The 49,120-nt window shown below is 59.2% G+C and carries 41 protein-coding genes; 25 read left to right on the top strand and 16 right to left on the bottom strand.

Annotation, left to right across the window (positions count from 1 at the left end; all coding sequences use genetic code 11):
- Nucleotides 1–184 precede the first annotated feature (184 nt).
- The 5 genes from LN996_RS14665 to LN996_RS14645 all read left to right on the top strand — a co-directional run bounded on the left by LN996_RS14665 (nt 185) and on the right by LN996_RS14645 (nt 7,028).
- Nucleotides 185–3,139 (top strand): FAD-binding and (Fe-S)-binding domain-containing protein, encoded by a 2,955-nt coding sequence (locus LN996_RS14665; protein WP_231341099.1) that lies wholly within the window; start codon nt 185–187, stop codon nt 3,137–3,139.
- Nucleotides 3,140–3,840: 701 nt separating this feature from the next.
- The gene (locus tag LN996_RS14660) at nt 3,841–4,422 is read left to right on the top strand and encodes a carboxyltransferase domain-containing protein (protein WP_231341101.1); all 582 of its coding nucleotides are present in this window, start codon (nt 3,841–3,843) and stop codon (nt 4,420–4,422) included.
- Nucleotides 4,371–5,129, top strand: coding sequence for a TetR/AcrR family transcriptional regulator (locus tag LN996_RS14655; RefSeq protein WP_308102729.1), 759 nt, complete (start codon nt 4,371–4,373; stop codon nt 5,127–5,129). The genes LN996_RS14660 and LN996_RS14655 overlap by 52 nt, the downstream gene beginning before the upstream one ends.
- A 127-nt stretch (nt 5,130–5,256) precedes the next feature.
- A complete protein-coding gene (locus tag LN996_RS14650; RefSeq protein ID WP_231341097.1) occupies nt 5,257–6,720 on the top strand; it encodes an APC family permease in 1,464 nt (487 codons plus the stop codon).
- Nucleotides 6,721–6,806: 86 nt separating this feature from the next.
- The gene (locus LN996_RS14645; protein ID WP_054808180.1) at nt 6,807–7,028 is read left to right on the top strand and encodes a hypothetical protein; all 222 of its coding nucleotides are present in this window, start codon (nt 6,807–6,809) and stop codon (nt 7,026–7,028) included.
- Between the two features lie 160 nt (nt 7,029–7,188).
- Here LN996_RS14645 and LN996_RS14640 read toward each other — a convergent pair whose 3' ends face one another.
- The gene (locus LN996_RS14640; protein WP_231341096.1) at nt 7,189–8,220 is read right to left on the bottom strand and encodes a DUF4192 domain-containing protein; all 1,032 of its coding nucleotides are present in this window, start codon (nt 8,218–8,220) and stop codon (nt 7,189–7,191) included.
- Nucleotides 8,221–8,560: 340 nt separating this feature from the next.
- Between LN996_RS14640 and LN996_RS14635 the strand changes: the two genes are divergently transcribed.
- Entirely contained in the window at nt 8,561–8,767 is a 207-nt protein-coding gene (locus tag LN996_RS14635; RefSeq protein WP_231341095.1) for an ANTAR domain-containing protein, read from the top strand.
- 130 nt (nt 8,768–8,897) lie between these two features.
- Here the strand turns inward: LN996_RS14635 and LN996_RS14630 are convergent, their stop codons facing one another.
- Entirely contained in the window at nt 8,898–9,719 is an 822-nt protein-coding gene (locus LN996_RS14630) for a DUF5677 domain-containing protein (RefSeq protein WP_231341094.1), read from the bottom strand.
- A gap of 141 nt (nt 9,720–9,860) precedes the next feature.
- On the opposite strand from LN996_RS14630, the gene LN996_RS14625 reads away from it, so the two are divergent.
- The 4 genes from LN996_RS14625 (at nt 9,861) to LN996_RS14610 (ending at nt 14,513) form a co-directional block, all read left to right on the top strand.
- Entirely contained in the window at nt 9,861–10,067 is a 207-nt protein-coding gene (locus LN996_RS14625; RefSeq protein WP_231341093.1) for a ribbon-helix-helix protein, CopG family, read from the top strand.
- Nucleotides 10,064–10,432 (top strand): type II toxin-antitoxin system death-on-curing family toxin, encoded by a 369-nt coding sequence (locus LN996_RS14620; RefSeq protein WP_231341092.1) that lies wholly within the window; start codon nt 10,064–10,066, stop codon nt 10,430–10,432. Before LN996_RS14625 ends, LN996_RS14620 begins: the two co-directional genes overlap by 4 nt.
- A 431-nt stretch (nt 10,433–10,863) precedes the next feature.
- Complete coding sequence (locus tag LN996_RS14615; RefSeq protein ID WP_231341091.1) at nt 10,864–12,003, top strand: hypothetical protein; 1,140 nt, start codon at nt 10,864–10,866, stop codon at nt 12,001–12,003.
- Between the two features lie 53 nt (nt 12,004–12,056).
- Complete coding sequence (locus tag LN996_RS14610) at nt 12,057–14,513, top strand: hypothetical protein (RefSeq protein ID WP_231341090.1); 2,457 nt, start codon at nt 12,057–12,059, stop codon at nt 14,511–14,513.
- Nucleotides 14,514–15,096: 583 nt separating this feature from the next.
- Here the strand turns inward: LN996_RS14610 and LN996_RS14605 are convergent.
- The 5 genes from LN996_RS14605 to LN996_RS14585 form a co-directional block, all read right to left on the bottom strand.
- On the bottom strand, nt 15,097–16,359 hold the full coding sequence (locus LN996_RS14605) for an IS110 family transposase (protein ID WP_231341089.1): 1,263 nt from the start codon (nt 16,357–16,359) through the stop codon (nt 15,097–15,099).
- A gap of 1,312 nt (nt 16,360–17,671) precedes the next feature.
- Complete coding sequence (locus LN996_RS14600) at nt 17,672–18,508, bottom strand: carbohydrate ABC transporter permease (RefSeq protein WP_231341088.1); 837 nt, start codon at nt 18,506–18,508, stop codon at nt 17,672–17,674.
- Entirely contained in the window at nt 18,505–19,476 is a 972-nt protein-coding gene (locus LN996_RS14595) for a carbohydrate ABC transporter permease (protein ID WP_231341087.1), read from the bottom strand. Before LN996_RS14595 ends, LN996_RS14600 begins: the two co-directional genes overlap by 4 nt.
- A gap of 6 nt (nt 19,477–19,482) precedes the next feature.
- Entirely contained in the window at nt 19,483–20,778 is a 1,296-nt protein-coding gene (locus tag LN996_RS14590) for a sugar ABC transporter substrate-binding protein (RefSeq protein WP_231341086.1), read from the bottom strand.
- Nucleotides 20,779–20,853: 75 nt separating this feature from the next.
- Nucleotides 20,854–21,249 (bottom strand): hypothetical protein, encoded by a 396-nt coding sequence (locus LN996_RS14585; protein WP_231341085.1) that lies wholly within the window; start codon nt 21,247–21,249, stop codon nt 20,854–20,856.
- 249 nt (nt 21,250–21,498) lie between these two features.
- On the opposite strand from LN996_RS14585, the gene LN996_RS14580 reads away from it, so the two are divergent.
- Together LN996_RS14580 and LN996_RS14575 are read left to right on the top strand one after the other, a co-directional pair.
- Nucleotides 21,499–22,191: a FadR/GntR family transcriptional regulator gene (locus LN996_RS14580; protein WP_231341084.1), complete on the top strand. Its 693-nt coding sequence runs from the start codon at nt 21,499–21,501 to the stop codon at nt 22,189–22,191.
- 498 nt (nt 22,192–22,689) lie between these two features.
- Nucleotides 22,690–24,972, top strand: a complete 2,283-nt coding sequence (locus tag LN996_RS14575) for an alpha-galactosidase (protein WP_231341083.1) — start codon at nt 22,690–22,692, stop codon at nt 24,970–24,972.
- A 90-nt stretch (nt 24,973–25,062) separates the two neighbouring features.
- Here the strand turns inward: LN996_RS14575 and LN996_RS14570 are convergent, their stop codons facing one another.
- On the bottom strand, nt 25,063–25,599 hold the full coding sequence (locus LN996_RS14570) for an IS110 family transposase (RefSeq protein WP_231341082.1): 537 nt from the start codon (nt 25,597–25,599) through the stop codon (nt 25,063–25,065).
- 1,162 nt (nt 25,600–26,761) lie between these two features.
- Between LN996_RS14570 and LN996_RS14565 the strand changes: the two genes are divergently transcribed.
- Nucleotides 26,762–26,923 carry a hypothetical protein gene (locus LN996_RS14565; RefSeq protein WP_231341081.1) on the top strand — a complete coding sequence of 54 codons (162 nt, stop codon included), beginning with the start codon at nt 26,762–26,764 and terminating at the stop codon, nt 26,921–26,923.
- 75 nt (nt 26,924–26,998) lie between these two features.
- Complete coding sequence (locus tag LN996_RS14560) at nt 26,999–27,763, top strand: FadR/GntR family transcriptional regulator (RefSeq protein ID WP_231341080.1); 765 nt, start codon at nt 26,999–27,001, stop codon at nt 27,761–27,763.
- Between the two features lie 168 nt (nt 27,764–27,931).
- On the opposite strand, the gene LN996_RS14555 is transcribed toward LN996_RS14560, so the two are convergent.
- From LN996_RS14555 to LN996_RS14545, 3 genes are all read right to left on the bottom strand, one after another.
- Nucleotides 27,932–29,407 carry a cytosine permease gene (locus LN996_RS14555; RefSeq protein WP_231341079.1) on the bottom strand — a complete coding sequence of 492 codons (1,476 nt, stop codon included), beginning with the start codon at nt 29,405–29,407 and terminating at the stop codon, nt 27,932–27,934.
- Nucleotides 29,408–30,458: 1,051 nt separating this feature from the next.
- Nucleotides 30,459–31,193: a 2-oxo acid dehydrogenase subunit E2 gene (locus LN996_RS14550; protein WP_231341078.1), complete on the bottom strand. Its 735-nt coding sequence runs from the start codon at nt 31,191–31,193 to the stop codon at nt 30,459–30,461.
- Between the two features lie 98 nt (nt 31,194–31,291).
- Entirely contained in the window at nt 31,292–32,743 is a 1,452-nt protein-coding gene (locus LN996_RS14545; protein ID WP_231341100.1) for an amidohydrolase family protein, read from the bottom strand.
- 125 nt (nt 32,744–32,868) lie between these two features.
- On the opposite strand from LN996_RS14545, the gene LN996_RS14540 reads away from it, so the two are divergent.
- Together LN996_RS14540 and LN996_RS23880 are read left to right on the top strand one after the other, a co-directional pair.
- The gene (locus LN996_RS14540; protein ID WP_269215738.1) at nt 32,869–33,987 is read left to right on the top strand and encodes a Xaa-Pro peptidase family protein; all 1,119 of its coding nucleotides are present in this window, start codon (nt 32,869–32,871) and stop codon (nt 33,985–33,987) included.
- Nucleotides 33,984–34,745, top strand: a complete 762-nt coding sequence (locus LN996_RS23880) for a VOC family protein (protein WP_374202224.1) — start codon at nt 33,984–33,986, stop codon at nt 34,743–34,745. The genes LN996_RS14540 and LN996_RS23880 overlap by 4 nt, the downstream gene beginning before the upstream one ends.
- Here the strand turns inward: LN996_RS23880 and LN996_RS14530 are convergent.
- From LN996_RS14530 to LN996_RS14510, 5 genes are all read right to left on the bottom strand, one after another.
- Nucleotides 34,696–36,195 carry an aldehyde dehydrogenase gene (locus tag LN996_RS14530; RefSeq protein WP_256491422.1) on the bottom strand — a complete coding sequence of 500 codons (1,500 nt, stop codon included), beginning with the start codon at nt 36,193–36,195 and terminating at the stop codon, nt 34,696–34,698. The genes LN996_RS23880 and LN996_RS14530 overlap by 50 nt on opposite strands.
- Nucleotides 36,196–36,269: 74 nt before the next feature.
- Nucleotides 36,270–37,247: an ABC transporter substrate-binding protein gene (locus LN996_RS14525; protein WP_231341074.1), complete on the bottom strand. Its 978-nt coding sequence runs from the start codon at nt 37,245–37,247 to the stop codon at nt 36,270–36,272.
- A gap of 46 nt (nt 37,248–37,293) precedes the next feature.
- Nucleotides 37,294–38,160, bottom strand: a complete 867-nt coding sequence (locus LN996_RS14520; protein WP_231341073.1) for an ABC transporter permease — start codon at nt 38,158–38,160, stop codon at nt 37,294–37,296.
- Nucleotides 38,157–38,906: an ABC transporter ATP-binding protein gene (locus LN996_RS14515; protein WP_231341072.1), complete on the bottom strand. Its 750-nt coding sequence runs from the start codon at nt 38,904–38,906 to the stop codon at nt 38,157–38,159. The genes LN996_RS14520 and LN996_RS14515 overlap by 4 nt, the downstream gene beginning before the upstream one ends.
- Before the next feature lie 182 nt (nt 38,907–39,088).
- Nucleotides 39,089–39,943 (bottom strand): ABC transporter substrate-binding protein, encoded by an 855-nt coding sequence (locus LN996_RS14510; RefSeq protein WP_231341071.1) that lies wholly within the window; start codon nt 39,941–39,943, stop codon nt 39,089–39,091.
- A 449-nt stretch (nt 39,944–40,392) separates the two neighbouring features.
- Between LN996_RS14510 and LN996_RS14505 the strand changes: the two genes are divergently transcribed.
- The 9 genes from LN996_RS14505 to LN996_RS14465 are packed head-to-tail and all read left to right on the top strand — an operon-like array spanning nt 40,393 to nt 48,075.
- Nucleotides 40,393–40,587, top strand: a complete 195-nt coding sequence (locus LN996_RS14505; RefSeq protein WP_231341070.1) for a 2-hydroxymuconate tautomerase — start codon at nt 40,393–40,395, stop codon at nt 40,585–40,587.
- A complete protein-coding gene (locus tag LN996_RS14500) occupies nt 40,587–41,606 on the top strand; it encodes an isochorismatase family protein (protein ID WP_231341069.1) in 1,020 nt (339 codons plus the stop codon). The genes LN996_RS14505 and LN996_RS14500 overlap by 1 nt, the downstream gene beginning before the upstream one ends.
- Before the next feature lie 35 nt (nt 41,607–41,641).
- Nucleotides 41,642–42,796 (top strand): mandelate racemase/muconate lactonizing enzyme family protein, encoded by a 1,155-nt coding sequence (locus LN996_RS14495; protein WP_231341068.1) that lies wholly within the window; start codon nt 41,642–41,644, stop codon nt 42,794–42,796.
- Nucleotides 42,793–43,869, top strand: coding sequence for an NAD/NADP octopine/nopaline dehydrogenase family protein (locus tag LN996_RS14490; RefSeq protein WP_231341067.1), 1,077 nt, complete (start codon nt 42,793–42,795; stop codon nt 43,867–43,869). Before LN996_RS14495 ends, LN996_RS14490 begins: the two co-directional genes overlap by 4 nt.
- Nucleotides 43,870–43,910: 41 nt before the next feature.
- Nucleotides 43,911–44,813, top strand: coding sequence for a dipicolinate synthase subunit DpsA (locus LN996_RS14485; protein WP_231341066.1), 903 nt, complete (start codon nt 43,911–43,913; stop codon nt 44,811–44,813).
- Nucleotides 44,810–46,174 carry a dihydroorotase family protein gene (locus LN996_RS14480; protein ID WP_231341065.1) on the top strand — a complete coding sequence of 455 codons (1,365 nt, stop codon included), beginning with the start codon at nt 44,810–44,812 and terminating at the stop codon, nt 46,172–46,174. Before LN996_RS14485 ends, LN996_RS14480 begins: the two co-directional genes overlap by 4 nt.
- A complete protein-coding gene (locus tag LN996_RS14475) occupies nt 46,171–47,013 on the top strand; it encodes a TIM barrel protein (protein ID WP_231341064.1) in 843 nt (280 codons plus the stop codon). Before LN996_RS14480 ends, LN996_RS14475 begins: the two co-directional genes overlap by 4 nt.
- 26 nt (nt 47,014–47,039) lie before the next feature.
- Nucleotides 47,040–47,759, top strand: a complete 720-nt coding sequence (locus tag LN996_RS14470) for an SDR family NAD(P)-dependent oxidoreductase (protein WP_231341063.1) — start codon at nt 47,040–47,042, stop codon at nt 47,757–47,759.
- Entirely contained in the window at nt 47,668–48,075 is a 408-nt protein-coding gene (locus LN996_RS14465; RefSeq protein WP_308102728.1) for a YciI family protein, read from the top strand. The genes LN996_RS14470 and LN996_RS14465 overlap by 92 nt, the downstream gene beginning before the upstream one ends.
- Nucleotides 48,076–49,120: the final 1,045 nt, after the last annotated feature.

The following is a 49,120-nucleotide window of genomic DNA, read 5'->3' as shown; positions in this document are numbered from 1 at the left end:
ATGCGGGCCCGGTACGCGTCCACCCCCCCCGCCCCGGGCCACCCCCCCGCCCCCCCCCCCCCCCCCCCGTCCCCCCCCCCCCCCGCCCCGCGCCCCCGGGGGGTTAGCCCCCGCCCCCCCCGTTCTGTTTTGGCACAATCCAGGGCATACCGCGGCTGCTTACACTTCTTCCCGAAACCTACGAATGGAGAACGCAACCATGCCCCATGGTGACAACGGCGACACGGCTCTGAGGCAGTTGCTCGCCCGGTTGGAGCATCACGGCGTCGAGGTGGACGACTCTTCGCGAAGGCTGTCTGAGTACTCCTACGATGCATCGAATTATCGGGTAAGACCCGCCGCCGTGGCTTTCCCCAAAAGTGTCGATGACGTACGAACAGTCGTGCGCCTATGTTCGGCATTGGCAGTGCCGATGACGACGCGCGGCGGGGGTACCTCGATGGCAGGGAACGCCATCGGCGACGGTTTGGTGATGGATCTCTCCCGCCGCATGAATGCGGTAGGGGCTCTCGACGCCGAAGATAGAACAGTCTGGGCCGACGCTGGGGTTGTCCTCGGTGAGCTGCGCGCCCACGTTGAAAAGGCCACGACGGGGACGCTGACATTCGCACCGGATCCTTCCTCCCTGACCCGGGCCACCATCGGTGGTTCCATCGGCAATGACGCCTGCGGAAATCACTCCGTGGCCTATGGGCGCATGACGCATCATGTGCGGGAGGTGGATCTTGTCACTGCTGACGGCGCTTACCTGAGGGCCGGGCGTGGTTTTCTCCGCGCTGTTGACGAATCAGACACCCATTCCGTTGCTCGTGCGCTGGAGCTTACCGAGGGCCTGGAGGCTTTGGCCGCAAAGAACATGGCCAGGCTACGCGTTGAACTTCAGACCATTCCCAGGCAGGTTTCCGGGTACCACGTGGGCCATCTGCTGCCGGAACACGGATTCGATGTGGCCGCCGCATTGGCAGGCAGCGAAGGTACGTGCGCTGTCATCGTGCGGGCAAAGGTGGGCCTCGTGCCGAAGCCCGTCACCACCGCACTGCTCTGCCTGGGATATCGCGACACCATTGATTCTGCCCGTGACGTGATGACCATTTTGTCCGCCAAGCCGAGCGCCATCGAGGGGCTGGATGTTTCGATCGTGGACATCATGAGGCACCGGCGAGGAGCGGCCAGCGTTGAGTCGTTGCCTGGGGGGAGTGCCTTCCTCATGGTGGAGTTTTCGGCCGACACTTTGCAGCTGGCCGACACTTCCTGTCAGGAACTGGCCGACAAGCTCGGCGCGAACGGGCGCATTGTTGATTTCAGGATCGTCACTGACCCTGTTGAGCGAGGAAAGCTGTGGCGGGTACGTGAAGACGGCGCCGGACTCTCGTCGCTGCGGATCGACGGAGTTCAAACGTGGCCGGGCTGGGAAGATTCTGCTGTGGCCCCTGAACGGCTTGCCGACTACTTGGCGGACCTTCTTCCACTGGTGAAAAGGTACGGCTACACCGCCCTCATGTACGGCCACTTTGGAGCGGGGTGTGTGCACATGCGGTTGGACTACGACCTCCGCAGCGACTCCGGACGTAAGGTCTTCAGTGACTTCACCCATGACGCGGCTGACCTGGTGGTGACCCATGGTGGCTCGCTGTCCGGCGAGCATGGTGACGGCAGGGCACGCAGCGAATTGCTGGAAGTCATGTATTCCCGGGAGATGATCGGCATCTTCAGGTCCTTCAAACACCTCTGGGATCCGGCACAAATCCTCAACCCCGGGATCATCGTTCATCCAGTTCCCTTCGCTGCCTCGCTGGCCTTGGAAGGTGTCGTCAAGCCTGGACCCACTCACGGTGGGCTGACCGCAGACCCGGGTGCCGCCGTCGTGCTTTCCTCTGGAAATCGCGAACTGCTGAAGGTCTCCAGTCCATTTGTGGGTAACTCCCACGCCTGTATCGGAGTGGGCAGGTGCCGTTCCACCAGCGGCGGGTTTATGTGCCCCAGTTATCGGGCCACGAAGGATGAAAAGGATTCGACCCGTGGCCGTGCGCGGGTGCTGCAGGAACTGACCCGGGCAAACGGCAGCAGCAAGGATGGCTGGTCAAGCTCGGAAGTCCGGGAGGCCCTGGACCTTTGCCTCTCTTGCAAAGCCTGCTCCACGGATTGCCCCACAGGTGTAGACATTGCCGAGGCAAAATCAGAACTGGTCGATGAGTACTATCGTGGGCGGATCCGGCCGTTCACGCATTACTCCATTGGGTGGCTGCCGCGGTGGCTTCCGTTGCTGACGCGGGTGGCGCCACTGGCCAACCTGGGAGCATCATTCCGGCCGTTCAGGCTTGCGGGGGAGTGGCTGGGCATCAGTGCCCGACGACGACTCCCGGCTTTTGCGGCGAACGGCAGGATCCGGAAGCGGCTCCGGGAAGCAAAATTTGCGGACAATGCCGACATCCTGGTGTTCATCGACAGCTTTACCCGCGCCTTTAGGCCCGAGGTGGTTCCGGCTGCTGCCCGCGTGCTCCGTGACACAGGCAAATCCGTAGGCTGCACGCCGGACGCCTGCTGCGGTCTGACGTGGATCTCCACCGGGCAGCGCGAAGGGGCCCGACGGCGGTTGGCACAGTTGATCAGCAAGCTCGACGACGGCACGGACCGGGACATTGTTGTCCTTGAACCCAGTTGCGCTGCCACCATCCGGGACGAAGGTCCGAAACTGGTTGGAGGGGACGCTGCTGCGAGGGTCGCGGACAGAGTCCGATCCTTCGCCGTCGCCGTGGACGAGGCCGTTACGCGAGGATGGAAACCGAAGGCCCTGCCGCCCGAATCGGCAGTATTGCAAACGCACTGCCACGAGCATGCCGTGTTCGGTTCGGGCGCCCAGAAACGGGTCCTGGAAGCCTGGGGAGTCTCCAACCTGGTGGAATCGTCCTCGTGCTGTGGCGTGGCCGGCAACTTCGGTTTCGAGGCAGAGCACTTTGACATGTCGATGAAAGTTGCGGAGCACTCGATCATTCCATCAATTGGTCAGGCTGATGATGGTGCACTCGTACTTACGGACGGTTTCAGTTGTGCCATGCAGGTCTCGCAGGTGGACCCTGAATACACCAGCAAGCATCTGGCCGTGGCGCTGGATCCGTATAGCGCCCGATGGGCGGACTGAATGGAGTACTTTGGGGTCTTCCTGGTTCTAGTGGCTGCCGGGTTGCGTTTGGTTGGCGACCACTTAGCCAAGCCTGGCCCGCAGCCCCGGGCTACAGCAACAATGCGAGGTGTCCACAGCGTCCCGCCTCGTGCAGCGGCGCTTCTGATTGCTGCGTCCGGGATCTTCATCTTTGTTGTCAGTATCAGTTCGCGTTGAGTCCGTGAATCTTATTGTGCGGTGTCTCAAACTGACACGGATGGAAAGGTCCGCAGGAACCCAAACTGGAATTGACCAAAAGGCACAACTAATTCTTAAGGGTTGATCCCGATGATGAACAGGAAGCTCGCACAAGGACGCCACGTTGAGTGGCTGCGAACCTCACCTCACTCCAGTGAGACGGATTCCGGAGAGCGCAGCGACCATGCACTAAAGCGGTCTGGCAGAACTGTTCATCGACTCCTTCAGGAAATGTCGGAGGGCCGCGATACGAGTGATGCGTGGCCGTGGCCGATTCGGGGCATGTAGACCCTCCAAGCTGCGGTCCGTAGCGCTTGTTCCTGGCACTGTGTTCAAGCGCTCCGGCCCGCTTTCTTTCCTTTCGCAGGAGAACTGAGGGCGTGGTGAGTCTCCAAGATTTGGCTTTCATTGCCTGTGAACCTGGAAAGCTGCTGGTGGAGATACTGGCGCCGGCTGTTCCTGGTCCATACGTAGAAGCATTCATGGAGGCCGTCCAGTCTCTTGAATCAGTCGCAATCAATGGTTTTAAGAAGATGAAAGATGGCGTCCTTCTCGACTACGACGAGCGTTCCATAGGTGCGAAGGACCTCGAGGCTTTCCTAGCGGCTGCCTATTCAACGGTCACCTATGACCATGGCCAGCATCGTCCATCAACGCACATCTTGCCGATCACGTTTGGCGGTCCGGCGGGACCGGATCTGCCTGTGGCAGGCGTCCTTTTAGGTACGTCGGAAAGCACCCTGATCAGGCGGATCTGCCGAAGTAGACACACTGTGAGAATGTTCTCGGAGCCCGGGGCATCTGCGCTCCTCGAATTGCAGTGGTCGGACAGTGGCCTCCAAACACTTCAGGCGAGCAGATCCAAACGGGCTGTGCCTCCAGGGTCGCTGACCCTATCTGGTGCGGGCCTGACCATTGCCAGCCGCGCAGCCTATTCAGACGAACTTATCATCGGGCGGGTGACCGAGAGATCGGTCGGAACTGCCGCGCTCCTGCGAATGGGCGATCATATATGGCTGAGAAAACGGTTGGGTTCTCCCTCTGGGCTAACGAGTGTTCGTTAGCTACGCTGGAGTCATCACTGTCGATCAACGGGGTGGGTGATGTGAGCGAGTCGCCGCGACTGCAAGCTAACGCCGCTGTCAGAAAATTCCTGTCAGGGCGTGATTGGTCAATGCAGACTCCGACCCGGCGCCGAATCGTGGCAGGCTTCCTGCAACTCGCTGCGACCCGCGGTTTTGAGTCAGTCAGCCTGCGCACCTTAGCCAGGGAGGTCGGTATGCAAGCACCCAGCATCTACTCGAGCTTTCCGGGGGGAAAAGACGAGATCGTGGCTGAGTCGCTCCGGTGGTTTACACATACCTTCGCTTATGACCTTCTGGCCGGAGCCGAGAGGGCGACGTCTGCCGAGGAGTACTGGGCTGCGCTTGTCCAAGGCCACCTGGCTCAGCAACTGCAAAGACCCGAACCGAATATATGGGACCTCCTGATCGCTGCGGATAAGGTGGCACGCTTTCTAAAGGACGAGGTCCGCGCAGAGGCCGACCTTTGGACCAGTCTCCACCAAGACATGTACATTGCCGCAGCCGATGAGATGGGGCTCAAGCTCTCGGCCTCTACCGTCCAACAGATACTCACCTTGCTTGACGGTGTTGGTCGATGGGCCGATCGGAGCGGCGGGGACCAGGAACTTTCTCTGCTGACTGACCGGGCCGTGGCACTGACCCTTTCCATCACAGAGATCAACGCCGAAATCCGAAGTGCCGTCTAGTGGCAATAGTGCGGCCTACTCGGTCGCGCTGGGGCATCCATTGGAAGGTGTCCCAAGGTGGCACAAGGGCGCGACGCCAAGCATCGATACTGTGATTCGGAACTCATAACCAAGTGACGAGGCCTACATGCAACACAAGACAATTGACGCTCCTCAGGCGACGCGCCATGCCCAAGAAACCCGACTCAGCGGCAATATGGGGGTGGGGGAACTTGTGATGAACGTGCTGGCATTCTCGTCACCTCTGGCCACCGTGGCGGGAACTCTCCCCGTTCTCCTGATGTTCAGCGGCCAGACCGCCCCAGCTATCTATGTCCTTATAACTCTGATGTTGCTGATGTTCTCTGTGGGCTTTGTGAAGATGAGCCGGAGCGTCAAGGGACCTGGCGGCTTCTACTCCTTCGTTACGGCCGGCTTGGGAAAGCCTGCTGGTCTTGGAGGCGCCTTTCTTGCGCTGTTTGGCTACATCTTCATCGGATTCTTTGCACCTTCGTTCTTCGGTGTGACCCTTAACGGTTTCGTCATGAATTCCCTGAATGGCCCGGATGTCCCTTGGTATTGGTACGCGCTAGGTATTATCGCTGTGACCACACTCCTTGCGTATAACCGCATCGATCTCTCGGCGAAGGTGCTCACTGTCGTCATGCTCTTGGAAGTGGCCGTGGTGGTGGTGTTTGACATCGTGTCCTTCTCAGCCAACGGGATGGAGGCAGTTCAGGGAGCGGTCTTTGCCCTTCCCTCCCTGGGGGATGCAACTCTGGGCCTGGCGCTGCTGTTCGCCGTCGGGAACTTCTTCGGATTTGAAGCCACGGTCATTTATCGGGATGAGGTCAAGAACCCTGACCGGACCATACCCAGGGCGACCTACATCGCAGTTGTCGGCATTGGGCTCTTCTATGCCCTTGCGGCGTGGGCGTTCATTGCTTTCCTGGGCCCTGACAACGTACAGGCCGCGGCGGAGTCCAATACTGTGAACCTCTTCAACGACGCCGTTGCAGCTCTGGTTGGGAAGATCTTTGCGGATATTGCTGTGGTGCTGCTCATTACGTCGGTACTCGCGTGTATGTTGTCGATCCAGAACATCGCGGCGCGGTACAGCTTTGCATTGGCGCGAGATCACGCGTTGCCAACGGTTCTTGGGCGGGTGCATCCCAAGCACAAGTCGCCATTTGTTTCAGCCTTGGCCGTTGGAGTCATCTGGGGTGCCGCTACGGTCGTCTTCACAGTTCTGGGAGTTTCGCCTGATGTCCTTTATCCAATTGCCAGCGGTAGCGGTACTTTTGCAGTGCTGCTCCTAATGTTCATCACGAGTTTTGCTGTGCTCGTTTACTTCCTGCGGCGCCGCAGCTTTGCACCTGAATCTATTTGGAAGAGCATCATAGCTCCACTGGTCAGTGTCATTTTCCTCGGCGTCATTACGTACCTGGCTATCACCAACTACCCTGAACTGATCGGCGGTTCAGCCCTGCTCACTGTGATCTTCATGAGCTTTACCTTCGCCCTGTTCTTCGGCGGCATCTTTTACGCGCTCTTCCTCCGATCCAAGCGTCCCAACGTTTATGCGAGGCTGGGCCGGCAGAATGTCGACTGATCCGCATCGGGACCTTTCCGCCTTCTTCTCTTTCCCCAAGCGAATCGCCACGGTCGCTCGCTGCTGCCAATGTTAGGAGAATCCCAATGAACAGCTACTACCCGCTCGCTCTTCTGCTCGCGCGACAGGAAGCGGCGCAAAGCGCTCTGGAAACGGCAAACAGCGCTCTTCCACACGCCCCTGTCGTCCCTGTCCACGAAGGATCGTCACATCCTTGGTTGGATGCCCTGCGCGGGCGCGTTGCAACGATTCTCCATCGCGTTGCGTGGGCACTTGAGCCAGAGGATCACATCGGCATCGATCACTAGCCAGGCTTTTCGCGCCAGTAGCGGGTGGACTGATTGCGCTTCCGCGCTCCGATCCATGAACTCAATCTCCCGGACGGTGCCAGGGCTTGGACACGGCACCGTGTAGAGGCCCAGCCCTAGCCCGATACCCCAACAGGGCATCATCGGTCGGCTGTTCCCTTCAGGGCATGTCGAGCCGGGTTTTGTAGGCGGTGTTTTTGTTGGTGTTCCAGCCGGCGATGATGCCGGCTCCGAGCATCTGATCGGTGAGACGTGCGAAGCGGTAGCCGGGGTCGGTGTCGAGGGCGAGTTGCATGTATTGGTGTGCTTTGGATCCTCGGCCTTCCCACCAGTTGATGTAGCCGATGGTGGTGAGGATGGGTGCTGCATGTTGTGGGCTGGTTCTGGTGTAGACGTGCAGGAGGAGTTGTTGTGCCCATTCGAGGCGTGACCACTTCGGTGCTGTCTCCGTTTGGGCGAAAAGGATGTGTTGGGGTGATTCGTCGATGCCGGGAATGTCGGCCATGAGCCTGTCGCGGATGTGCGGGAACTGGAAGTTCGCGACGAGCGTGGTGCAGTCATCGTCGGTGGGGAAATCGTTGCTGTCGAGCATGGTCGTCCAGAGCTGGCTGGCTTGTAGCGCCGCTTGATGGGGTGCCTGGGCTCGGATGGTGTTCATGCGGTTTTCGACGGCGATGGCGTGGTCTGCTTCGTGGGTCGGCGTCGGGAGGACGATCCGGTTGGTGGGTTCTACGGTGCTGCCGCGGTAAATGAACTCGGCGTTGACGCGGCTGTATTCAGTGCGGCTGATGGGGAAGCTGATGTCTTGGCCGGGCTCGCTGTCGTAGGGGGAGTAGGTGTCGTCGCTGACGAAGATCCCGTCGCGGATTGTGATGCCGTTCTCGGCGAGGACTGCCGTGAGCGCGGCGATGGTGGCCGCGTGTGGTTTGGGTTGACCTGGTTCGCAAGTGGCTGAGGTGTAGAGGGCGAAGACTATGCTTGTCGCGCTGGTGTCGCTCGTGAGGTAGCTGCTGACGGTTCGGGCGTAGGGGAGTTCTGTTCCTGGTTGGCGGGGGAGGTCGATGCGGAGGGTGGCGCCGACCTTGCCTTTGTCCAGGGTGATGCAGACGAGGCTCTCGTTGGGCCAGAACCCTAGGGTGTGCCCGATGAAGCTGAGCAGGTCTGCTGGGTCTTTGATGGTGAGCGCATTCATTGTCCTTTTCCTTTGCCTATTTCTTGCTGGTTCCGTGGGCCATTGGTCACGTTGCCGGTCTCGTGCGGCTGGGAAGGGCGTCACCACTGTGGCGAGTGACGCCGTCGACGTCGGCGCCCTGGGCGCGCTGGTTCCGTGGAGGCCGGGTCCAGCAATGACCGGATATCAGAAATGACAAACAGCGGTGTTGCTTCTGCCTTTTCATGGACAAGTCGTTGAGTCGCAGCATGACTCAGCCATCGACTCTGCGGTACGCCGCCGTCGACTAATTTCCCGCGGATGACCTGACCGGGCTGTGCCCGTAGGGCAGCTGGAGTCTTGCGCGCTGCAGCCCGGATCGATGATGCCGAACAACTCAGCCATGGAGGGCAGGGCCGACATCAGCTTGGCCTGTGGCATCATCATCGGCAAAAAGGGATGCAGTCAGTCTGAGGCCTTCGAAATGCTCATGAACTCCTCAAATCTCCGGAACCTGAAGGTTCATGTGATCGCCGCGGAAGTTGTCGCGGGGACGGGGGAGACCCGCCTACCGCCCTTTGAACGATAGGTGACGCTGCTCAGTCCCACATCGTCTCGAGCGTCATGCGGGCTGGCCGACCGGCTCCCGACATACGCGCCGTTATCGGCTGCGCCTATCCCTTTTGTGGATAGGGAAGGGGACTCAGAATCAGCGCGCCTCAAAGGTCGAACGCAATGATGAATGGTTTGCCGTTGGCTTTGCGTGCCTCCGCGAGGACGTTCATGCGAAGTGCCTGTTCCTGCGAAGCAGCAGGGCTTTGGGGAGGGATTCCGGGGAGCAGGGTCCATAGTTCTCGGAAGAGGACCAAGGCCATCAGAATCACTCGCGTTTCCGATTCAATTTCGCTGTGGAGGGGGTCGATCCTCTCGGGATAGATGCTATCCACGATTCGCGGGAGCAGCGCACCTGGGGACCCGTGGGTCTGTTCGGACCATGCCGAGTATAGGAGCTTGTAGTTCACGTGGTGAAGCCGGTTCGTCGATTCCCTGGCTAGCTCTGCGATGTTTCTGCCGCACCAGGTCTGCCTCCATTGAGGCGAACCGTCCCGTCGAGGCTTGGCACGAAATTCGTCGTAAGTTTCTCCTTCGAGGGCCTGCCTGATTTCGAGGACTTGTTTCAGCTGTGTTCGTTCCCCTCGTTCATGCTCGTACTCGAGGTTTGCGAGAGTTGCCAAGGCTTCCTGCAGGCTCCCGAATCTGATGAACTTGATCGCGGCGAGTTCCCTATCGTGATAGCTGTTGAGATGTTCCATGTTCAGGACGATTTCGTAAAGCTGACGGACAGGAGAAGTGGCTGTTTCCCAGTGGCCGGCTGACACGAGGACGCGGGCTGCATGGATGACGCTGATACAGCGTTCGAAGACGCCACGATCGAATCGCCCGAGTTCGGTGTCGGGGTTGGTCGAGAGCGCTACTTTTCTCGCGTCCTGGATGAGGTCGTCCAAGAGTTCCAAGAGCTTTGTGACAATCTCCGCTGACATAGCGTCCTTTCGAATGCGTTGGCCATTGCAGTCTGGCACCAGCGTGACATGGCTGGTGCACTCGGAGCGCATTCGCGAGACGGTCGTGTGGATTATCAGCCCCTAAGTCAATCCTTTGTACCGTTTTGGTACCATGTGGATATGGCAATGAATCTTCGCGTCCCGGAAGACCTCGATCGCAGGCTTGAGAAGCTCGCGGCCGAGGAACATACCTCCAAGTCGGCGTTGCTGCTTCAGGGTGCCGAACTGATCCTGCAGCGCCACGCGCGCCGGAGTGAGATCAGCGAGGGCTTGGAGTTCGTCATGAGCCATGACGCCGAGCTGTTGACGCGGCTTGAGGACGCGTGACCGCGTACCTAGACATTGAGGATGCGCTGCAAGTAATCGACCGGTACGGGTTCCACATCCGTGATGTTGGCTTGCTCGCCTCGGCCCTGGCCCGGCCCGCGACAACAGTCATGGGCTCTGAGGCGTATCCTGAATTGGCGATGAAGGCGGCCGCGTTGCTTGAGTCTGTGGCCCGTTTCCATCCGCTCATTGACGGCAACAAGCGCACCGCCTGGACGCTCATGGTCCTGCTGTTGTGGATCAACGGCTACCGCCATGACTTCACGACTGACGAGGGCTTCGACCTGGTGGTCCGAGTTGCTGCAGGCAACATCGAACTCCGGGATTCCGCCGCCGTGATCTCGAAGCATTTGGTGGAACGGTAATCCTGCCTCACCTTTCAGAAGAGGCCTGAGCACACTTGGCGCCCGTCAGACTCGGCCAGACTGGTATCGGAATGGGCCGTAGTCGGGATGTCTTCGGGTGTGCCCAGTGTTCGCAAGGCTTGGAACGCACTTCGAGTCCCACCTCGGGCACAGCAAACCCCTCGTCAGAGGGGGCTTTTGCCTTAACGAGGCCCCAATAGCCCTCCGCGGGTATCTCATGATTGTCGGTACTCGCCGGTACTCTGATGCCCACCAGTCTATTCAAACGTAGCGACGTCAACAGGGGGTATTCAGTGAGTCATCGATTGCCGCATCTTGCCAGCCAGATCCAAATTGAACAGTGGGGCGAGACGCAACAGGCGCAGTCGCGACTTCCGAATCTTGTTCGAAATCTTGTCGCGGACTTGGTTCCCGATGTTCAGGAATTGGTCATGCCCGGTGATGAGCACGTTAATCTGTCTGGCTATGACGGAGTCGTCCATTCGCCCGTTCAGACTCCCTTTGTTCCAGAGGGGAAGAGCGTCTGGGAGTTCGGCGTCGGCGGCAACCCCAAAGGTAAAGCTGACGCCGACTATGAGACGCGAACGAAGGAGCCTTATGGCGTCAACCCATCCGATACGACGTTCGTCTTTGTGACTCCTCACTGCTGGGCCAACGGGCGTAAATGGGCCCAAGAAAAGACAGCGCTCAATGACTGGAAGAGCGTACAGGTGAGGACAGCTTCTGACCTGTATGCCGCTTTGGAACGGTCGCCGCGGACTCATGTCCGCTTTTCGGAGGAGATCGGAGTTCCTGCTAATGGAGTTCAGAGCCTTATCAAGTGGTGGGAGAACTTCACGAGTGGCACACGGGGGCTCCTCACTCCTGAACTGCTCACGGCGGGTAGAACCGAGGAAGCGGCCCGGCTGCTTACGGCGATAACTGAGGAGCCCGCACGGCATCTGTGGATTGCCGCACCCGATCCAGACGACGTGTTGAGCTTTGTGGCCGCTGTTGTGCACAAGGCAGACCCAGTGATCAGGCAAGACATTCTGGATCGGACGCTGGTCGTTTTCGATCCAGGAGCTCTTGCTTACCTGGGCGAGACGGAAGGGCTACTGCTTCTTGTCCCGTTTGAGGAGTCACTCGTGCGACGGGCCGACCTCGTAAACGGTCATCACATCATCTTGCATAGCTCGTCCGGAACGACGGGGGACTTCGAGCTGCGGGGAACCCCTATCGGAGAGGCCGAGAAGATCCTCAAGAGCCTTGGCGTAGAAGATGACCGGGTGAGCGTCCTGGCCCGGGCGATCAACAAGAGCGTCCCACTCTATAAGCGGCGGCTAACGGGTGTGTCGAGCGCGGCAACCGTCGTAGTCAGGGCCTTCGCGGACGATTCCATCGCACGCAGATCGTGGATGCTGGGGTCGTGGAACCTCAGGTCGCCCGGTGATGTCGCGGCCGTCGAGCGCGTCGCCGGCAGTGTTGAGGCCTTTCAGAAGGCGACGAACGCGTTGCTTGACGGAGCTGCGCCGATATTCACCCGAGTTGGTTCAGCGTGGAAGATATTTGACCGCCAAGACTCCATATAGGTCAGGTCGTCGCTAAGGTCACGGCGGATGATCTGACGTCGGTCGAAGCCGTCGTGCAGGAGATTCTCGGCGCCGTTGACCCGAAGCTCGAATTGCCAAGAGACGAGCGATGGAAGGCTGCTATCCACGGAAAGGTCAGGAACCACTCCTCGGATCTTCGGAAGGGCCTGGCCGCAACGCTCGCTCAATTTGGTTCGTTGGAGGGCGACGCCAACCGTGTAGTAGGTGGACAGAGTCTGAGCGGCTGGGCGCAGCTGATGGTCAGGGCTCTCCTCCAACGAGCCAACGAAGACAAGACCGGCAAGGTGTGGGAGTCGCTTCTTGACGTGCTCTCACTTCTGGCCGAGGCTGCGCCCGACTTCCTTCTTGAAGCGGTTGAAGCGGCGCTGGAGCCTGGCGGCGCGCTCAGTGTTGGCATGTTCCCTGACTCTGAACGCACGTTCCTGTCTCCAACTAGCCCACATGTCTACCTACAGTGGGCCCTTGAAGTTCTAGCGTGGTCTCCGGTGTACTTTAGTGAGGCCTCGCAGCTCATCATGCTCTTGGCGGCCAAGGCGCCGAATGACTCGATATCAAACCACCCGACGGGGGTACTCGCAGGGCTCTTCCTTCCGTGGCGGCCGCAGACTTCCGCGTCTCTGAAGTCGCGGAATACGGTCCTGTCCAAGTTCGTCAAGAGCAATCCGGCCGAGGCTTGGAAGCTCTTACTTGCCCTCTTCCCTGGCCGGCATGGGTTCGTAACAGTATCCGGTGGCCCGGAGTTCCATGATTGGAAGGAACGGGCCACCGAGTCGAACGTATCGATGCCCGACTACGTGGACTCGGTCAGCCGAATTGTCGACCTAGGTATTCAGCTCGCGCGGCAGGAGCCAAGTCGGCTCGTCGACCTCGTCTCGAAGATCGATGACTTGAGCAGTGAGCCGCGCGATCGGCTACTGAGACTATTCGCGGAGTTCGGCCGAGACGGAACATTGGACGAAACGGACTCAGAGGCCGTCTGGAAGGAGCTGACCTCGTTTATCCGGCGGCATCGCGAGTACAGCGACTCCCAGTGGGCCCTCGACGAGGCAACCCTAGGGTCCCTCGACCAGGTTGCTGAGCTTTTCAAACCTGCAAGGCGAGAGGAGCAGGTCTCATGGCTCTTTGATGACCACCCGGAATTGGGTGACATCTCACGTAGAGACAACTATGAAGAGTACGACCGGGAACTTCAACGTCGGCAGACCGCCGCTGCCGAGGAAGTGTTCGCACAGAGTGGCCTCCATGGGTTGCTTGACTTGGCCGCCACGGTAAGGAGGCCGTGGTCCGTCGGCCATGCAATCACTCAATCTTCAAACGTAGATCTCGACGGCGACACCCTAGCCCCTCTCATCGTCGACGAACGTGCAGGGGTCACGGAGTTTGCGCACGCCGCGATCGCGCAACTTGCCAAGGAGGGCGACGAAGCAATCGTGGCATTGGCCAAGCGCCATACTGAACCGCCGCTTCTCGCGGCTCGGATCTTGCGAATCGTTGACGATCTCCCGAGCGCGTGGGAAGCCTTGGAGCAGTTGGGTGAGCAGGTCAGCCAACACTACTGGGAGGAATTCCAGACCCATGGACGCGGTCAATTTCAGCTTGTGAACGAGACTGCTCGCCGTCTCGGAAATCATAAGCGATATGCGGCTGCTCTGGATTTGATGGCGATGTATTCCCATGGCGGCAAGGTCAAGCTGGATCCTGAGCTAATCCTGGATCTGATTGATGCCTTTTCGTCCGAGGATCCTGAGACCGGAGTTCTTTCGCAGTACGATATCGGTGCCTTACTCGATTATGTCGAACGAGACGACGCGATCGACGTGCGGCGGCTTGGGCTTTTGCAGTGGAACCTGCTCCCTGCTTTAGACGAGTCTGCGAGCATCCGAGCGCTTGAGTCTTTGTTGGCTGGTTCAGCTGACTTCTTTGTCCAGATGATCAGCTTCCTCTATCGCAGGGGCGATGAGGAGGAGGAACCCAAGGTCCCTGAAAATGTGTCCTCGAACGCGTGGCATCTCCTGGACCGCTGGACGATGATCCCGGGATCTAATCCCAACGACGGAATCGTTGACGAGACCGCGCTGTTTCAATGGGTCGAGGACGTTCGCCGGCTTCTCGAGGAATCAGGTCGTCTCGACGTTGGAGAGGCCCATATCGGTATAGTTCTCGCCCGGGCCAAGATTGATGCCCAAGACTCGATCTGGCCATGCGTCCCAGTGCGAAATTTCCTCGAGGGCCAGAGTAGCGAAGTGATCAACCGGAATTTCAAGGTCGGTATCTTCAATAAGCGAGGTGCTACATCGCGTAGCTTGACGGAGGGAGGCGAACAAGAGCGAGTACTTGCGAAGGAATACCGCGACTACGCCGCCGAGCTTGTCGATGAGTGGCCCAAGACCGCACGGCTCCTGCGTGAGATTGCCAAGGGGTACGAAGACGATGCGCGCGGGCATGATGAAGAATCTCAAAGAATTCAGGAAGGGTTCGGGCTGAGGTAGGTGATTTTGGGCTTAATGAACACCGCGCCGTCGCTCATGGTAAGTCAAGGAACAGCCTCGTTTAACCTCTGGTTTCGACTGCTGTAGGCGCGAATTCTTGCGACCTCTTTTGCGAATTCTTCGCATCAGGGTCGGTTTGGCCCACGGTGAAGGCTCCTTTGACTTGCGAGAACGCTGGGTTGGAGGGCCTTGTCTTGTCCGTATCCGTTCAAACCGTGCGGAACGCCCTGGCGAAAGGGCGGCCTTATTGGCGTGAGTCGTAGATTCAGGCAACGGGTACTGCGGGGTCCATCCCTGCGGTTGGTATCCGGCTCGATCTTGGAAGTGCGGGTACGGGTTGCTGCGGGCGGCTCTGAACCGCAGAATCTTTCGGTGGGGACCTTCCCGGCATCCCGTGTCGTGTTAGTCCCGTCAGAATTGGCAAGAGGGGTGTGGACAGTGATGCTCCTATTGTTGTCAATGGTCGCTGGACTAGGCGCCGTGTAGGTTACCGTGGCCTCCACTCCGGCCTCAAGGGTCGCTGCCGCGATCGCTGCGCGACGGCCGGGGGCCGCCCTTGACCCCGGGGCTTCGGTGTCCACGGTCAGGTTGGAAGCGCCCGGTTCACCGGTGGATAGGGTGTCTGCGCGTGTGCGGTGGATTGGTTGTTGAGCCAGGTCTCGTAGCGGTGGTGGACGTCGCTGTCGTGGGAAAGTCCTCGTTCCAGACGGGACAGTGTGGTGGGCCAGACGCTCAGGGCATCGGCTGCTTCTTGAAGGGTCAATCCTTTGGTTGCGCGTGCTTTCCGGAGGGTGGCGGCGTCGGGAGCGGGACGCGGGTGTTGGAGCTGGTTATAGATTTCGCGGGCGACGTAGCGTTTGAGGCAGCGCATGATTTCTTTGGTTCCTTTGCCTTCCTGGCGTCGCCTGGCCACGTAGGCCCGGGTTTGGTTGTCATAGCGCATTCGGACGAGCACTACGCGGTGGATGGCTTTGTTGGCCTGTCGGTCACCGGCGCGGCTTAGTCGGTGCCGGGTCGTTTTGCCTGAGGAGGCGGGGATCGGGGCGACGCCGACGAGGGCGGCGAACTTCGCCTCGGTGGTGACGCGTTCGGGGTTGTCTCCTACGGTGACGAGGAGCTGGCTGGCGACGTCGGTGCCGACGCCCTGAATGTGGCGCAGCATTGGTGCGTGGAGGGTAAGGACGGTGTCGAGTTCGGCGTCGATCAGTGCGAGCTCCTGGTGCAGGTGCCGGTAGCGGACGGCGAGCCGCTTCAGCACGGTCGCGGTGCTGGTCAGGGGCTCGGATGGGGCGCCGGAGGGTCGCGTCTTTTCTAACGCGGCCATCAACGCCGGGCTCGTCATGGACCGGTATCTGGCGCGGATGGTCTCCGGTGCGGTTGTCAGGATCGTTTTCACCTGGGCCATCACCGCAACCCGGGCCCGCATTGCGGTTGCACGCTCGGCCCGCAGCACCCGCAGGGATTCCACTGCACCGTCCCGGGATTTCGGGGTGACGCCCGCCCTGCCGGAGAGCACCGATTCGGCGGCTTGATAGGCATCGAGCGGATCGGATTTTCCCCGCAGCCGGCGTGCCTGCCGGTTCGGGCGCATCACTTCCACCACGCGGATGCCCTTTCGGGTGAGCACGCGTGAGAGTTCGGCGCCGTAGCTGCCGGTTCCTTCCACACCGGCGGCGAGAACGGAACCGAAGCCGGTGATGAAGTCGGTGATCCCCTGATAGCCGGCTCCCGCTGCCGGGAATTCCTTGTCCGCCAGATGTTGGCCGGTGTCGGTGATGACTCCGACGTGGTGGGTATCGGCGTGGGTGTCGATCCCGGCGATGACTTTCAGATATTCCTTTGTCATGATGAAACTGCCCTGACCTTTGAAAGCGATGGGAAAAGGGCACGCCGGCCGGGTGGGCAGACAAGACAGTAGTGGGACTCTTCGGAACAAGCTCCTATGAGGTCATGCCCACTTGGCCGTCGCGTTTACTGCGGCCGTGTTGTGGTGGACAGATCATTGTCAAGACAACCCTCACGCGGGCGTCAGCCACACTTCGAGCCACACCGCAACACACCCAATTCCATCATTACTGTCCACACTTTCCGCCCCGGACTGGGTCGTACGCCCATCGGACTGGCCCGGATTCCGCATGTTCCCGCCACTTCCCCGTGTTTTCAAGGCCGGGAATCACGTTCGAGTCCCACCTCGGGCACAGCATACCCCCTCGTCAGAGGGGGTTTTTGCTTTAACGTGTGTACATTCTGTTTAGTCAGGTCCCTCTGACACTGGCCGCGGGGTGTGCCTGGCGCCGCGGGTCGCCTGTTTGGTTGTTGGGAAGCGGGTTCAGGGTCTTGGCAGGTTGGCCCTCCGCTGGCTGTGATCTGGGGTTATGCGTTCCTCTCCTGGTTCGTCAGGTAGGTCGTGGTTGTCCTACGCCTCTTCATGGGTAGGTGCTTTGTGCGCAACATGACTTTGGGAACTTGCGTCAAAGATCCTGGTTTCGGCTCGTTCCTGAGGTGAAGAGGCTTAGCTGGGGAAGGCTTTGTCAGGCCAAAGGGGGTGTGGACATTGTCCACACTTAAATCTCCTTTGTTGAGCCTGATTCCGGCCATTGGCTTCTCCCTTATTCCGCCTACACCTATTCATGCATGGGAGTGGCCGTAGCGACATGACGCGGATCCTGAAGCGCTGCGTGTGCAGAGTCATTGCGCGAGGAGAGTTCAGTAATAACGGTCGCCCGAGTGGGTTTCAATGTGGTCTTGGCCGTGTCATCGACGCGCACGGCGTAATCAACTGGGACACGGGCCCGCTGCAGATGACCGTTCCCAGCGGTGCCAGCAGAACATTGCAGAGACGACGTTTCTCGGCTGATTCCGTGGTCTCTCCCATGGATCGATTTGGATCCTCCGTCGGCTGCCCGCCACACCGCTCAGTGCCCGTTCCGTAAGGGTCTTTCTTGCGTCTGAGGTATGCGCTTCGCTGCTTGGCCGGGGAAGCGCCTTCTTCCTGCTGGCCCGACACCCAGTCAGCTTCAGGGGTGGAGAGAGCTAATAGGTTCGCTAGCGACAAGGGCAAAGACCAGGACGAATCCTGGCCTTTGCCCTTGTCTCTCGCTATTGATGGGTTCGCGCCGTCAATTTGGGTGGAAGGTTTTGGAAGGAAGGATGATTAGCTAGCCCTTGACTGAGCCCGCCGTGAGTCCTTGGACGATGAACTTGCTGGCGAAGGCGAAGATGACCAAGGTCGGCACCACCGTCAGCACTGCGGCAGCTGACATGGAACCCCAATCGATGTTGAAGCTGGAGATGAACCCGGCCAGTGCCGTCGGGATTGTCTTGTTGGCGTCGCTGTTCATCAAGGTCACCGACAGGAAGAGCTCGTTCCAGCAATTCACAAAGTTGAACACGAAGCTCGCGGCCACGCCTGGCAGCATCACGGGGACCAGCACCCTGAACAGTGCACCTACGCGGGAACAGCCATCGATCATGGCCGCCTCCTCCAGTGCATCGGGGACGTTCTCGAAGAACCCGCGCAGCATGATGGTGCAGAAAGGGATGCAGATCGCGATGTAAATCAGAATCAGCCCCGTCTTGGAATCCACGAGGCCAAAGTCGCTCATCATCAGGTACAGCGGGCCCAGCGCTATGAAGCCGGGGATCATCTGGGTCACCAGGAACGCGCCCATGACCGCGCCGCGGCCGGAGAACTCGAAGCGGGCCAACACGTAGGCGGACAGCAGCGAGATCAAGGTGGCCGCGGTGGACGCAACGGTGGCCACGATCAGGCTGTTGATCATGTACTGGCCGAAGTCCGACTTGGTGAAGAGGCCGATGTAGTTCTCCAGGGATAGCTGGCGCGGCCAGTAGTCCAGCGGTAGCGAGTAGATCGCCCCCGGTTCCTTCAATGATGTGATGATGATCCAGTACAACGGAAACACGGTGACCAGCAGGCACAGTGAAAGGAAGACGACCTTGCCGATGCGCCCGGCGATGCTTGCTCGGTTGATCATTTCTGCGCCTTTCGGGGTCGGACCGTCATGAGGTAGAAGGCGGCGAAGAGCATGAGGGTGACGACGACGATCAGGCCCAGGGCCGATGCCTTGCCGTAGTCGCCCTCCTGCGTAATTTTGATCATGTAGGTGGTAATGATGTGCGTCTGGTCGGCCGGTCCGCCGCCTGTCATCGCGAAGATGATGTCGGGAAAGTTGAAGATCCAGATGACCCGCAGCAGGATCGTTAGGGCCAGCGTGGTGGCGATGCTGGGAAGAGTGATGTTGAAGAAGGTCCGCACCTTACCTGCACCGTCGATCGCCGCTGCCTCGTACATCTCGTCAGAGACGGACTGCAGGGCGGCGAGGATCATGATGGCGAAGAAGGTCACGCCGTACCAGATGTTGGCGATGACGATGGCCGTCATGGCAAAGCCTGGTTCCGCCAGCCACGGGATGGGGGATTCGATCAGCCCGGCCTTCATGAGCAGATCGTTGACCACGCCGAACTCGGCGTTGAACATCCAACGGAACAGCATGCCGATCAGGAACCCGGACACGGCCCAGGGGAAGAAGAGGAAGGCCTGGTAGGTGCCGCGCATCCGGAAGCGCCGCTTCAGGAAGAGCGCGACGGCGAAGCCGATCACCACCTGCGGCGCAAGAGAACCAACCACCCAGACAACTGTGTTGCGCACGATGCCCCAGAACTCCGGGGCATCGAACAGGCTTTGGAAATTCCCGAACCCCACCCAAGAGGTGTCGGAGAGGTCGTTAAGGTTCCAATGTCGGAACGCCATTTGGCTTCCGGCGATCATCGGATAGTAGGTGAAGATGCCGACGAAGACCGCTGCAGGCCCCAGGAAGGCCAACAGCGTCAGCGCAGTCTTGGAATTGAAAGGCCTCTTGTTTAGATTCTTGTTGCTCGCCCCGGGTGGCGCGTCCCGACGTGGGGAGGGACGCGCCGCCGCGTGCTCAATTTCGAGAGTCATTGTTGGCTAGCCTGCCGTCTTTTCAGTCCAGTAGGTGTCCCAGCTGGCGAGCAGCTCAGCGGTGGACAGCTTCCCTGACAAGACGCCCTGAATGTCGCTGTCGGCCTTCTTGATCCACTCGGCCCACCAGGACACCCCGCGGGGCTGGACGACGGGGATGTATGTCTGCGGGTTTTGGGTCATGGTGAGGTATGCGGCCCAAGGTCCGGTGCTGTAGAAGCTGTCCTGTGCCGCGGACTTCAGAATCGGCACCAGGCTGTTCTCCTTGGTGAAGGTGGTGGCAGCGTCGCCCTCGGTGAGGTATTTGACCAGCTTCACGGCCTCGGGCTTGAGATTGGAAGTGGCGGCGACGCCCCAGCCTGCGGTACCTACGGGCTGGAGGGCTTTGCCGCCGGGGCCGACGGGCATAGGTGCTACGTTCCACTGCCCGGTGGTGATGGCCTTGGACTCTCGGACGGTGGCGATGACTTCGGGATCCTGCAGCAGGAACGACGTCGAGCCGTTGCTGAAACCCTGCACCATTTCGGGGTAGCCCCAGGCCGCGGAGGACGGGGGGGAACCCTTCTTGAACAGTTCGAGGTAGAGGTCCATGGCCTCCTGTGCCTTGGGCGAGGAGAAGATTGTCTTGCCGCTGCTCAGCCTGAACGCGTTTTCCTTGTCGACTTCATCGGCTACGTACGCCCCGATGATGGTGATGGCGGTGGAATTGGCGTTGGGGCCGCCCCGGAAGGCGTAGCCAAACTTGCCGTCGTCGGGCTGGTTAAGCGCGGTGGCCTGGGTTAGCAGGTCGGGCCAACTGGCCGGTGGACCGGAGAATCCGGCATCCTTTGCCAAGTCGGTGCGGTGGAACAGGGACAGGCCGTAGAAGCCGTAGGGAATGTAGTAGGTCTTGCCGTCCTGCTTGGAATAGTGGACTGCGTTGTCTGTCAGGTCCTTCCAACCGTCCCAGTCTTTGAGGTCTGCGGTCATGTCGTACAGCCATTTGTTGGCGCCGAATGATCCGACCGTGGTGTCGCGGGTCTCGACGACGTCGACCCCTTTGCCGGACTGAAGCATTTGCTGGATCTTCTGGTCGGCCTGTTCTGTGGGCGGCGAGATCAGGTCCACATTGATGTTGGGATTTTCTTTTTCGAAGCCGGAGATCATTTTTTTGATGGTCTCTGTGCGGGTTGGGTTGGTGAGGCTTTCGACCATCTTCAGGGTGACCTGGCCATTGCTTGCCGGTTGCTCGCCGCTACAGCCGGCAAGTGCCAGGACGGCCGCTAGGCCCACTGCGGCGGATGTGATGAATCTGGATTTCACGGGGATCCTCCATTGACTGACTTGTTCGTGGAAAGTGGTCGCCGCGCCGGCTTGGCGGAGCGGCGATGGTGGTGCTCAGTTGGTGCGGTCTAGCCGTACCAACTCGGGGACAGCCTGCTCGGCGAAAATTCCGTAGCCCGCGGGTGAGCCGTACGGCAGAACGGAAATTCGCGGGACACCCTGCCCGCCGAGGGTGGGAAGAACAGTTTCTATGTCCCGTTCCTCCCACATGTACGCCGGGACCGCGTGTGAGTCCTCGTGAATGGCGACCATCGCGAACTGCCCTAGGAACCATTCGCGCGGGTTTTCATACAGGCGTGTCGTGAGCCGGTGCTGGGCCGCGTGCTGAACCGAACCGTAGGGGCCGCGGGTGAGATGAACCTTCGACGACATGAGGGTCCAGTTGGATATCGAGGGCGGACCGTCGACTGTCATCATCGGCTGCGGTGCCGTGAGGGGCGAGGGCAACATGAGCGTTTCCTTGCTCGGGAGTAACGGGAACATCAGTAACGTACATCACGGCCCATCCAAAGACAACAGACAACTAAGCCAAGTCATAGGATCACTTTCGCGATAAGTCGTTGAATAGCGCTCTTTGGAGAGCACTTTCTTGGATAGTGATATGATGACTTTGTTATGAAGTATGACAAGAGGCTCATTTGGCGCTCTTGTCGCGGTGGGAGCGTGTAGTCTCCCATTAGAAGCGAAGGAGGCGGCGAATTGAATGCAGTCGAGACGGCCATGGAGGGCCTGCGGAACAAGATTGCCTCGGGCGAGCTTGCAGCCGGGCAGAAGTGCCCGCCGGAGGCGGAACTGTCCGCCCAACTAGGCGTGTCACGCAGTTCCCTGCGGGAGGCGGTGCGTGCGATGTCGGCTCTGGGCGTGATGGAATCCCGGCATGGCTCGGGAACTTACGTCTCCTCCCTGGACCCGACCGTGGTCCTGCAAAACTTTGCGTTATTGGTGGACCTGCTCCCGCTGGACAGGCTGCTGGAACTTTTTGAGATCCGCCGACTGCTTGAATCCCACGCAGCAGCAACAACGGCCGCCAATGCCACACCCGAGGATTTGACCGAGCTCATGGCGCTGGTGGCCAGCATGGAGGCCGCGGTCGATCCCACCGAATATGCCGAGCTCGATTCCCGGTTCCACGAGGCAGTCTGCCGTGCTAAGGGCAATTCCACGCTCTCAACGCTGGTCAGGGTCTTCCGATCCCGCGGCGATCATTTCCACATCTACGATGGTGAAGAAGGCGAAATCGTGCGGGCCAACAGCACTGCCGGGCACCGGGCCATCGCCAGCGCGATAGTAGATCGTGATCCAACATCGGCCGCCACCGCCATGGCTGCGCACATTGCCCAGACGGAATCCCTGCTGAAGAAGCGTCGAGCGAGCCCGCGGAGCCAGAACTAACTGGGTGACAACTGAGCCCCTCCGGCACACCTAGGACGGTACGTGGATCCGGCGTCGAGCAGTTCCAACGGCAGCTCGAGCTCAAGGTACACGGTGGTTCGCCCTTGGGCACACGTCCCGATCCGGCATGCCATGCCCAGCCGGCCCGATGGTGGACGACGAGGACGGCGTTTCACCATCGAACACGGCCATGTGAGCCGCCATCCAGCGAACACTTGAACATCTGCCGACGCCAAAACCAAGGCGCGGCTCCCAGCCTCCCTGCCCATCGCCCGTAAACGGGCACCTTAACTGCAGGTACCGGAACGACAGGAACGATATGTCCCCTCATCGTCAACGACAGAACGTCAACGGCCCCATTCTGATCTCTGGAAGTAGTAAACCCGGACGGTGCAGGGCCCCGCACCAGGCTAGCGACAAGCTCCCCGGTCGAGGTCCGGCGGGCTCGACGAGCCATCCGGGGGCATCCGGGGTCAAGACGTTGGCGGTGGCTGCCAAGTGAGCGCCACGACGGTGACGGGTACCCTTCCCGAAGCGATCCATTTCAGGGCCAAGGGATGCTCCCTCCTGATCGACCTCACCGAACCGGGTATACCTGTGATCCTGCACTGGGGAGCCGATCTTGGCGTCCTCGGCGAGGACGGCGTGGCCGCCGCCCGGATAGCAGGCTCTGCACACATCCCGTACTCGTGTTCGCCCAACGTGCGAGAACCTTCGCTTCTGCCGGATGCCCGCAATGGCTGGCTCGGTCGTCCCGGCCTGTTGGCGTCCCGGCAAGGACGCCAGTGGGCACATCATTTCAGCGTGACGTCAGTAGATATCAACAGTGTGCCCTGCACGACCCCCGGTGCGATCGAAACCGGTCCGGGTCGGCTGAGAGTCCACAGCACCGACCATGAGAGCGCGCTCGAACTCGACCTCGACGTCGAACTTCATTCCTCAGGGCTGCTGCGAACCAGAGCAAAACTCACAAACAGGGGCGATCCCCTGGAGGTCCAACAGCTGCACCTCAGCCTTCCCGTACCAAGGCAGGCCAGCGAACTCCTGGACTTCGCAGGACGCTGGGGAATGGAACGTATCGTGCAGCGTCAGCCCTTCGCCGTCGGTCAGCACCTACGGGAAAACCGGCGGGGCAACACCGGCGTCGATGCCGCCCATGTCCTTCACGCCATCGAACCAGGAACAGATTTTGAGCAGGGTGAGGCATGGGGGGTACACACGGGTTGGAGCGGTAACCACGTCCACGTTGCCGAACAAGCAAATACCGGCGAACGCCTACTGGGCGGCGGGGAACTGCTCATGCCCGGGGAGATACTCCTTCAGGACGGCGAGGAGTACCTCACTCCGTGGATATACGGCTCCTACGGTGTCGGGCTGGACCAAGTAGCCCACCGCTTCCACGACTACCTCCGCGCCAGGCCACAGCATGTGTCCACGCCACGACCTGTCACACTCAATGTTTGGGAAGCAGTCTATTTCGACCATGACGAGCCGCGGCTGCTCGAACTCGTTGATCTCGCCGCAGATATCGGCATCGAGCGATTCGTTCTCGATGACGGATGGTTCGGTGGCCGCCGGCACGCACGCACCGGACTGGGAGACTGGAACGTATCCGAGCAAGCCTGGCCCCAGGGCCTGCATCCGCTTGTCGACGCCGTCAAAGGCCACGGAATGCAATTCGGGCTATGGGTTGAGCCGGAGATGGTTAACCTCGACTCCGACCTGGCCCGAGCCAACCCCGAGTGGATTGCCAGCGCAAGGGCTGATCCGCCCATTGAGCAGCGACACCAACACCTGCTGGACCTGACGAATCCCCGATGCTACAAGAACATCAAATCCCAACTCGAAGCCCTACTGACCGAATACCCCATTGATTACCTCAAATGGGACCACAACCGGGACGCCGTGGAGGCAGGCTCCCAAATCCGGGGCGGAACCCCTATCGGACACGATCAGACCCTGGCCGTCTACCGCATGATCGACGAACTGAAATCCATGTTTCCAGGCCTGGAAATCGAATCCTGCGCCGGCGGCGGCGGCCGCATCGACCTTGGCATCCTCGAGCGGACAGACCGTGTCTGGGTCTCTGATTGCATCGACCCACTCGAACGGCAACGCCTGATGCGTTGGACAGGCCAGCTCATTCCCCCCGAACTCATGGGCGCCCATGTTGGGTCCCCCCGATCTCACACAACGGGCCGAACACATGACCTTTCCTTCCGGGGGGCCGCAGCCTTGCTGGGACACTACGGCGTCGAATGGGACCTCAGTTCAGCCACCATGAATGAACGGAAAAGCCTCGCCGGATGGATCGCAACCTACAAACAGCATCGTGCCCTCATCGCCTCCGGACGGGCACTGCGGGGCCCTGACCCAGCCGAGGACACCTGGCTGAGCGGTGTCACAGCAGCCGACGGAAGCGAAGGACTCTTTGTCATCTCAAGCATGGCATGGTCGGCAACCAGACCCAGTGCCCGGGCGAGACTGCGTGGACTCGATCCCGCCAGAAGCTACAACGTAACACCGGTAGTCCCCGCCGACCTCCCGTCGGGACTTGTCGAAACCGCTTGGTGGTCCCACCAAGGCCTCGCGATTCCAGGCTCGGTCTTGCAGATCTCCGGCCTGCAAATACCCACCACCCATCCAGAACAAAGCATCGTCATTCACGTAAAGGCAACAACCGGACCCGACCGGCCAAGGAAAGGGGCCGATGGGAAACAGGACGAAGACAGCACTGACCCGGAAAGTCCACTAAACGCCAGCCGCGGATCCAAACGCTGAACGGACACCTCCCGCCCGGCAGGAGCTCCGCCGGCGCGACTCCCGCTGGGCGGATGGCCCTGAAACAGAAACAAATGAGGGCCGGACGGACTAAGCCCGGCGCATAGCCATCATGGAACGGCCTACTGACAGATTTGCCCTCGCCAGGGAAAACATGACCTGCCGCGGTTTCACCTGGGCCATCACTGCAGCGCGGGGCCCGCATTGCGGTTGTACGCTCGGCCCGCAGAACCCGCAGGGATTCCACTGCTCCGTTCCGGGAGATTTCGGGGTGACGCCTGCCCTGCCGGAGAGCAACGATTCTGCGGCTTGATAGGCATCGAGTGGATCGGATTTTCCCCGCAGCCGGCGTGCCTGCCGGTTCGGGCGCATCACTTCCACCACGCGGATGCCCTTTCGGGTGAGCACACGTGAGAGTTCGGCGCCGTAGCTGCCGGTTCCTTCCACACCGGCGGCGAGAACGGAACCGAAGCCGGTGATGAAGTCGATGATTCCCTGATTGCCGGCTCCCGCTGCCGGGAATTCGTTGTCCGCCAGATGTTGGCCGGTGTCGGTGATGACTCCGACGTGGTGGGTATCGGCGTGGGTGTCGATCCCGGCGATGACTTTCAGATAGTCCTTTGTCATGATGAATCTGCCCTGATCTTTGAAAGCGATGGGAAAAGGGCACGCCGGCCGGGTGGGCAGACAAGACAGTAATGGGACTCTTCGCAACAAGTTCCTATGAGGTCATGTCCACCTGGCCGTCGCGTTTACTGCGGCCGTGTTGTGGTGGACAGATCATTGTCACGACAACCCTCACGCGGGCGTCAGCCACACTTCGAGCCACTCCGCAACACACGCAATTCCATCACTACTGTCCACACTTTCCGCCTCGGAGTGGCTCGTACGCCCATCGGATCGCCCCGGATTCCGCATGTTTCCGCCACTTCCCAGTGTTTCCAAAGCCTGGAATCCCGTTCGAGCCCCACATCGGGCACGGCATACCCCCTCGTCAGAGGGGGTTTTTGCTTTAACGTGTGTACATTCCGTGTGGTCAGGTCCCTCTGACACTGGCCGCGGGGTGTGCCTGGCGCCGCGGGTCACCTGTGAAGTTGTGGGGGAGCGGGTTCAGGACCGTGGCTGGTGGGCCCTTCGCGTGCTCTGAACTGGGGCTATAGGCTCCTCTCTTGGTTCGTCCGGTAGGTCATGTTTGGCCTACACCTCTTCATGGGTAGGAGGACTGAGCGCAACATGACTTCGAGATCTTGCGTCAAAGATCCTGGGTTTGCCTCGTTCTGGCGTGAGGAGGCCGGGCCGGCCGATATTTTGTCAGGCCAAAGGGGGTGGGACATTCTCCACACCAAAGTCTTCTTTATAGTGACCGATTGCAGCCATTGGCTTGTCTGTTCTTCGGGCTACATCTACTCATGCATGTGAGTTGGCTTGGCGTCACTACGCACTCCAGCTGGTGTTGCACTCCGACGTAAGAGTTCAGTCCCTAATACCGAGTGTTTTCGGGCTGGCTATGTCTGTGTAGTCGTCGAGGCTCTACGAAGTAGTAGTAGATCGGTCCCGGCGCAGATTTTAGGGAGCTAGCGGAGCCTGCGGAGCATTGTCATCCCACGCGATTGTCGGCTGAGAATGCCTGTCGTGAACTTGCGCATCGAGCTGGCGTTGCCCGTTTAGATCTAAGGTGCTTACCCTCGCGTACCCGAATCGCTGGCGAGTGATGGCCGACTGCTGACTGTGGTCCTGGGGGTAGGGCTAGGCGAAAGGCTCTAGTTAGCCGTCGACCATCACTTTGGCGTTGGCAAAAAGGCCCGCGGACGTCCAGCAGCTCGGCCTAAACAACCCCAACGACCACCGGCTCGCAGCCGCCTCGACGGCAAGCCATCCATCAGCGGCAATTGCAGCCAGCATCCAGGGTGAGGACGCCGTGGGGCGCGCCGAGTGGGAACATTTGGTCTGATATCAGAGGAGTAGTAGGCTGGCCGCACGGCAGAGGCGGTATCCGCTTGCGGCATGGCGAAAGGAACAGTCGGACGTGACAGCGAAGTCCACGGGACGGTCAGTCAAGGCTCTGACATCGGTCAAGCGCGTCAGCCCGACCCAGCAGATCCGGGAGCAGTTGCTGGGGGCGATCGAGCGTGGTGAATACCCACCCGGATCCGCACTACCCTCGGAGCGCGAGCTGTGCGAGACTTTTGGCGTCAGTAGGGTCAGCGTGCGCGAAGCAATCGCCGGGCTTGAAGCGATGAAGGTAATCACCGTTCAGCATGGACGCGGCGCGTTCGTCCAGGAGAGCATCAGCGAGCGATATGCTGGGTCATTTGCCAAATACCTGGAACTGCACCGAGAGCAGTTAATTGAACTGACCAAGGTGCGTGGCGCCCTTGAATCGCTTGCGGCCGAGGAGGCCGCGCGACACGGCGATCGAGATGACCTTCGGGCAATCGAGGAGGCCGAACGCGAGTTCGAGCATGCTGCCAGCGCTGGTGACGGCCTCGACGCCGCCGAACGAGACCGTGCATTCCACCTCGCCATCGCTGATGCGTCGAAGGGTGAGTTGCTACCTCGGCTTATTCACGAACTCAACGATCTTCTGAGTGAGTCTCGCGGAGCCACTTTCGCCCAGAAGGGCCAATTGCAAAAGTCGGTTCAGGATCATCGCGATATCAGCCGGGCGATTGCCGAGGGCGATCCCGCTGCTGCCCGACATGCCGTGGACGTGCACATGACCAGGATTGGCGACTGGCTGTCCACGCTTCCCCACGCTCTCAGTGAGAATGGGCAGCGTTCGCCGGAGTAAGAAGGCCCTAGGCGATACGAGCAGAAGGCAATACAGCGCCCGAGGGGCCAGCTCGTCCTTCGGAAGTCAATGGTCGCCGGGCAGATCTTGGCCGGCCGGACCGGCCCGTGCTGAAAGGCCTCGGGCCGAGAGCCCCTAACCCGGCCAGGTTCCTCCTTCTCAAATCATCTAGTGGTGGTCCGGGACTCGGAAGCTGGCCGGTCCCGGTGACGGCACAAGCTCCTCGCGAGGTGCGAGGGAATCCAACGCTGCGGCCAGCACGGGCACCCGACGCCTCAGGAGGGCAACGGCAGCGAGGTACAAGAGGCCGGATGTCAGCGCCGAAATGATGATGTTTGCGTACACCTGGGGCACCATGGCGTTGACAGGCACCCCAACTGCGACGCTGGCTAGCGCTAGCCAGTTGACGCCGTTCCAGTACCAGTAACGGCTGCCCTCCCCTCGGAATAGTGCGGGGACGTCGATTCGCCATCTGGAGGCGATGACGTAGTGCGCGATGAAGACGCCAGCCATCGGCGCAAACAGGTTCCCGAGTTGTCCCATGGCGCCGTCAAACCCGCTGATCAAATGCTGGCTGGTGGAAAGGGCGGTGCCCAGAATCCCCACGATGAGAGTCCCCCAGAACCTGCCCAGATTCTTGAACATGCTGGTCAGTGCGAGGCCTGCAGTGTAGAGATTCTGCACGTTGATGATCCAGGCGTCGAGCACTATGTAGGCCAGGACGAGGGCCAGCAGCCACCCGACGCCGCGGGTCGACTCGACAATTACGCCCAGGGGGCCCTCTGGGGCTTCGCCGCGGACTGCGGCGACGGCATAGCCGCCTATGAAGGAACAAATGAGCTGGCCCACGATCGCGGCGGAGATGGTTCCGATCCACATCTCTGACCGCCTCCGCGTGTAGCGGCAAAAGTCAGCGGCATCCGTGAAATTGGAGAACCACGAGGTGCCCCAAGCGATCATCCAGAAGATGATCAGTGACGTCTTGTCGACGTTCGCGCCGCCGAACGTGAGTGCCTGGTGCGGTGCGAAGCCATCATGAGGGAAGGTCATAAGCAGGTAGACGATGACGGCCGAGAACACGATCTTAAAGATGAATGCGAAGCGGGAGAGTTTCATCAGCGCGTTGTAACCATAGATTGAGACGGTCAGCTGCAAAATTGCACAGCCGACACTGATCCAAAGCACGTCGACCTTGCTGTGGAGCAGCGCTTCCAGCACAACTGCGATACCCGTCGCGGCCGCGACAGTCTGGAAGGCGAACCAATAGACGCTGGAAACGGCCCGCAATGCCGATGTTACGGTCGCCCCACGCACGCCAAAAACGGACCGCATGCTGACCAGTCCGGGAATCGCATAGTCGCTGCCCACGGTAGCGGCCACAAGGTAGGCAGAAAATCCCACGAGAACGCTCAAGATCCCAGCAAGTGTCGCCTCCCACAGGGACATGCCAGATGAGATAAGTAACCCACTGATAGTGATGGTCCCTGGATTTACAAGAAAGTTGAGGACGATGGTGAAGATGTCCCACCACCGAACGGTGCGTAACTCGTCGGGTATCACCTCCACGCCAAACTGCTCCACAGCTTTGGGCTGGCGATACTTCTGGGCAAGCCGTGCTTCCAGTTCAGCTGGTGTTTCGGCCATACGGAACCACCTCATACCTTCGGGAGAAACTGGTAAGTTGTATCATATGTGAGCACAATCATATTCGTGAGATATCCAGCTGACAAGAGGGAAAAGGCTAGAGGGCTTGAAACTCGGAGTTCGAATGGTCATTAGAACCCGCGACTTCGGACAGGCTGATTCCGCCTTGGGGGCAGGCTCTCTACTGCGGCCCGATCAGTATGCAGGCGTGCTCAGCGGACCCGCATCCGTGGACCCGGTGTAACCACGTGCTTCCGACCTGATCGTTTCCAAGAAGCTTCCGAGCCGGGCCCCGCTTGCTCGGCGATATGGATTAGATGCCGCCGTGTTTGCAAGGCGCTGCACCTCCAGCCGGTCCCGTCCCTCACCGGGTAACTATCCGGGTATTCCCGGCGGCGCCCAAGCACACGGTTCTTTCGCCCTCCACGTGCCGGGTTTCAGCGGGTGCTTGGCAGGCTGGCTCGCCAGGCCGCCGGCTTCAGCGCCGGACGTCTGGGGGATAGTCATTTCGGAGATCTCGGTGGTTCCGCAAGTGCGCTCGGGACCAAGGGGTTAGGTGCCGGTGAGGGGGGATCGTTTTGTCTTGGCTCTGGTTCGACCTTGTGTGGAACAAACCCAAACTTCGTAGCCCTCTGATTTTTCGAATAGGCGCCGTGAATGGTCCTGGCTTAGCCTTAGCCAAAGCACACTTCCGTCATCGGTCGTCATCTCGACACGGCCGCGCCTGGGGGGATTGGATGCATGCCGGATCTCGATGTCAGCGCCTGGAAGGATCCTCCAATCATCGACCCTAACTGTCGGGCCAAATTCTGACGCTGTTCTTGGGCGATCGTAGGTTGGTGCGGTTGGGTTTTTGAACATCCAGTGGTTCCGTTTCGGTCGGTGCTGCCTGCTGTGGCAGCGACTATCTAAATTGAATTCCCTACTGCCGGCCAAGGGGCGTCACATCACTCTGTGGCACGGTGGGGAAGTCGAAGTTGCTGGCTGCATGGATGGTGCTAGGCCACTCAGGTCCGTCACGGCACGCTAGTGTGTGCATGACCCGGCCAGGTTAGATGGTCGGTTCCGGGCTCTCAGTTTTGAGCCCGGAGAGACCCCTAACATTTTGTATGGCCTCTGCGATGCCAGCAAGGGCGCGGGCTGCGGCCATGCCATCCAGGGCCTGGTGGTCAAATGTGAGCGATAGTGGAAGTAGCGCAGGTCCGCCCGGAGTGACGTGATGTGTAGCCCCGATTCCCAGGATGGCGACTTGGGGAGTATTGAGTACTGGCGTGAACCAGTGAATCCCCAGGCTGCCCAAATTCGAAACAGTAAAAGTCCCACCGGAAAGTTCCGGCAAGGTTATCTGTCCCTCCCGGCATCGTCGGATAAGTTCCCGGCTACATCTGGCCACGTCGAAGATAGACAGCTCGTGGCAGCTGCGTATAACTGGGACCAGTAGGCTCTTTCCGTTGTCGACGGCGAATCCCAAGTCGACGCTTGGATACTGCCTAATTTCGTCTTCAGTTATGGTCGCGTTAACTTCCGGGTACCTCCCCAACGCGCGGGCCACTGCATAGAGGAGCAAATCGTTCATGGATACCGGTGGGGCGCCGGACTCGGCTGCGGACTTCATATCTGCAGCCAGAGCGAGCAGATCCGCAGCGTCAGCATAGCGGGTGAGGGTGACTTGAGCGGTCTCTTGAAGTGAGGATCGCATGCGCTGCCCCGTGATCTTGCGGGCTCCGCGAATTTTCACGACTTTGACAGTCGGATTGCTTATTTCAGGAGGTACAACAGTGGTCATGGCAAATCTACCTTCGAGATGGGTGGGATTTGAAGGGCTTCGAGTCGTTGTCTCGAAGCCCTTCAAGGAACGCAACTACCACTCAGGGGTGGTGATGCTTAGTCGTACAGGGTTGTAGTGACGGGAACGTGGTCGCCGAGCCCTGCCCGGGAGACGATTCCTGCCGCCCGGTCCCGGGCTTCTTCGCGAAGTTCTTTTTCGTTCAGATTTTCAACCTGGCCGTCCCTGAAGACGGGTTTGCCGGCCACCCAGGTCTGAGTGATGCTGGCCGGGCTGGCGGAGTAAACCAAGGCCTGAATCGGATCGGCATAAGGCGTCCATTCGTGGTGGTCAAGGTCAAAGAGGACCATGTCCGCTTGCTTACCGACTTCAAGGGAGCCGATTTCGTCGTCCCACCCCAAGGCCTTCGCGCCGTCAATAGTGGCCATCCGGATCGCTTTCTGGGCTCCGACGAGGTTCGCATCCCGCCGCGCATCCTTGAATAACCCCGCCACGATGTGGATCTGGCGATGAAGATTGAGGTTTCCAGCCGCCGAGACACCATCGGTCCCGAGGCCCACCGTAACGCCGGCCCGCATCATCTCGGGATACTTTCCTATGTCGGCCGCACCCTTGGCGAGCTTGAGCGAGCTTGATGGGCAGAAAGCAACCGAGGTTTGGTGGTCAGCCAACCTTTTAACCTCCTCGTCGCTGACAGCGACTGCATGAGCCAATACCAAATTTGAGCCTAGGCCGCCGTGATTGGCGATTCGCGTGATCGGCCATTCGCCGTGCATTCTGTGACTGACCTGGGCTTCCTCCAAGCTGGTGGCAATATGGTATGTCGTTCCCACGCCCATTTCCGCTGCCAGCTCACGGGCTCCGATATGGAGATCAAGGCTGCAGGGTTCCTTGCCTTCGATGTTGACCCAGCAACGAATGCGGCCATCCGCATAACCGTTCCACTCTTCGACGCTTCGTTTTAGGGTATCGAGCGCAATGTGATGGTTTTCGAAGAAGTGGTGATCCATCATCTCTTCCGACCAGCCATGCGGTGCCTCCTTCGGACGTCGGTCGGCCGCATGGCGACCAACGATGCCGCGGATTCCAATTTCACCGGCAGCACGAGCCGTCAGGCCAGCATCATTCTGTGCCCCCATGTCAAGGAAGCAGGTCGTTCCGCTTCGGAGCATCTCCGCCGCGCCGAGCAGGACGCTCACGCGTTCATCCGCTTCGTCGACATGGGCATAGAAGGGTTTAGCCCAATGGAAGACCCATGCCCGCGTGGCTAGAACATCGGGAAATACGGCACGACTTAGGGTCTCCGATAGATGGACATGGGCATCGATGAAGCCAGGTGTGATGCCGGTTTTTGAACCATCGATAGTCCGGTCGGGGGAGCGGCCCTGAAGTCGGGCGCGGACTTCCCGCGTGGTGCCAATATCGGCAATCTTTTTGCCACGTACCAGCACAGCGGCGTCGCGGATGACTTCATCATGACTGTTGGCGGTAATTGCGAACTGCAAGTGTTCGATGAGCGTCGTGATGTCGCCTTCTCTGCTCAAGTTCATTTTCAAGAGGTTTCCTCACCTTGCGATTTTTGGGATTGAGTCTCGCCACAACTATGCGGATACTTATAGGATATCTGTTGTAATACCAGTTTGGAAGATCTACATCCCAAGACCCTGGAGGATTTATGAGGCACGAAGTCGAGGACCGTCTGAGGTCCATGATGGCTGAGCGCGGCATGGATGCACTTCTGTGCCTCTCGCCGGAGAACAACGCATACGCGGCCGGGTTCGTCATACCGTCCCAGCCACTAATGAGGTGGCGTGTTGCCGCCACCCTTCTGCATGTCGACGGGAGAAATGCCATCGTGTGCGTCGATATGGAAGAGACGACCGTACGGGCGGCGGAGCAGAAAGCCGAAATCCGGGTCTGGCGAGAGTTCGTCGATCGACCCATGGAGACTGTCGCCACATTGCTGAAGGACTGGGGCCTCGACAGCGGGCGAGTTGCTGCCGAACTCTCTTATCTCTCTGTTGCCGAACATGCCGAACTATCCCAATTACTGCCCTCGATCCAGTTTTTGCCCGCTGAGGAGCTGTTGGTGCGTGCACGGCAAATCAAGACGCCCTCGGAGATGGCGCTGCTCGAGCGCCTATCTAGAATTTCGGATGAGGCCATCAGGTCTTCCCTTGATTCCGTGAGGGCTGGCAGTTCCGAGATGGATTTGGCAAGCGCTCTCACCCGAAGCGTCTATGAGCAAGGCGCACAGCAGTTCAAGCTCATGATTGTAGCTACGGGAGAGCGTAGCCAGTTGCCGAACGTTGGTCCAAGTAACCGCGTCCTCAAGTCCGGAGACGTCTGTCGTGTCGAGATCTTCTCTGTCATTGATGGGTACCAGGCCGGTGTCTGTCGAACTGCAGTCGTCGGCGATCCGCCGCCAGAGGCAGAACGGATCTATCAGAACCTGGTGGACTGCAAGCAACTGATTCTGGAGGAAATGATTCCGGGCGCGAGCTCAAACAGGGTCTACGAAAAATATCGAGCCAAGTTTGATGAACTCGGTCTGCCTGCCATCTCCTTCGTGGCGCACTCCATTGGCGTTAATCTTCATGAGGCACCGTACTTCGGCCCTTATTCAAACCAGCCGATCGAGGAAGGCATGGTGCTGGGAATGGAGCCTTTGGTGTACAGAAGCGGCTACGGCTTCGGCATGCAGATCAAGGACATGGTCTCGATAGGTGCTACGGGTCCCCGGGTTCTCTCTGACGTCATCGACACGGAAAAGCTGTTCAGGATCGAAGCATGAGCAGCCCCTCAGCTTCCCAGGTCCGCATCGACCACTATGGCCTGAACGTACCAAATTTGGAGCAGGCAGTTTCGTTTTTTCAAGAGGCATTCAACGCGCAGGTTGTTTTCCGGCTCGCTCGGATGCGCGACCCTGATGGCGGGAGCATGCAGCGCATCGGTGCCGATCCTCGGGATGAATTCGAGGTGGTGATGCTGGATCTGGCCGGGCAGCGGCTGGAACTTCTGCAATGGTGGAGCCCGCAGGGGACGAGAAGGCCGCTTGGCGCCACCGGTCACGGTGCCAGCCATCTGGGGATGACTTGCCCTGACCTTGCCGCGACGCTCAACCAACTGCGGCGAATGCCGGGGGTTACCGTGCTTGGTGAGCCGCAGACTTTCACAGAAGGTCCCACTCCAGGCTTGACCAACGCTTTCGTTCTCACGCCGTGGGGGAGCTCCATTTACCTGGTCAACGGGGGGGCCCTGGCGGCTCGGCCTAAATCCGCCAACTCCGCCTTCTGCCCCCACCGGGCCCCGCCGATGTGGCCCGGAGGATCCTCCTTCGGGCCACATCGGGAACTCACTCCCCGAGATTCGTTGCACCAGCTCAGAATGCTTGATCGATGGGATCGATCAAGCATTCTGAGCTGTGGTGCTGCCCACCGTGGGCAGTCGAGGGTGTTACCAAGCGGAGCTTGGCCGACTCAAGCGGTAACCGTCGTGGCTCTCACCAGAGGGTCGGAGATGAATCGAAGTTCAAATGCTTCGATTCCGTGAACTCCAGCAGTCCGTCCACACCCTGTTGACGGCCAATGCCGGATTTTTTGAACCCCCCCACTTCCATTTCGCCATAGAAATGGTGGTAGGTATTGATCCAAACAGTTCCTGCTTCGACGCCTCTTCCGACGCGCCAAGCACGGTCAAGGTTGTTCGTCCATAGGCCGCAGGCCAGCCCGAACTCAGTGCTGTTGGCGACATTTATGGCTTCCTCTTCCGTGCTGAACTTCTGGACTGCCAAGACGGGGCCGAAGACTTCTTCCTTGATAAGCCTCGACGTTGAGGGAAGATCGGTGACGATTGTTGGAGCTACGAAGTTCCCCTTGTCATACGGCTGCTCATCCAGCGGGACACCCCCGGCGACTACTGTTCCGTCCTTATGACCAATCTCGACATACTCCCACACTGTCTTCTTGTGATCTGCGGAAACCAAAGGCCCCATGTCCGTGGCCGGATCCAGACCGTCGCCCACGCGCATCTGTTTCACGCGACCAACGAGTCGCTCCACGAACTCATCGTGAATGCTTTCCTCCAGCAGCAATCGGCTGCCAGCGGTGCAAATTTGACCGGCAGATGAGAATACTGCGTTTTCGGCTCCAGCCAGAGCCTTCTCCATGTTGGCGTCCGCGAAAACGATGTTAGGCGATTTTCCTCCCAGCTCAAGGGAGACCTTTTTCAGGCCGTCGGCAGCACGTTTCATAACGTTGATTCCGGTTACGGAATCGCCGGTGAATGCAACCATCCCGATGCCCTCGTGAGTTACCAGCCGATCACCAACAGTTGCTCCTGGACCCACGACGGCGGCAAGAATGCCATCTGGCAGGTCGTGGTCTTTCGCCAAGAGGCTTAGAGCTTGGACGACGACCGCCGGCGTCAAGCTAGCGGGCTTGACCAAGACGGCGTTTCCTGCGGCCAGCGCGGGTGCCACTGCCCGGATGGTCAAATTGAGAGGATAGTTCCATGGCGTTATGGCTGCGATGACACCTATAGGCTCTCTGAGAACAACGCCATGAACACCGTCTTTAAGTGCACTGGAACGGCCAAAGAGCGATCGGGCACACCCCGCGTTAAATTCAATCATGCTGATGCTACTGAGGACTTCACCCCTAGCCTGGCTGATTGTTTTGCCTTGCTCCCTCGTCAGCAACTCGGCAAGCGCCTCAAGGTTCTGGCGCATCCGCTCTGCCCAGCGGAAAAGGACCCTCGCCCGCAGTGCTCCGTCGTTGCGCCACACGGATTTCCTGAAGGCATGTTCGGCCCTTTCGACCGCTTCGTCCACTTGACCGACTGTGGACGTGGAAACTCGAGCAACAAGCTCACCGGTTGCTGGATCGAAACTGCCCAGAGGATCTGCACCAGCGAACAGGAAAGGATTTGTGCTCGGACCAAGATCCAATGGAGTCCAGGGTCCGCGCTTGGTGAATGATGACACGATTACACACGCTTTCATTAGTGATTGAGGTCCAGGCCGGCCCGTTGGAGGCACGGTTCTCCCGCGCTCAAACAGGGCTTTAGCCTGAACACCTAGTTCGGGAGGAAGTCGTTTGTGAACGACTTGGTGACGTCAAAGTCAGAGGGAAGCTGCCCGATGGAGGCCAGTTGGTCCCGCAGCGTGCTCCAGCGCTCTTCAGTCATCTTGCCGATCTGGCTGCCCAGGTAATCCCCTTGTTGAATGATCCGAGCCGAACCGTCAAAGGTGGCCTCATCGGTATCTTTATTGGATTTCATGATCGACGACTTTGCGTCGGCGGGATTCTTGACGAAATTCTTCCAGCCCTCGATGGATGCGGACACAACCCGGCGGACAACTTCCGGCTGTTCCTTCACCACTTTGTCCGTTGTGAACAGCAATAGACCGTAGGGGTTGTACCCGGCATCCTTAGCTACGCTGAGGATATTGACGTCGATACCCTCCTGCTTCGCGTTGAATACATCTGATGTGACGAAGCATTGCTGGACCAGATTTTCATTGCGTTTGAAGTCAGCAAGGGAGCCCGTGTAATTGATATCCTGGATCTTTTGCAAGTCAAAGTGAGACTTGATGTAGTCGAAGTACGGACTGGGAACCCTTGAGACCTGGTGCCCGTCGATGTCTTTGAAACCATTGATGCCTTGCGATTGATGCGACATCATGCACTGGAGATTCGTGTCATATGCAGCAGCTACGGCCACAATTGGCAATCCATTCTTGCGGGCAAGAAGGACTTCGTCAGCATTGGCGACACCGAAGTCAGCCTGGCCGGCGGCGACTTGGGGGATAGTTTGAATCCCTGGCCCGCCCTGTTTTACATCCAGGGTGACACCGGCATCTTTTCCATACTGGTTTGTCATCGTGTCCCAGTAGCCCCCCTGTTCGGCTTGGGCAAACCAGTTCATGAGGACGGAAACAGTTTGAGGCTTGTCTTGGCTGGGGGAGTCACCGGCGCTGTTTGCGCACGATGTTGTAAAGAATGCGACGACGGCCGCGGTGGCCGCGATCCGAGCCATACCTGAGAATTTCATAATTTCCTTCGGGAGTAACAGATGCTTCCAGTGAAGCTGGAGGGGTCTAGGCGTCATCCTTGAGCGCTGATTCATGCCAGTGTTTGATCAGACGGTTGCCAAGGAGGGTGACGACGATGAAGAACGCGAACCCGAGGAGCGTTGCTGCGAGGACCTCTGCGAAGAGCAGTCCAGTGGCGAGCCGGGATTGTGCGAAAAGTACTTTTACCCCCAAGCCGCCCTCTTCTCCACCGCTGCCGATAATGAATTCGCCCACAATGGCACCCACGACGGCCAAACCCGCCGAAACCCGCAGCCCGGCGAAGATATTCGGGAGAGCGCTCGGCAGCCGCAGCTGGAGGAACTCTGTGGTCCGACTGGCATGGTGCATCCTGAAGAGGTCACGGTGATTCCTGTCCGTCGAGAGGAGTCCCAGCAAAGTGTTGTTCAAGATTGGGAAGACGGAAATCATGAACGCGATCACAATGACTGCCGTCTGGTTGTAGCCGAACCAGAGGACGATGATGGGTGCGACTGCTACCACCGGGACCGTCTGTAGAAGAACAGCGTAGGGATAGAGGCTGCGTTCGAGCATCTTCGATTGGCTCATGATGATCGCTGCCGCAAATCCTACGATGATAGCGAGAGCGAAGCCTGCCGCAGCCTCAAGGAAAGTGATCCGAAGTCCCTGTAGAAGAGTCTCTGGATTCTCGACGATGGCCTGAAGAACCTGCTCAGGTCTGGGAAGCAGATAGTTTCGGTCTCCATAAACGGTGCCAGCGAGAACTGACCATCCGGTGAGGACCAACACTAGGACAATTGCAGGTGGCAGGACGGAGACCAGGACTGATTTGGGTTTAGGTGTCTTGTTTAATTTTTGTCCTGCAGTTCCGTTGGCTGTAAGGGGGGCGGACTTTGATAGCTGCGTGGTCATGCGTTTGCCCTTTCACGGAGGCATTCTGATATTTCAACGCTCAGGGCAGTGAACTCATGAGTTCGACGGAGCTCTGGCGTGCGGGGATACGCAAACGGGACATCGAAGATACGTTCAACGCGGCCAGGACGTGCAGACATGACCACCACTCGGTTGGAAAGGTAAATGGCTTCATAGAGATTGTGGGTGACGAAAACAGAGGTGAACCCTTTTGAAAGCCAGATGCGCAGGAGTTCGTCCTGCAGGATCTCGCGGGTGAGTTCGTCCAAGGCAGAGAACGGTTCGTCCATGAGGAATAGTTCGGGCTGTAGTGCCAGTGCCCTCGCAAGAGACAGACGCATCTTCATTCCGCCTGACAGATTCCTCGGATAGGAGCGTTCAAACCCTTCCAACCCGACCATCTTCAGGGCTGCCGCTACACGCTTGCGCCTTTCGGTCTTGTCGATGCTTTCCAGCTCGCAGATAAGACTCGCGTTTCCCTCGACCGTTCTCCACGGAAGCAGCGTCGCATCCTGGAAAACAAAGGCGCGGCGGTCGTCTTTCGGTATCGCAACCTCACCGGAAGAGGGCGCGGACAGTCCTGCAATAATGCGCAGGAGTGTCGACTTCCCGCAGCCGGAAGGACCGAGAAGGGAGACAAATTCTCCTTTGGCTACCTGCAGCTCAACTGGCTGCAAGGCGATCGTCCCGTTGGGGTACGTTTTCGATGCGCCGGCGACGTCGATGTGTGGATCGTGCGTCATCATGTAGGACTCCTTTGAAGTGGAACTCGTGCAAAGTGCTGGGGAGGCCAGGCGTTTACCGCCAAGCGTTGATTGTCAGTTCTACAACTGGACTGACGTGTTACCTGTGATCTCCATTACTCATGGTTGCCCCGACTTGGACGGTTGTCAAGACAGGTCTGCGTTCTTTGTTTTCTCGTTGTTCGTCAGTCCTTGGGGAGAAATTCCGTTGTGTAAGCGGCGCCAGAGTCGAAGTCCTTTGGGATCAAGCCGACGGACACGAGCTGGTCGCGCAGGACGTTCCAACGCTCGGGCTTCATGGCGCCAACCTTGCTACCTAGGTAACCGCCCTGGGCTATCGTGGTTGCGGAGAAATCAAAAGTTGCTTCATCGGCGTCCGGATTGGCTGCCATGACGGCTGCCTTGGCGTCGGAGGGGTCCTTCAGGAAGTTCTCCCACCCCTGGATGCTCGCCCGTACTACGGCCGCCACGAAGTCTGGCTTTTCCTGCACGGTCTTCTCGGTTGTGAAGAGGACCAAGCCGTAGGGGTTGTAACCACCGTCCTTTGCGACGCTGAGCACATTAATATCGATCCCCTCCTTCTTGGCCTTGAACACATCGCCTGTAACGAAGCCCTGCTGAATCAGCCCATGGTTCCGCTGAAAATCAGCGAACGATCCGGTGAAATTGATTTCCTCAATTTTGTCGAGGGCGAACGTCGCCTTGAGGTAGTCGAAGTACGGCGCCGGCCGTCGGGAAACCTGATGACCGTTGAGATCGTGGAATGAGCTGATGTCAAGATCCTTGTGTGACAGCATGGCGAAGAGGTTCGTGTCATACGCCGCGGCAACTGCGACCACTGGAAGGCCGTTCTTCCTAGCAAGCAGAATTTCATCGGCATTGCCGATGCCGAAGTCCGCTTGGCCAGCCGCCACTTGGGGGATGGTTTGTATTCCGGGTCCGCCCTGTCTCACGTCCAGCATTACGCCGTCGCGCTCTGCGGCTTTCTTTTGCATGGCGTCCCAGTAGCCGCCCTGTTCTGCCTGGGCGAAGTAATTCATTAGTATCGTGGCTGTCTGTTGGGGTGGCGCCTGTGCGGGTTGACCGTTCTGGGAACCGGACCCGGACTGAGTTGTGCTCGCACATCCCGTAGCACTGAGAGCCAGTACGGCCATTGAGGCCAAAAGTCCTGATACGCGTTTGGATCGCATGGTGTCCTTCATAGGAGGGAGCCAGTCGGAGGTGCGCGGCTGAAGCCGCATGTCCCTTCCGCTAGCGGAATCAGTGAGCGCCGATGTCACCGGCGGGAGAAAAAAACCCTTCAACAACTGGCATGACATGTGATATGTTTCACCGTGTTCCCAATATTTGATTCATCCCTCACGAAAGTCAAGGGGGCCAGCGTGCTTGATTTCGCCGTCGCGAACACGAGCCGGGCACCCGGCTTCGCCGTCAAAATATCCCTAAGTGGCGCGGGCATGCGCCGCAAACATCGCGAGTAAGGGCAAAGATGCCGTTTATTGAAATCCATATGTTCGAAGGGCGAACTGCAGAGCAGAAGCGCGCCCTGACCAAAGCAGTAACAGAGGCAATGGTCGAGCACGCAGGCGCCAAGGCGGAAGGCCTGCACGTTGCCATTTCCGAGTACTCACTAGACAATTGGGCGCGCGCCGGCGTCCTCGGCATCGATAGGACGGACATCTGATGCAAGAATCACCGCTGGGTGGACTGCCCCGGGAATCTGCTGCCCTTCTTGTTATCGATCCACAGAATGCCTTTGTTCATCCCGAGGGCACGCTGGGCTTGTCCGGGGTAAATATTGCCCCTGCCCAACATGCGATGAAGTCCATCCGACGTCTTGCAGAGCAGTTCAAAGCGGCAGGTCTTCCCGTCATTTGGACCCAACAAATACATCTGGAAAAGGACGTCTCACGGGATGCCAAAGTGCTCGCTTCCCACACTCAGAAAAGGGCCCGCGTCTCCGCGCTCTCGGGTACGTGGGACGCAGATTTCGTGGACGAAGTAGCGGACCTCGTCGATGACCCCACGTATGTCGTAACCAAACATCGCTTTGGTGCCTTCTACGAAACGCGTCTGGATTCCTTGTTGCGGATGCTCGGCGTCCGGACGCTGTTCGTCACCGGCGTGACGGCCAACGCCTGCGTGGAAACTACCCTGCGCGAGGCGTATCTGCGGGATTACGATGTCGTAGCCGTGAAGGACGGAATCGCCGCTGTCAGGCCCGAATGGATTGACACTGCCGAAGCCGTGTGGCGTCAGTACCTTGGGGTGGTGGCAAACGAGGAGGAAGTCCTCGGCTGGCTTGCCCGAGGCAGCCGCCCCCAAGCTTTGGGGCTGCATCACCTGCTCTTAGAGACGAAGGACCTGGAAGCTGCTGAAAGCTTCTACTTTGAAGTTCTTGGATTCAACGAACGAAAACGTGAAGACTTCCGGGACGGGCGAAAGTTCGTTGCAACGCACCAAGGGCTGGCTCTTGTTGAGCGAGCTTCCGAAGCCACTGGCACAGGTGGGACTCTGGAGCACCTTTGCTTCCGGGCCCGTGGGATAGATGCCATTGCCAATCGCGCCATGGCCGCAGGACACCGGATCGTTAGGGGCCCTGGCCCCGGGCCCTATGGCCACACCGTCTACATCGAGGACCCGGACGGAAATGAAATCGAGCTGTTTGACATACCTACGACGACTTCCGGCTCTGGCTCCTAACAACCCAAAACTTCTGCAGCAGCAAAGGCGAAGACATGAAAATCACTGACATCAAAGTTCACCTGGTCCGTCTCCCGGCCCGGCGGGACCACAACTGGGCTTCCAAAATGTCCACTCCCATCGGTCACACGGCGATTATCGAGATTGAGACCGACGCCGATGTTACCGGCTGGGGTGAGGCACCTGCAGGCGCAACCTGGGGCGGAGCGCACATGAGGTACTACGGCGAGTCGCCCGAAACGGTGCGCCTCATTATTGAGAACTACCTCCTGCCGGCTGTCAAGGGCCTGGACCCAGTCGAGATTTCACTGATCCACACGGCAATGGACAAAGTCATCAAGGGCCATCCTTACGCGAAGGCAGCCATTGACATTGCTTGTTATGACATCGCAGGCAAGTTCTTGGGCGTCCCCGTCAGCACCCTGCTGGGGGGTGCGCACAAGAACTCGATCGAAGTAGCGCATTCCTTGGGCATCATGGAGTTGGAGAAGTGCTATGCGGAGGCAGAGGCTGCGGTTTCCGAAGGGGCATTGACTATCAAATGCAAAACTGGGCTCGATGCCGAGCGAGATGTGACTCTGGTCCGCGAACTTCGTAAGCGCCTCGGTGACGACATCAAGATCCGGGTAGACGGCAATGAAGGCTATGCCTCGGTCTCTGAGGCTGTCGCTGTCACCTTGCGGCAGGAAGAGTACGACATCCTCCTGTGCGAGCAGCCGGTTATTGGCGCGGCGGGACTGGCAAAGGTCGCTGAGCGGATCAGTTCACCCGTTATGGCAGATGAATCAGCGTGGAACGTCCAAGACATCCTCGAATTGAATTCGTTGAACGCCGCTGCCTGCATTTCCCTGTACGTGACCAAACCAGGAGGACTTTTCAAGGCCCGTCAGGTTGCAGATCTTGCAGAGCAGCTGGGCATGTACAGCGATATCGGTGGTTCCATCGAAACCGGCATCGGGAACGCGGCCAACCTCCACCTGGCCAGCGCCACAAAGATCGCTACCTTACCCAGTGTTTGCCCCGTATCCACACCCGAAGGAGCGGGCGGCCCATCAACGGCCGGCATCTACTACTTGGACGATGTCATCATTACGCCATTCAAATTCGAAAACGGTCGGGTCTTCGCTCCTGAGGGTCCAGGCCTCGGAATCGAGGTTGACCGGGAGAAACTGGCCAGGTACTCGGTATGACCATTGCAGTCCTTGGTGCTGGAGGTGGCGGACTGTCTGCGGCCGTCGAGTTAACCGCGGCGGGCCACGATGTAGTCCTGTGGAATCGCAACCCTGACAGACTCGCCCCTCATGTCGATCAACACGTTCGTTACCGGGGAGTTTTCGGTGAAGGCGCCGCCAAAATCAGCGCCATGACCTCGGACCTCCATGCCGCAATAGACGGTGCCGCGGCAGTGGCTGTTTGCCTGCCGAGCGTTGTCCATGCACGTCTCTTTCAGGAATTGGCGACCGAAAAGTGTTCGGTGCCAATCATCCTGAATCCTGGACACACGGGAGGAGCGCTGCATCTTCGTGCAGTGTTCGCCAGTGCCGGCGTCTCGGTCCCCCCAGTAGCAGAGTTCTCGACTTTGACCTACGTTGCCCGGGTAGATACAACGGGAGCCGTCAACATCAGCGGGCGGGCAAACCAAGTCCGTGTTGCGGCTCTGCCAGGTGGCGCCGACGCAGTCTTGAAGGCAAAATCACTGTTCCCGGGATGCGCCGAAGTCTCCGACGTACTGGCCTCCAGTCTGTCCAATGTCAATCTGGTCCTCCACCCGCCAGGGGCGGTACTAGGGGCATCCTGGGTGGAGGCCACGGGCGGAGACTTCACCTTTTATGTTGAAGGAATGACTGCGGGAGTAGGGCGCGTCCTGAATCAGCTGGACATGGAGAGATTGGAAGTGGCTAGAGCCTTTGGCCACGAACTTCCACCGCTGTCGACGGAGATGGCAGCCATTGGCACAGTGGACGAAACTGCCGCTCAAGCGGGCAACACTGTCGAGGCAATCAGGGGTGGCGCTGCCAATGCTGCCATCGCAGCGCCGGACTCTTTCTCCCACCGTTATTACCAAGAAGATCTGGCGTTCGGTTTACTGCCTTTCGTTGAACTGGCTCGAATAGCGCAGACGCCTGTTCCTGTAGCCGAAGCATTGTTGAAGCTTGGTGCTACTGCTGTCGGAGGGGACCTGCTGGCGGCCGGTTTGGATGCTGGACGTCTCGGTTTGAAGGGTATGACGCGGGACGGGCTCATTGAGTCCGTACGGGTATAGGAGCAAGGTCTGACTCAACTTGGCGACAGCCAAGGAAGGAAGTGAACTACGTGAAGCTGGACAACCGAAAAATCGCAGTGATCGGCGGTGACGAGCGTGAGCAAGAAATTGCCAGGCTTGCCGCGCTTACAGGAGCCAGGGTCAGCGGCTATGGCTTTCCTTGGCCTGAGGGCGGAGTAGACGGGGTTACGTTGGAAGACTCGGCGCGGGAGGCCTTGGAGGGGGCGGACTACGCACTGTTCCCCATCCCGGGCCAAGCTCTGGACGGCACCTTGTTCGCCCCCTTGTCGCCGGAACCGATTCGACCTGACAAAGATTTGCTGTCCGTGATGAATCCCGGGTCATGGATTATCTTGGGATGGCCTAATGAAGAATTGAAAGCGGCCGCAACGGCCCACGGTGTCCGCTTCAGTGAATATGAGCATGACGTTGAACTGATGTTGTTGAGAGCTCCGGCAATCGTTGAAGGTGCCTTGGGCCAGGTCATCGCCAATACGGACATCACCATCCACAACTCAGACGTCCTGGTCATCGGTCACGGGAACATAGGGCGCATGCTCGCGCGGACTCTCGTTCTGTTGGGTGCCCGTGTGCATGTGGCGGCACGGAACCCCGTCCAGCGTGCAGACGCCCTGGCGGCAGGGTGCGTTCCTCACGACCTGGATGAAATTTCGAACGTCGCCCCCACCGTGTGCATGGTCTTTTCCACGGTCCCTTCCTCCGTCATGGACCGTGAAAAACTCGCCCTATTGCCACCCAAATCCTTAGTCATGGATCTTTCAGCCCCGCCAGGGGGGCTGGATCTTAACGCTGCCCGCGGACTTGGACATACTGCAGTGTGGGCACGGGGCCTTGGCCGGAGGGCTCCCATAACTGTGGGTGCAAGCCAATGGAGTGGTATCGCCAAACGCATTGAGGCCATAGAAGGAGACAAGAACTCATGAAGGTGGACCTGGTCCTGAAGAACGCCCGTCTCGTTGATCATGCTGGCGAACAGCGTGGAGCCCTGGCAATCTCCGGCGGACGGATCGTAGCTATCGGCGATGACGCATTGTTCACAGATGCCGACCGAATCATCGACGTTGGCGGCAAAGTAGTCATGCCAGGGGTAGTGGACCCTCATTGTCACTTGGGCGTGAACTACGGCTATGACGACGACATGCGCACTGAAACGGCCGCCGCAGCCCGAGGCGGTGTTACAACCATCCTGCTGTTCATTCGGAATATGGAAGGTTCGTACGTTCCGTTCTACAAAGACAGGAGGGAACGGGGCGAAGCCAACGCCGTCATCGACTTCGGCTTCCACTTCGGGATTCAGCGTGAAGAGCATGTGGCAGAGATTCCCGAAATTGCCAGACTGACCGGTGTTCAGTCGTTCAAGTGCCATATGGGCTATGAACCGGGAAATCCCATCGGTATTGTTTCTTCGACAGACGCTTGGGTGTTCGGGGCAATGCAGGAAGCCGCCAAACTTCCCAACGGAATCGTCTCTGTACATTGCGAAAACACCGAACTCGTCCAGCTTCTGAAGAAGGACATGATCGCGACCGGGCGACAGGATCTGGCCGCATACACCGAGTCGCGTCCCGTCTTCGTCGAGGAAGAGGCGATCGCGAGGATGATTAAGTTCTCGGAAATCACGGGCTGTCCTTTGTATATTGTCCATACAACTGCTGCTAAAGGGCCGGTCATGGCGAGCGAAGCCCGTACCCGGGGGATCGATGTCACTGTTGAAACCTGCCCGCATTACCTGACTCGGACTGCCTATGACAACGATCTGAGTGCAACCGCCAAAATTTCTCCCCCCTTGAGGGATCAGGTGCAACTGGAGGGTCTCTGGGAGGGAGTCCTTGGAGGCGGAGTGGGAACCTTGGGAACCGACCATGTTCCCTTCAAGAAGAATGGCGGAGACCTATGGACGGAGAAGCCCGGCGTAGTCACGTTTCCGTGGGAGCTTTCACTGATGCTTCATTTCGGGGTTCATCAGCGGGGAATGTCACTCTCACGGTTGGTGGAGCTCAATTCCTACAACCCTGCCCGTCGTTTCGGACTGTATCCACAGAAGGGTGCCTTGGCCGTAGGCTCGGATGCTGATCTGGTAGTCGTGGATTTGGAAGAAGAACGGGTTGTTGAGCATGACGGGAAGGGCACGTGCCTTTACGAAGGCTGGAATCTGAGAGGCTGGCCTGTCATGACAATCTCCCGTGGGGACATCGTCTACGACCGCGACCAGGAGGCTGAAGCAGCCTTTGGTCGCGGGCTCTGCGTCAGCGTTCCCGACTCAGAGCGTGGGAACGACGCATGATTACGGAGGTAGGAACGGGGCGGCGCGTCCTCAGATCGGTGTCAATCCACTTCATGTGGGACCAACTGCCCATGCCCGAGCGGGTCTGGGCGGCAGCTCGTGCCGGTTTCGACCTGGTGGATCTCTGGGACTGGCGGAACGTCGATATCGACTCCATCGCGAGAGCCGCTCACGAATCCGGTGTAGGAATCAACGGTTTCTTCGGTAACAGAGAGTTTTCAGCCTGCGACCCTGCGCAGCGAGAATCCTTTGTACAGGAAGTCAGGGAATCGCTGGAATGCGCAGTGCGAGTCGGCGCACGCCAACTTCATCTGTTCTCCAATGCCATTCGTCCGGGTGGAGTCGTGGTTCCTGGACCGCCTGTTCCAGCGAGCTCCTTGCAACAAGCCTGCGTGGACGCTCTGCGCGAAGTCGCTCCGCTGGCTGAGGCCGCCGGCGTTACGCTCATCTTGGAACACTTGAATGAGGTGTTTTTGCCGGGCTACCTCTGGATCGGCGCAGGGTCAGTTGTTGACATCGCACGTGAAGTAGACCACCCGAACGTGATGGTTGTCTTTGATGCGTACCACCAGCAACTCGGGCAGGGCCGGCTCGGAGAGCACCTGCTGGCCGCCATGCCGTATTTGGGACGCGTGGACATAGCCGGGGTCCCCGGCCGGCATGAACCGGGGGTAGGAGAAATCGACTTTAGTTACCTTCGTGAGCTGCTCGATCAAGAAAAATGGCACGGCACGGTCACCTTCGAGGTGATGCCCAGTAACGGAAATCCGGCCAAGGCCGTGGAGATGATCGACCAGATGTTCCCTCTGTCTTGGTGCCGGCGAGGTGAGGCCGAGTGATGCCCACCGGACTTTTGTCAGACTGCGTGGCCGTCGTCACCGGAGCCGGATCAAGGGGAGGCCAGGGAGAAGCTGAGGCCAGACTTCTTGCACTCAATGGCTCGAAGGTCATACTCGTGGACCTGGAGACATCAGAGGGGGCGTCCATAGCAACTGAGATCGGGCCGGAAAAGGCCCAGTTCTTTGCTATGGACGTTACAGACGCGACAGCGTGGAACCGGCTAGCTACCCTGATCCGTGAGAACTTTCCAACGATCGATATTCTCGTGTACAACGCCGGGATCTGGCTCGATAAGGGTGTTTTTGATACCTCGCCTGAGGAGTACCGCCGCGTCGTCGAGGTCAACCAGACAGGTGTATATCTGGGAATGCACACGCTCGGTCCCCTGATGCAGGAGAGCGGAGGCGGATCCATAATCAACACGTGCTCGACGTCCGGCTTGAAGGGAGCAGGCATGCCGCACGCCTACGCTGCCAGCAAGTGGGCTGTGCGCGGAATGTCCCGAGCGGCAGCCTACGAACTGGCGGCCTTTGGCATCAGAGTTAACGCCATTTGCCCAGGTGTGATTGATACTCCAATGATCGAAGGGGGCCCTGGTGTTCTGAGCGTGATTGCTGAAACGATCCCCTCGGGAAGGGTCGGTAAGCCAGAAGATGTGGCGCAACTTGTCCTTTTCCTGGCCTCCCACGCAAGCAGCCACATTTCCGGAGCAGAAATTGCAATCGATGCAGCCGTCTCCGCCTAGGATCCAGTACGCCATATATTGCTTGGACGGGCCCAATCGGCAGGAGCTAAGGGCGCGAAACTTGAAGTCGCATAAGTGCCACATTGAGCATTGGGCGCCGCACATCATTATGAGTGGGCCGCTTTTGGCCGCCGACGGAAAAAGCCGTGAAGGGCAACTCTACGTCATTGAAGTCGAGAGCGCCGACGAAGCTCGTCGATTTGTTCATGACGACCCGTTCACAATCGCCAAGATCTTCACCCAGATTTCCATCCAGCGATTCTCCCCTAGAATTCACATGGGTCGCAGAACAAAAGACGCGCAGCTAATTGTTTGACGGATCTTCAGAATGCTTCTTCCTTTCCGCCGGGACCGCATTCCAAGGTGGAGTCGGTGACGGAGAACCCGCGGGTGCCGGCGACGGTACTGGGGGAGGGTGTGGGCTGGTTCCCGGTCGTTGGCCTGGTTCGGGGAGAACATGACCTGGGCTCGGTCGGCCGGATAAGGCACTTGCTGATCCAGCGGACAGGGTCAATTGCGAACCCGGGGAGCATGCCCAATGCGACCTGTGGTTCCTGGAGGTGCGGATATCCGTCGGGACCGGAAAGCCCGGGTTTTGTCGTTGCTGGTGATGGTGTGCTCGCATTCGTGGTTCACTATGGCCCGGATGCTCCCGACCCGGATGTTCATTGGACCCGCTGGCTCTGATGTTGGACCTGATCGGTTCCCTTGGCGGGTTGCCGCGGCGGCAGATCTTGGATAGCAAAACGGCCATCGGCCGTGGAACAGCTATGGCGCCGGAGTCGCTGCCTTCGCGGGGTCCTCGCGACCAGGATAGACAGACGGTTGGTCCGGCGAACCGGGGGCCGGCCACGGAACTGCTCGCCCAGGACAGGCCGCGATGTTGCCGCTGCCTCCGGTTCCGCCGTGACAGGGTTCGCTGCGAGAGTCAGGATCCATCGGGACAACTACGGCCGGATGGGGTCCAGAGACTACTCCGTGAAACCGCAGGCGATCGGCAGGTCCGTCGATGACACCGCGAACCTCTGCTGTCAGTTCGTCTCCTCCTGCTACGAGCACGCCTCTCTTATCCTGGCCTCGAACTTTCCTTTCGCCCCGTCTCCAGCCACCGGCTCAACACACGTAAACGGTCTCGTTGCCCTCGACAGGATCGAAGAATACGGCAGTGCAAGCAACGTCAACATGGGCCACTTTTCAATCCGCGAGATGGCTCACCTTCTACCGGCGTTGACATCGCGTCACGATCCGGTTCCAAGGTTATGTGGTGTTGGCGGCCTCACAAGTGAACCATCGATAATTGGTGGCACCAAACAACAGCTCGAACCTTTGAATACGTAGAGGGCCTCGGCGCGGAACTGCAC

Origin of the sequence: Arthrobacter sp. AK01 (assembly GCF_021109375.1) — a bacterium.
GTDB lineage: Bacteria > Actinomycetota > Actinomycetes > Actinomycetales > Micrococcaceae > Arthrobacter.
This window is presented reverse-complemented; position numbering and strand designations above follow the sequence as displayed.

Excerpts from the sequence above, each read along its gene's own strand:
- LN996_RS14665 (WP_231341099.1), top strand. The coding sequence starts at position 185 with ATGGAGAACGCAACCATGCCCCATGGTGACAACGGCGACACGGCTCTG.
- LN996_RS14660 (WP_231341101.1), top strand. The coding sequence starts at position 3,841 with ATGGAGGCCGTCCAGTCTCTTGAATCAGTCGCAATCAATGGTTTTAAG.
- LN996_RS14655 (WP_308102729.1), top strand. The coding sequence starts at position 4,371 with ATGGCTGAGAAAACGGTTGGGTTCTCCCTCTGGGCTAACGAGTGTTCG.
- LN996_RS14650 (WP_231341097.1), top strand. The coding sequence starts at position 5,257 with ATGCAACACAAGACAATTGACGCTCCTCAGGCGACGCGCCATGCCCAA.
- LN996_RS14645 (WP_054808180.1), top strand. The coding sequence starts at position 6,807 with ATGAACAGCTACTACCCGCTCGCTCTTCTGCTCGCGCGACAGGAAGCG.
- LN996_RS14640 (WP_231341096.1), bottom strand. The coding sequence starts at position 8,220 with ATGAATGCGCTCACCATCAAAGACCCAGCAGACCTGCTCAGCTTCATC.
- LN996_RS14635 (WP_231341095.1), top strand. The coding sequence starts at position 8,561 with ATGATGCCGAACAACTCAGCCATGGAGGGCAGGGCCGACATCAGCTTG.
- LN996_RS14630 (WP_231341094.1), bottom strand. The coding sequence starts at position 9,719 with ATGTCAGCGGAGATTGTCACAAAGCTCTTGGAACTCTTGGACGACCTC.
- LN996_RS14625 (WP_231341093.1), top strand. The coding sequence starts at position 9,861 with ATGGCAATGAATCTTCGCGTCCCGGAAGACCTCGATCGCAGGCTTGAG.
- LN996_RS14615 (WP_231341091.1), top strand. The coding sequence starts at position 10,864 with ATGCCCGGTGATGAGCACGTTAATCTGTCTGGCTATGACGGAGTCGTC.
- LN996_RS14605 (WP_231341089.1), bottom strand. The coding sequence starts at position 16,359 with ATGACAAAGGAATATCTGAAAGTCATCGCCGGGATCGACACCCACGCC.
- LN996_RS14600 (WP_231341088.1), bottom strand. The coding sequence starts at position 18,508 with ATGATCAACCGAGCAAGCATCGCCGGGCGCATCGGCAAGGTCGTCTTC.
- LN996_RS14595 (WP_231341087.1), bottom strand. The coding sequence starts at position 19,476 with ATGACTCTCGAAATTGAGCACGCGGCGGCGCGTCCCTCCCCACGTCGG.
- LN996_RS14585 (WP_231341085.1), bottom strand. The coding sequence starts at position 21,249 with ATGTTGCCCTCGCCCCTCACGGCACCGCAGCCGATGATGACAGTCGAC.
- LN996_RS14570 (WP_231341082.1), bottom strand. The coding sequence starts at position 25,599 with ATGACAAAGGACTATCTGAAAGTCATCGCCGGGATCGACACCCACGCC.
- LN996_RS14555 (WP_231341079.1), bottom strand. The coding sequence starts at position 29,407 with ATGGCCGAAACACCAGCTGAACTGGAAGCACGGCTTGCCCAGAAGTAT.
- LN996_RS14550 (WP_231341078.1), bottom strand. The coding sequence starts at position 31,193 with ATGACCACTGTTGTACCTCCTGAAATAAGCAATCCGACTGTCAAAGTC.
- LN996_RS14545 (WP_231341100.1), bottom strand. The coding sequence starts at position 32,743 with ATGAACTTGAGCAGAGAAGGCGACATCACGACGCTCATCGAACACTTG.
- LN996_RS14540 (WP_269215738.1), top strand. The coding sequence starts at position 32,869 with ATGAGGCACGAAGTCGAGGACCGTCTGAGGTCCATGATGGCTGAGCGC.
- LN996_RS23880 (WP_374202224.1), top strand. The coding sequence starts at position 33,984 with ATGAGCAGCCCCTCAGCTTCCCAGGTCCGCATCGACCACTATGGCCTG.
- LN996_RS14530 (WP_256491422.1), bottom strand. The coding sequence starts at position 36,195 with ATGAAAGCGTGTGTAATCGTGTCATCATTCACCAAGCGCGGACCCTGG.
- LN996_RS14525 (WP_231341074.1), bottom strand. The coding sequence starts at position 37,247 with ATGAAATTCTCAGGTATGGCTCGGATCGCGGCCACCGCGGCCGTCGTC.
- LN996_RS14520 (WP_231341073.1), bottom strand. The coding sequence starts at position 38,160 with ATGACCACGCAGCTATCAAAGTCCGCCCCCCTTACAGCCAACGGAACT.
- LN996_RS14515 (WP_231341072.1), bottom strand. The coding sequence starts at position 38,906 with ATGATGACGCACGATCCACACATCGACGTCGCCGGCGCATCGAAAACG.
- LN996_RS14510 (WP_231341071.1), bottom strand. The coding sequence starts at position 39,943 with ATGAATTACTTCGCCCAGGCAGAACAGGGCGGCTACTGGGACGCCATG.
- LN996_RS14505 (WP_231341070.1), top strand. The coding sequence starts at position 40,393 with ATGCCGTTTATTGAAATCCATATGTTCGAAGGGCGAACTGCAGAGCAG.
- LN996_RS14500 (WP_231341069.1), top strand. The coding sequence starts at position 40,587 with ATGCAAGAATCACCGCTGGGTGGACTGCCCCGGGAATCTGCTGCCCTT.
- LN996_RS14495 (WP_231341068.1), top strand. The coding sequence starts at position 41,642 with ATGAAAATCACTGACATCAAAGTTCACCTGGTCCGTCTCCCGGCCCGG.
- LN996_RS14490 (WP_231341067.1), top strand. The coding sequence starts at position 42,793 with ATGACCATTGCAGTCCTTGGTGCTGGAGGTGGCGGACTGTCTGCGGCC.
- LN996_RS14480 (WP_231341065.1), top strand. The coding sequence starts at position 44,810 with ATGAAGGTGGACCTGGTCCTGAAGAACGCCCGTCTCGTTGATCATGCT.
- LN996_RS14475 (WP_231341064.1), top strand. The coding sequence starts at position 46,171 with ATGATTACGGAGGTAGGAACGGGGCGGCGCGTCCTCAGATCGGTGTCA.
- LN996_RS14465 (WP_308102728.1), top strand. The coding sequence starts at position 47,668 with ATGTGGCGCAACTTGTCCTTTTCCTGGCCTCCCACGCAAGCAGCCACA.